This window comes from Nonomuraea sp. NPDC050643, assembly GCF_040654715.1.
In the GTDB taxonomy this organism is placed as follows: Bacteria; Actinomycetota; Actinomycetes; order Streptosporangiales; family Streptosporangiaceae; genus Nonomuraea.
The window spans coordinates 1-55,429 of record NZ_JBFAIM010000064.1 but is presented as its reverse complement, the minus strand read 5'-3'; the positions used below and the strand labels follow the sequence as shown (position 1 = coordinate 55,429).

At 71.9% G+C, this 55,429-nt stretch carries 55 protein-coding genes and 1 pseudogene (1 of these 56 cut by a window edge); 32 read left to right on the top strand and 24 right to left on the bottom strand.

The window, feature by feature from the left end; all coding sequences use genetic code 11:
• The 3 genes in view from AB0I15_RS51590 to AB0I15_RS51580 are tightly spaced (at most 38 nt apart) and all read right to left on the bottom strand, a layout consistent with a single transcriptional unit that may run on beyond the window.
• Positions 1-376 carry the 5' portion of a cupin domain-containing protein gene (locus tag AB0I15_RS51590; RefSeq protein WP_358114032.1) on the bottom strand. 44 nt of this gene lie to the left of the window's left edge, so only the first 376 of its 420 coding nucleotides appear in the window; its start codon is at positions 374-376; the stop codon falls past the left edge of the window.
• 17 nt (positions 377-393) lie between these two features.
• Positions 394-1,422: an aldo/keto reductase gene (locus tag AB0I15_RS51585; RefSeq protein WP_358114030.1), complete on the bottom strand. Its 1,029-nt coding sequence runs from the start codon at positions 1,420-1,422 to the stop codon at positions 394-396.
• A 38-nt stretch (positions 1,423-1,460) separates the two neighbouring features.
• Positions 1,461-1,841: a DUF2255 family protein gene (locus AB0I15_RS51580; protein ID WP_358114028.1), complete on the bottom strand. Its 381-nt coding sequence runs from the start codon at positions 1,839-1,841 to the stop codon at positions 1,461-1,463.
• 552 nt (positions 1,842-2,393) lie between these two features.
• Here AB0I15_RS51580 and AB0I15_RS51575 point away from each other — a divergent pair.
• Positions 2,394-3,536: a hypothetical protein gene (locus AB0I15_RS51575; RefSeq protein WP_358114026.1), complete on the top strand. Its 1,143-nt coding sequence runs from the start codon at positions 2,394-2,396 to the stop codon at positions 3,534-3,536.
• A 209-nt stretch (positions 3,537-3,745) separates the two neighbouring features.
• Here the strand turns inward: AB0I15_RS51575 and AB0I15_RS51570 are convergent, their stop codons facing one another.
• Positions 3,746-4,981 (bottom strand): low temperature requirement protein A, encoded by a 1,236-nt coding sequence (locus AB0I15_RS51570; RefSeq protein ID WP_358114024.1) that lies wholly within the window; start codon positions 4,979-4,981, stop codon positions 3,746-3,748.
• Between the two features lie 188 nt (positions 4,982-5,169).
• Between AB0I15_RS51570 and AB0I15_RS51565 the strand changes: the two genes are divergently transcribed.
• The 17 genes from AB0I15_RS51565 (at position 5,170) to AB0I15_RS51485 (ending at position 20,335) form a co-directional block, all read left to right on the top strand.
• Positions 5,170-5,925 carry an SDR family oxidoreductase gene (locus AB0I15_RS51565; protein WP_358114022.1) on the top strand — a complete coding sequence of 252 codons (756 nt, stop codon included), beginning with the start codon at positions 5,170-5,172 and terminating at the stop codon, positions 5,923-5,925.
• Between the two features lie 205 nt (positions 5,926-6,130).
• Entirely contained in the window at positions 6,131-6,361 is a 231-nt protein-coding gene (locus tag AB0I15_RS51560) for a hypothetical protein (protein ID WP_358114020.1), read from the top strand.
• A gap of 10 nt (positions 6,362-6,371) precedes the next feature.
• Positions 6,372-6,560, top strand: coding sequence for a hypothetical protein (locus AB0I15_RS51555; RefSeq protein ID WP_358114018.1), 189 nt, complete (start codon positions 6,372-6,374; stop codon positions 6,558-6,560).
• Between the two features lie 69 nt (positions 6,561-6,629).
• Entirely contained in the window at positions 6,630-6,785 is a 156-nt protein-coding gene (locus AB0I15_RS51550; protein ID WP_358114016.1) for a hypothetical protein, read from the top strand.
• A gap of 18 nt (positions 6,786-6,803) precedes the next feature.
• Entirely contained in the window at positions 6,804-7,049 is a 246-nt protein-coding gene (locus tag AB0I15_RS51545) for a hypothetical protein (RefSeq protein WP_358114082.1), read from the top strand.
• Between the two features lie 88 nt (positions 7,050-7,137).
• Complete coding sequence (locus AB0I15_RS51540; protein WP_358114014.1) at positions 7,138-8,028, top strand: RNA polymerase sigma-70 factor; 891 nt, start codon at positions 7,138-7,140, stop codon at positions 8,026-8,028.
• Between the two features lie 230 nt (positions 8,029-8,258).
• On the top strand, positions 8,259-9,134 hold the full coding sequence (locus AB0I15_RS51535) for a nuclear transport factor 2 family protein (RefSeq protein WP_358114012.1): 876 nt from the start codon (positions 8,259-8,261) through the stop codon (positions 9,132-9,134).
• Positions 9,131-9,616, top strand: a complete 486-nt coding sequence (locus AB0I15_RS51530; protein WP_358114010.1) for an Ohr family peroxiredoxin — start codon at positions 9,131-9,133, stop codon at positions 9,614-9,616. The genes AB0I15_RS51535 and AB0I15_RS51530 overlap by 4 nt, the downstream gene beginning before the upstream one ends.
• 91 nt (positions 9,617-9,707) lie before the next feature.
• Positions 9,708-10,298, top strand: a complete 591-nt coding sequence (locus AB0I15_RS51525; RefSeq protein WP_358114008.1) for a TetR/AcrR family transcriptional regulator — start codon at positions 9,708-9,710, stop codon at positions 10,296-10,298.
• 75 nt (positions 10,299-10,373) lie between these two features.
• Positions 10,374-11,417 carry an ABC transporter substrate-binding protein gene (locus AB0I15_RS51520; protein WP_358114006.1) on the top strand — a complete coding sequence of 348 codons (1,044 nt, stop codon included), beginning with the start codon at positions 10,374-10,376 and terminating at the stop codon, positions 11,415-11,417.
• Complete coding sequence (locus tag AB0I15_RS51515; RefSeq protein ID WP_358114004.1) at positions 11,414-12,283, top strand: ABC transporter permease; 870 nt, start codon at positions 11,414-11,416, stop codon at positions 12,281-12,283. The genes AB0I15_RS51520 and AB0I15_RS51515 overlap by 4 nt, the downstream gene beginning before the upstream one ends.
• Positions 12,280-13,065: an ABC transporter permease gene (locus AB0I15_RS51510; RefSeq protein ID WP_358114002.1), complete on the top strand. Its 786-nt coding sequence runs from the start codon at positions 12,280-12,282 to the stop codon at positions 13,063-13,065. Before AB0I15_RS51515 ends, AB0I15_RS51510 begins: the two co-directional genes overlap by 4 nt.
• Positions 13,062-14,078: an ABC transporter ATP-binding protein gene (locus AB0I15_RS51505; protein WP_358114000.1), complete on the top strand. Its 1,017-nt coding sequence runs from the start codon at positions 13,062-13,064 to the stop codon at positions 14,076-14,078. The genes AB0I15_RS51510 and AB0I15_RS51505 overlap by 4 nt, the downstream gene beginning before the upstream one ends.
• Positions 14,079-14,096: 18 nt before the next feature.
• Entirely contained in the window at positions 14,097-15,266 is a 1,170-nt protein-coding gene (locus AB0I15_RS51500; protein ID WP_358113998.1) for an acyl-CoA dehydrogenase family protein, read from the top strand.
• A 22-nt stretch (positions 15,267-15,288) separates the two neighbouring features.
• A complete protein-coding gene (locus AB0I15_RS51495) occupies positions 15,289-17,397 on the top strand; it encodes an acetate--CoA ligase family protein (protein ID WP_358113996.1) in 2,109 nt (702 codons plus the stop codon).
• On the top strand, positions 17,394-19,184 hold the full coding sequence (locus AB0I15_RS51490) for a 5-guanidino-2-oxopentanoate decarboxylase (RefSeq protein ID WP_358113994.1): 1,791 nt from the start codon (positions 17,394-17,396) through the stop codon (positions 19,182-19,184). Before AB0I15_RS51495 ends, AB0I15_RS51490 begins: the two co-directional genes overlap by 4 nt.
• Positions 19,181-20,335, top strand: a complete 1,155-nt coding sequence (locus AB0I15_RS51485) for a Glu/Leu/Phe/Val dehydrogenase dimerization domain-containing protein (protein WP_358113992.1) — start codon at positions 19,181-19,183, stop codon at positions 20,333-20,335. The genes AB0I15_RS51490 and AB0I15_RS51485 overlap by 4 nt, the downstream gene beginning before the upstream one ends.
• A 22-nt stretch (positions 20,336-20,357) precedes the next feature.
• On the opposite strand, the gene AB0I15_RS51480 is transcribed toward AB0I15_RS51485, so the two are convergent.
• Complete coding sequence (locus AB0I15_RS51480) at positions 20,358-20,729, bottom strand: DUF4267 domain-containing protein (RefSeq protein ID WP_358113990.1); 372 nt, start codon at positions 20,727-20,729, stop codon at positions 20,358-20,360.
• A gap of 159 nt (positions 20,730-20,888) precedes the next feature.
• A complete protein-coding gene (locus AB0I15_RS51475) occupies positions 20,889-21,992 on the bottom strand; it encodes a right-handed parallel beta-helix repeat-containing protein (protein WP_358113988.1) in 1,104 nt (367 codons plus the stop codon).
• Positions 21,993-22,382: 390 nt separating this feature from the next.
• On the opposite strand from AB0I15_RS51475, the gene AB0I15_RS51470 reads away from it, so the two are divergent.
• The 4 genes from AB0I15_RS51470 to AB0I15_RS51455 all read left to right on the top strand — a co-directional run bounded on the left by AB0I15_RS51470 (position 22,383) and on the right by AB0I15_RS51455 (position 27,010).
• A complete protein-coding gene (locus AB0I15_RS51470; RefSeq protein ID WP_358113986.1) occupies positions 22,383-23,048 on the top strand; it encodes a hypothetical protein in 666 nt (221 codons plus the stop codon).
• Positions 23,038-24,720 (top strand): protein kinase, encoded by a 1,683-nt coding sequence (locus tag AB0I15_RS51465; RefSeq protein WP_358113984.1) that lies wholly within the window; start codon positions 23,038-23,040, stop codon positions 24,718-24,720. The genes AB0I15_RS51470 and AB0I15_RS51465 overlap by 11 nt, the downstream gene beginning before the upstream one ends.
• A gap of 371 nt (positions 24,721-25,091) precedes the next feature.
• Entirely contained in the window at positions 25,092-26,330 is a 1,239-nt protein-coding gene (locus AB0I15_RS51460) for a sensor histidine kinase (protein ID WP_358113982.1), read from the top strand.
• Positions 26,327-27,010 (top strand): response regulator transcription factor, encoded by a 684-nt coding sequence (locus AB0I15_RS51455; RefSeq protein ID WP_358113980.1) that lies wholly within the window; start codon positions 26,327-26,329, stop codon positions 27,008-27,010. Before AB0I15_RS51460 ends, AB0I15_RS51455 begins: the two co-directional genes overlap by 4 nt.
• Here the strand turns inward: AB0I15_RS51455 and AB0I15_RS51450 are convergent.
• From AB0I15_RS51450 to AB0I15_RS51425, 6 genes are all read right to left on the bottom strand, one after another.
• Positions 26,976-29,390 carry a geranylgeranyl reductase family protein gene (locus AB0I15_RS51450; protein ID WP_358113978.1) on the bottom strand — a complete coding sequence of 805 codons (2,415 nt, stop codon included), beginning with the start codon at positions 29,388-29,390 and terminating at the stop codon, positions 26,976-26,978. The genes AB0I15_RS51455 and AB0I15_RS51450 overlap by 35 nt on opposite strands.
• 3 nt (positions 29,391-29,393) lie before the next feature.
• A complete protein-coding gene (locus tag AB0I15_RS51445; RefSeq protein ID WP_358113976.1) occupies positions 29,394-29,921 on the bottom strand; it encodes a hypothetical protein in 528 nt (175 codons plus the stop codon).
• Positions 29,922-29,940: 19 nt separating this feature from the next.
• The gene (locus tag AB0I15_RS51440; protein ID WP_358113974.1) at positions 29,941-30,903 is read right to left on the bottom strand and encodes a polyprenyl synthetase family protein; all 963 of its coding nucleotides are present in this window, start codon (positions 30,901-30,903) and stop codon (positions 29,941-29,943) included.
• A complete protein-coding gene (locus AB0I15_RS51435; RefSeq protein ID WP_358113972.1) occupies positions 30,900-31,229 on the bottom strand; it encodes a hypothetical protein in 330 nt (109 codons plus the stop codon). The genes AB0I15_RS51440 and AB0I15_RS51435 overlap by 4 nt, the downstream gene beginning before the upstream one ends.
• A complete protein-coding gene (locus AB0I15_RS51430) occupies positions 31,226-32,734 on the bottom strand; it encodes a hypothetical protein (protein WP_358113970.1) in 1,509 nt (502 codons plus the stop codon). Before AB0I15_RS51430 ends, AB0I15_RS51435 begins: the two co-directional genes overlap by 4 nt.
• Positions 32,735-32,866: 132 nt before the next feature.
• Entirely contained in the window at positions 32,867-33,184 is a 318-nt protein-coding gene (locus AB0I15_RS51425) for a hypothetical protein (protein ID WP_358113968.1), read from the bottom strand.
• A 238-nt stretch (positions 33,185-33,422) separates the two neighbouring features.
• On the opposite strand from AB0I15_RS51425, the gene AB0I15_RS51420 reads away from it, so the two are divergent.
• Positions 33,423-34,205 carry an MFS transporter gene (locus AB0I15_RS51420; RefSeq protein ID WP_358113966.1) on the top strand — a complete coding sequence of 261 codons (783 nt, stop codon included), beginning with the start codon at positions 33,423-33,425 and terminating at the stop codon, positions 34,203-34,205.
• 63 nt (positions 34,206-34,268) lie between these two features.
• Here the strand turns inward: AB0I15_RS51420 and AB0I15_RS51415 are convergent, their stop codons facing one another.
• Positions 34,269-35,105, bottom strand: coding sequence for a class I SAM-dependent methyltransferase (locus tag AB0I15_RS51415; RefSeq protein ID WP_358113964.1), 837 nt, complete (start codon positions 35,103-35,105; stop codon positions 34,269-34,271).
• Positions 35,106-35,145: 40 nt separating this feature from the next.
• The gene (locus AB0I15_RS51410) at positions 35,146-35,778 is read right to left on the bottom strand and encodes a pyridoxamine 5'-phosphate oxidase family protein (RefSeq protein WP_358113962.1); all 633 of its coding nucleotides are present in this window, start codon (positions 35,776-35,778) and stop codon (positions 35,146-35,148) included.
• 77 nt (positions 35,779-35,855) lie between these two features.
• On the opposite strand from AB0I15_RS51410, the pseudogene AB0I15_RS51405 reads away from it, so the two are divergent.
• Positions 35,856-35,984: pseudogene (locus AB0I15_RS51405) on the top strand (ABC transporter ATP-binding protein); the annotation flags it as partial.
• Positions 35,985-36,003: 19 nt separating this feature from the next.
• On the opposite strand, the gene AB0I15_RS51400 reads toward AB0I15_RS51405, so the two are convergent.
• The 9 genes from AB0I15_RS51400 to AB0I15_RS51360 form a co-directional block, all read right to left on the bottom strand.
• Positions 36,004-36,966 (bottom strand): sugar-binding transcriptional regulator, encoded by a 963-nt coding sequence (locus tag AB0I15_RS51400; protein ID WP_358113960.1) that lies wholly within the window; start codon positions 36,964-36,966, stop codon positions 36,004-36,006.
• A gap of 72 nt (positions 36,967-37,038) precedes the next feature.
• A complete protein-coding gene (locus tag AB0I15_RS51395; protein WP_358113958.1) occupies positions 37,039-38,016 on the bottom strand; it encodes a sugar-binding transcriptional regulator in 978 nt (325 codons plus the stop codon).
• A 116-nt stretch (positions 38,017-38,132) separates the two neighbouring features.
• Positions 38,133-39,122 carry a D-ribose ABC transporter substrate-binding protein gene (locus AB0I15_RS51390; protein ID WP_358113956.1) on the bottom strand — a complete coding sequence of 330 codons (990 nt, stop codon included), beginning with the start codon at positions 39,120-39,122 and terminating at the stop codon, positions 38,133-38,135.
• A 17-nt stretch (positions 39,123-39,139) separates the two neighbouring features.
• A complete protein-coding gene (locus AB0I15_RS51385; protein ID WP_358113954.1) occupies positions 39,140-40,222 on the bottom strand; it encodes an ABC transporter permease in 1,083 nt (360 codons plus the stop codon).
• A complete protein-coding gene (locus AB0I15_RS51380; RefSeq protein ID WP_358113952.1) occupies positions 40,219-41,781 on the bottom strand; it encodes a sugar ABC transporter ATP-binding protein in 1,563 nt (520 codons plus the stop codon). Before AB0I15_RS51380 ends, AB0I15_RS51385 begins: the two co-directional genes overlap by 4 nt.
• Positions 41,778-42,422: a DUF2291 domain-containing protein gene (locus AB0I15_RS51375; RefSeq protein ID WP_358113950.1), complete on the bottom strand. Its 645-nt coding sequence runs from the start codon at positions 42,420-42,422 to the stop codon at positions 41,778-41,780. The genes AB0I15_RS51380 and AB0I15_RS51375 overlap by 4 nt, the downstream gene beginning before the upstream one ends.
• A complete protein-coding gene (locus tag AB0I15_RS51370) occupies positions 42,419-43,885 on the bottom strand; it encodes an FGGY family carbohydrate kinase (RefSeq protein WP_358113948.1) in 1,467 nt (488 codons plus the stop codon). Before AB0I15_RS51370 ends, AB0I15_RS51375 begins: the two co-directional genes overlap by 4 nt.
• Positions 43,878-44,831: a transketolase C-terminal domain-containing protein gene (locus AB0I15_RS51365; protein WP_358113946.1), complete on the bottom strand. Its 954-nt coding sequence runs from the start codon at positions 44,829-44,831 to the stop codon at positions 43,878-43,880. The genes AB0I15_RS51370 and AB0I15_RS51365 overlap by 8 nt, the downstream gene beginning before the upstream one ends.
• Positions 44,828-45,715, bottom strand: a complete 888-nt coding sequence (locus tag AB0I15_RS51360; RefSeq protein ID WP_358113944.1) for a transketolase — start codon at positions 45,713-45,715, stop codon at positions 44,828-44,830. The genes AB0I15_RS51365 and AB0I15_RS51360 overlap by 4 nt, the downstream gene beginning before the upstream one ends.
• Positions 45,716-45,945: 230 nt before the next feature.
• Here AB0I15_RS51360 and AB0I15_RS51355 point away from each other — a divergent pair, with 230 nt between their 5' ends.
• Genes AB0I15_RS51355 through AB0I15_RS51325 form a run of 7 tightly spaced genes read left to right on the top strand, consistent with a single transcriptional unit; the run spans position 45,946 to position 53,167 of the window.
• Positions 45,946-47,220 (top strand): extracellular solute-binding protein, encoded by a 1,275-nt coding sequence (locus AB0I15_RS51355; protein ID WP_358113942.1) that lies wholly within the window; start codon positions 45,946-45,948, stop codon positions 47,218-47,220.
• Between the two features lie 6 nt (positions 47,221-47,226).
• Positions 47,227-48,168, top strand: a complete 942-nt coding sequence (locus tag AB0I15_RS51350) for a sugar ABC transporter permease (protein ID WP_358113940.1) — start codon at positions 47,227-47,229, stop codon at positions 48,166-48,168.
• Positions 48,165-49,004, top strand: a complete 840-nt coding sequence (locus AB0I15_RS51345) for a carbohydrate ABC transporter permease (protein ID WP_358113938.1) — start codon at positions 48,165-48,167, stop codon at positions 49,002-49,004. Before AB0I15_RS51350 ends, AB0I15_RS51345 begins: the two co-directional genes overlap by 4 nt.
• A gap of 13 nt (positions 49,005-49,017) precedes the next feature.
• Positions 49,018-50,010 carry a sugar phosphate isomerase/epimerase family protein gene (locus tag AB0I15_RS51340; protein WP_358113936.1) on the top strand — a complete coding sequence of 331 codons (993 nt, stop codon included), beginning with the start codon at positions 49,018-49,020 and terminating at the stop codon, positions 50,008-50,010.
• Entirely contained in the window at positions 50,010-51,569 is a 1,560-nt protein-coding gene (locus AB0I15_RS51335; RefSeq protein ID WP_358113934.1) for a DUF4038 domain-containing protein, read from the top strand. The genes AB0I15_RS51340 and AB0I15_RS51335 overlap by 1 nt, the downstream gene beginning before the upstream one ends.
• Before the next feature lie 27 nt (positions 51,570-51,596).
• Positions 51,597-52,784, top strand: coding sequence for a DUF1593 domain-containing protein (locus AB0I15_RS51330; RefSeq protein WP_358113932.1), 1,188 nt, complete (start codon positions 51,597-51,599; stop codon positions 52,782-52,784).
• A complete protein-coding gene (locus AB0I15_RS51325) occupies positions 52,781-53,167 on the top strand; it encodes a hypothetical protein (RefSeq protein WP_358113930.1) in 387 nt (128 codons plus the stop codon). The genes AB0I15_RS51330 and AB0I15_RS51325 overlap by 4 nt, the downstream gene beginning before the upstream one ends.
• Here AB0I15_RS51325 and AB0I15_RS51320 read toward each other — a convergent pair.
• Positions 53,119-54,111 (bottom strand): DUF2278 family protein, encoded by a 993-nt coding sequence (locus tag AB0I15_RS51320; RefSeq protein WP_358113928.1) that lies wholly within the window; start codon positions 54,109-54,111, stop codon positions 53,119-53,121. The genes AB0I15_RS51325 and AB0I15_RS51320 overlap by 49 nt on opposite strands.
• Before the next feature lie 175 nt (positions 54,112-54,286).
• Here AB0I15_RS51320 and AB0I15_RS51315 point away from each other — a divergent pair, with 175 nt between their 5' ends.
• Positions 54,287-55,312: a BMP family ABC transporter substrate-binding protein gene (locus AB0I15_RS51315; RefSeq protein WP_358113926.1), complete on the top strand. Its 1,026-nt coding sequence runs from the start codon at positions 54,287-54,289 to the stop codon at positions 55,310-55,312.
• Positions 55,313-55,429: the final 117 nt, after the last annotated feature.

Here is a 55,429-nt window from a genome sequence, read left to right as displayed (position 1 = left end):
TGACCGGCGCGCCCCACTCGGTCTCGGCGCCGCCGTCCTCGCCCGCGCCCTCCCACATGGCCAGGTGGGTCATGAAGTGGCCGGAGGCGGCGCCGTGCCAGTGCCACTCCCCCGGCGGCGTGTGGACGGTGTCGCCCGGCCGCATCACCACGACCTCGCCGCCGCGCGCCTGCACCAGACCGGCGCCGTCGGTGACGTGCAGGGTCTGCCCCATGACGTGGCGGTGCCAGGCGGTACGGGCGCCCGGGGAGAAGCGCACCACGTTGACCCGCATGCGCGACGGTTCCTCGCCCCGGTAGACGACGTCGAACCAGACGTCACCGGTGAACATCTCGGCCGGCCCCTTGGCCGACGGCTGCTTGGGCAGGATCTCCACGGTTCTCCCTCTCGCGGTCAGCGGCGGCGGGCGGCGGGCAGCAGGGACGGGCTCAACCAGCCGTTCTCCGCCGGGTTGATGGTCAGGCCGGGCGGCACGATCTCGTCGACGCGGTCCAGCACCTCGTCCGGCAACGCGACGCCGGCGGCCGGTAGCTGCGATTCGAGGTGCTCCATGGTCCTGGGGCCGATGATCGCCGACGTGACCGCGGGGTGGCGCAGGACGAACGCGATGGCCAGCTCGATCAGCGTCATCCCGGCCTGCTCGGCCAGCTCCGCGAGTCGCTCGGCGGCCTGGAGCTTGCGCTGGTTCTCCGGCAGCGACAGGTCGAAGCGGTCGGCCAGCCGCCGGCGGGCCGCGGAGAACGGCCCTTCCGACTCCACGCCCCTGCTGTAGCGGCCGGTGAGCCAGCCGCCGGCCAGCGGGCTGTAGGAGATGACGCCCATGCCGTAGCGGGCGCAGGTGGGCAGCGCGTCGGCCTCGATCCCGCGTACGAGCAGGTTGTACGGCGGCTGCTCGCACACGAACCGTTCCCGGCCCCGTTCGCGGGCGGTCCACTGGGCCTCCACGATCGCCGAGACCGGCCAGGTCGAGTGGCCAGCGTAGCGTACCTTCCCGGCCCGGACGAGGTCGGTGAGGGCGCCGAGCGTCTCGTCGATGTCGGTCTCGGGGTCGTAGCGGTGGATCTGGTACAGATCGATCCAGTCGGTGCCCAGCCGGCGCAGCGAGTTCTCGACCTCGCGCATGATCCAGCGGCGGGAGTTGCCGCGCTGGTTGAGGTCCTCGCCCATCGGCATGTGCACCTTGCTGGCGAGCACGACGTCGTCGCGCCGGCCACCGGCCAGCGCCTTGCCGACGATGACCTCGGACTCGCCGGCCGAGTAGACGTCGGCGGTGTCGATGAAGTTGATCCCGGCGTCGAGGGCGCGGTGGATGGCGCGGATGCTCTCGTCGTGGTCCTTGGTGCCCCACTCGCCGAACATCATCGCTCCGAGGCACAGCGTGCTGACCGAGACGCCGGTGCGTCCCAGGCGGCGGTATTCCATGACAGGCTCCTTGTTGTCGGAGGGGTTCTCAGGGGGATTCAGCGGGGCACGAGTCTGATCGTGGCGGCTCGGGCGCCGGGGTTGACGACGCCGCCGACGATGTCCGGGCCGTAGCGGTGGTACTTGGCCCGGTAGGCGTCGTCGAGCCGGTCGTCGAGGTCCCGGCCGGCGTCGGAGTCGGCGAAGGTGACGTCGCGCCGGAGGCCGCCGGCCGAGATGTGGCCCTCGTGGCGTGTCCTGGTGCCGCGGTACCAGGCGCCGTCAGGGCCGTTCATGCAGCGGACGTACAGGTCGTCGCCGTCGCGTACGACCCACATGGTCACGGGGCGGCGCAGGCTGCCGTCGTCGCGGCGGGAGGCGAGCTCCAGTTCCTCCGCGTTCCCGATCGCCGTGAGCTCGTCACTGGTCCAGCCGGACATCGCAGTTCCTCCTCGTGCTCGCGAACGCCGTCTCAGCGGGGCTGATCGGCCTGTTCGACGGATGGTCCCGGTGGCGGGTCAGGGGCGGATGAGGACCTTCAGGGCGTCCCGTCCGGCCATCTCCGGGTAGCCGTCGGGCACCTGCTCCAGGCGCTCGTCACCGGCTCCGTAGATCAGGGTCGCTCTCATGGGAGCCGTCCTTTCGTCAGTCGTCCATCACACGTACCCGCAGGTCGTCCAGGGTGTCCGCCTGGGCGCGCATGGTCTGTGCCTGGTCTTGGCAATGGGACCCTCCGGTCGCCGCGCCCGGGGTCGGCCGCCTTTTCCGGGTTCACGGCCCAGCGATCCACCCTCGCGCCGTCCCGGGGCCGGTGCCAGACCGCGTCCTGCCGGGGAGCCGCGTTCGGGGCAGTGCCACAACCCCCCACGCGCTCCGCCGGGATCATGAGTGGACGCGCCCTCGGCCGTTTATGCTGTCGCGCGGCGGTCGTTCTCGGTGCCGGGGGGGTGCCGCGTCCCGCCGCATGTCCTGGTCGTCCGTGAGGAGCCCCATTGACCCGGTACGCCGTCGATCGCAGCCGCAACGCCCTCATCGCCTGCTGGAGCACCGGGCTGGGGGACACCGCGGTCGTCGTGGCCGAGCTGCCTCCCGGGATCTCCGACCAGGACGCCCTGAGCCTGGCCAGGACGCTGACCCAGCTCTCAGAGGTGTGCTGGCGGTGTTACGCCCATCCGGCCAGCGCCGCCGACGACCACGCGCCCAACTCCGAAGGCTGGCGGCGGCAAGGCGAGCGTGACGCCTTCGCCGTCGTCCCCGCCGCGCTGACGGGCCCGAACCTGCCCTCCGACGGCTACATGGTCCAGTCCTACATCCGTGTCGAGGAGGCCGCCCACCGGGTCGGCCGGGCCCTGCACGCGCTCGACGCCGCCGCGCTGACCGCCAGCGTCACGGCGGACGTGGAGGCCGAACTCGCCGCCATCGAGCAGGCCGAGCTGGGCGACCTGTCCGGGCGCGCCCGGCAGGCCGTCGCCCTCACCCGCGAGGACGCCTCGCCGGTCCAGGTGGCCCAGGCCGACAGCATGCTGCACGACGATCCCCTCGGCCCCCAGGCGCTCTTCACCGAGATCGACCCGGCCGCGGCCGCCGTCGCCGCGGCCCACTGGCTGGACGCGGCGGCCACCGTCACCGCCGGATACGCCGGGCTGCCCGCCACACAGATCGTGGCCGAGGCCGACAACATCGAGGCCCTCCCCCACGAGACGCCGACCCTGGTCCTGGAGCTGATCGCCGACGGCGCCTCCCCTCGCCAGGCGGTGATGTCCCTGATCCGCGACGCCCTGCGGGTGGCGGAAGGCGAGATCCCCGACATCACGGCGCTCAAGCAGCGGATCACCGCCGCCGAGCAGCTCATCGACAAATGGCGCGATGACCAGCCCGGGTTGAGCCTCGACGCCCTCGACCTGCGGATCACGCCACTCGATCCCGCCCGCCCGGCTCTCGACCTGCTCGAAGACCTGCTCAGCGGGATCCGCGGCTGCTGGCTGCTGTACGCCGAGTACGCCAACGACCGCGACGAGGCCGACGAGGCCGGTGATCCCGACGAGCTCGACGACGACCGGCCGGAAGGTCACACCGAGGCGTTCCTCGCGGAGGTCCGGGAGGAGGCGTCCGCGCGGCGTCAGCGCCTGCTGTAGCGCCCTTTTCATGACAGCAGGACGGTCCCGCCGGCGCTCCGGTGGTCGGGCTTCTGCACGGGGTGGGCACGAGCGGCTGGATGTCCTGGCGGTGGCCGGCGAGAACGCCAGACGCTCCTTGGCCGAGATCGCCGTCGCGTTTCCCCTCTCCCGGCCGAGGAGCGCGTAGCCGCCTGAGCCGCCGCGAGGACGACCGCGTTCAGGAGGTTTCACTCGCTGAGGGCGGCCGTTTCCCGGGACCGGCGCTCTCGGGCGGCCGCGGGGCCGATGCTGAGGACGACCAGCAGGACGCAGGCGGCCGCGATCGCCGCGACGACGGCGGACACTCCGGCCTGCGGCGCCGCGAGCGGCAGGAGCAGGACGACGAGGGCGCAGCCGAGCGCCGCGGCCGGGCGCGGCACGGGCCTGGCCACGATGGGGGCGTTGACCAGCCACAGCAGGACGACGAACGCCGCGGCCGGGATCGCGATGGCGTAGCAGATGGCGACGGGTGACGCTTTGAGGTCGTGTCCGGTCTGCTCGGCCGCGACCTCCAGCCCGGCGCCGAGGGCGGCGAGGGCCGCGAAGATCCCGTAGTGGCCGTACCCCCATCGGTAGGAGCGGTGGCGGCGATCGCTGAGCCCTTCGCCGGTCGGGGTGAGGAAGTACAGCCACCACAGGGCGAACAGCAGGACGAGCCCGGAGACGGCCATGACGACCAGGGGGCCGCTGGTCGCGGCGGCTTCGAGCGCCCCTCCGACGCCTCGCGTCGTGGCCAGGACGCTCTCGCCGAGCAAAATGATCGTGAACAGGCCGTAACGCTCGGCGATGTGGTGCGGATGCCAGTTGGTCGCCCTGGTCCGTTCCGCCCAGAGCGGCACCGAGAGCTCCAGGACGGCCAGCCCGACGAAGAGCGGCAGCCCGGCCGACGGCGGCAGCGCGCCCGTCTCCAGAAGGACGAGGCGCAACGCCCAGCCCACCTGCAGGGCGGCAATCCCCGCGGCGTACCGCAGCGCCGTACGGCGTCGTGCCGCGTCCTCGATGCCGGCCCGCACCCACTGGGCGACGAGCGCGATCCTCATGATGAGGTAGCCGAGCGTGACGGCACGGTAGTCGGAGTGGTCGGCCGCGGCCGGCACACCGGCGGCGAGGACCAGCACCCCGGCCATCTGCACCATGGTCAGCAGCCGGTAGGCGACGTCGTCGGTGTCGTACGACGAGGCGAACCAGGTGAAGTTCATCCACGCCCACCAGATCGCGAAGAACACCAGGAGGAACGGGACGAGCCCGGTGGACGCGTGACCGTCGGCGATGTCGTGGGCGAACTGCGCGGTGGCCGCCGCGATCGCGGCCACGAAGGTCAGGTCGAACAGCAGCTCGAGCGGGCTCGCGGCGCGATGCGGCTCGTCGATCGCCCGTGCGCTCATCCGGACCCGGATCCGGTAGGTGATACCTGCAGGCGGCACGCTCTTGCTCCTGTCGCTCCATGGCGGTCCGTACAGATGACAAGACCGCGCAGCGCACCCGTCTGTGACACCTCGACGCCGACGACTTTGACGGCTTTTCCAGTGATCTGTCACAGGGCGGAGCGCTGCCTGGTCTTAGCTGGCGACCGGATGGCAACCGAGGCCCCGGCGGACAGGAAAGGGCAGTCATGAAGATCGTGGTAATCGGGGGCACCGGCCTGATCGGGTCGAAGCTCGTGGCGAAGCTGGGCGAGCACGGTCACGAGGCGGTCGCGGCGTCGCCGAACACGGGGGTCGACACGCTGACCGGCGAGGGGCTGGCCGAGGTGCTGGCGGGTGCGCAGGTGGTGGTGGACGTGTCGAACTCGCCGTCGTTCGAGGCGAAGGCCGTGCTGGAGTTCTTCGAGACCTCGACGAGCAACCTGCTGGCCGCCGAGGCGGCGGCCGGGGTCGGTCACCACGTCGCGCTGTCGGTGGTGGGGACCGAGCGGATGCCGGACAACGGCTACTTCCGGGCGAAGATCGCTCAGGAGGAGCTGATCCAGAAGTCGGGGATCCCGTACTCGCTGGTGCACGCGACCCAGTTCTTCGAGTTCGTCAAAGCCATCGCCGACACGGCCACCGAGGGCGACACGGTGCGGATGGCGCCGGTGCGGTTCCAGCCCATCGCGGGCGACGAGGTCGCCCAGGCGGTCGGCCGGGTCGCGGTGGGCGCGCCGCTGAACGGCCGCACCGAGGTCGCCGGGCCCGACCAGTTCCAGATGGACGACTTCTTCCGCGACGCGCTGGCCGGCTGGGGCGACTCCCGCAAGGTGGTCACCGACCCGGACGCGCAGTACTTCGGGTCCACGCCCGGCGAGCGGACGCTGGTGCCGGACGACGGCGCCACCCTCGGCACGATCCACTACCGCGACTGGGCCGCCCAGAACGCGACCGGAAAGTAGCCCCGGCAGCTCGTACCCGGCTCCAAGCCGCCCGTCCTGAACGCGGACCGGCTGATCGCGCCATGACGGCACAGGCTACCCCGTGACCGCCTGGCCGGGCCCGCCGCGTGCGGCCGACGCCCGTCGGCCCGGATCGCCGTGCGGCTGATCCACGCGGTCGGCCGGTTCGCCGGACATCCACCCCAAGCCCACGTATGGAGGAATGATGAGCGCTCCGAACGGCGAGAACGAGTTTCTGTACGAGCTCAGGACCGAGGTCGAGGTCGAGCTGGTCGTGGCCGAGGCGAGCCATCCGGAGGAGGCCATGGAGCTGCCGGTCACCGAGTGGCTGTTCGATCCGACCGACGTCGAGCGCGAGGAGATCGGCCTGCGGGGGCTGCTCGATGCGGTCGAGGTGCTGGAGGACGACTCCCGGCCGGGCGATCAGGGTGCGTGAGACGCCGTCGATGCGACCCCCGGCCCGCGTCTGGGAGCTGTGCGTCCATGCCGCCTTCCGCGTCGCCCGCACCGGGCCGATCGCCGCGATGCCCGCCGCCACCGGCGACGGCGACGTGCGCTCGGAGAACGGCCTGGCCAGTGCCCCTGTGCGACCGCACCCACCGGGAGAGCGGCTTCCACGAGGAGGCGCCCGGTGACGGGGCCTCCGGGCGGTGGCGCGCCGATGTGTGAGAGTTGATGCCGATGCCGGTGCCGCGGAGGCGCCGGTGGAGACGCAGCCAGAGTTCCGGGAACGAGCGAGCACGCTCGACCATGCCGCCTCCACCTTCCTCGGGCATCGCCCGCGCCTGTTCGGCATCGCCTACCGGATACTCGGCAGCGCGTCCGAGGCCCATTGCGCGCGGTCGCGGCGGGAGACCTGAGTCGGCCCCTACGAGCAGATCGCGGAGATCCTTCAGCTCAGCCTGGTCAATGTGCGCCGGCTCGTGAGCCGTGCTCGCAAACATCTGACCGCGGTGCGGCGCGAGCCCATCGACCGGGTCGGACACCGGCGCCTCCTGACGGTGTTCCTCGACGCCGCCCGGACGGGGAACGTGGCGGCTCTGGAGGACCTCTTCGCCGCCGACGCCGTCATGTGGATCGTCGATCCGGCCGGGCTCACCGCGCTCGCGAAGGCGCCCTCCTAGGGTGCCCGGCTGCCGGTCGGAGTGGCCGGATGTGCGGGTGAAAGACTGGATGGGTGCCATCCGCCGGGGGGAAACAGGAGTGAGCGCCATGGGGGACACGGGGGCGGCGAACGGTGATCTCGCGGATCTCGACCAGGCCGCGGCCGTCTTCGCCGGTCTGCGGCCGCGCCTGTTCGGGATCGCGTACCGGATGCTGAGCAGTTCCACCGAGGCCGAGGATCTGGTCCAGGACGTCTGGATGCGCTGGCAGACCTACGACCGCGCCGCCGTGAGCGACCCGGCGGCGTTCCTGGCGACGGTGACCACGCGCCTGGCCATCAACGCCCTGCAGTCGGCCCGGGTGCGCCGCGAGACGTACATCGGGCCGTGGCTGCCCGAACCGGTCGACACCAGCGCCGACCCGCACCTCGGCGCCGAGCGCGGCGAGGCGCTCGGCTTCGCGGTCCTGCTGCTGATGGAGCGGCTCACGCCGACCGAGCGGGCGGCGTACGTGCTGCGTGAGGCGTTCGACTATCCCTATCGGCAGATCGCCGACATCATCCAGGTCAGCGAGGTGTCGGTCCGGCAACTCGTCAGCAGGGCCCGCAAACACCTGCGCTCCGAGCGCCGCGCGCCGGTGAGCGGGGCCGACCAGCGCAGGTTTCTCACCGCCTTCGTCTCCGCCGCCCGTTCCGGCGACCTCGCCGCGCTGGAGGGGCTGCTCGCGGCGGACGTGATCAGCTACTCCGACGGCGGCGGCGCCGTCCGGGCCTCGCGCATCCCCGTCGTGGGCGCGCTGCGCGTGGCGAAATACCACAAGGCGTTCGCGAGCCGGTTCTGGGTCGGGGTCGAGGTGGAGTGGGGCACCGCGAACGGGCAGGGGTCCGCCCTGCTGCGCCGCGACGGCGAGGTGTTCACGGTGCTCACGGTCAACGTCTCCGACGAGGGCATCGAGCAGGTGCTGTGGATGATGAACCCCGCCAAGATCGGCGCGGCCTGACCTCGGCGGCTCGCGTTCCGTCCTGAAAGGCCCGGGCTTCGTCCTCGAACCCGCCGGGGGAGGTCACATCGCGGTGGGCTGCCCGGTCTTATCTGACAACACGACAGAAGCGAGGACAACGTGCGGACGATCCCCGCGGCCGCCGGCCGCCCCGGCCTCTCCCCCGCCTGGAAGCGGAAGAGCGCCCCCCGCTCCCGGCCTCCCCTGCTCCACCGCGCGGACGGCCGGCCATGACGGACGCGGGCGCCGTCTCTCTGGCGGAGATGCTGGACGAACGGCAGCATCTGCTGGACATCGCGCTGTGGATGTTCGGCTCGGCCGCCACGGCCGAGCGCATCGTCCACGAGACCTACCGCCGCTGGTACGCCCTGGACGACGGCGAACGCGCCGGCATCGCGGTGCCGCGCGCCTGGCTGACCCGGGTCGCGGGAGGCATCTGCCTGAGCCTGCTCGCCTCCGGCACCCCGGGCGGGACCCCCACCGGCGCCCCCGGCGAGACCCTCGCCGGCATCCCGGGCGACGCCCTCGCCGCCGCCCCGGACGCGACCTTCGCCGCCGCCCCCGACCGGACTCTCGCCGGCTCCCCGGAGTCTGGCGTGACCGGCGTCCCGGCCCGTCCGGCCGGGGGCGTCGTCGGCCCGGCGCGAGGCGGTCCCGGCCGGATCGGTGACGACCGGGCCATGCTGGACAGGCATGATCGCATCGCGCGCCGGTTCGCGGCGGCGTGCGACGCGGGAGACCCCGCCGCGCTGAGGGAGATCCTGGCCGACGACGCGATGACGGTGAGCGACGGCGGTGGCCGGGTGCGCGCCGCCGTACGCCCGGCCCATGGCGCGGACGCGGTCGCCCGCTTCGTCACGGCCCTGCTGGCGCGCCAGCCCGGGACCGTCGTGGCCGCCGAGCCCGTGAACGGCCGGACGGGCCTGGTGCTGCGCCGGGCCGGCCGGGCCGTGGCGGCGGTCAGCGTGAGCGTCGCCGGCGCCAGGGTCACCGCCGTGTGGATCGTGCTGAACCCCGACAAGCTGCTCGGCTGGCACCACCCCATGACCGCTGCGCCCGCGGCACAGGCTCCCCGCGGCTTCGGCGGGGAGAGGCGGCACCGATGAACGACCCGGCCCTGTCCGCGGACCACGACCACGGCGGCGACGCGTTCAGGCCGCTCTACGCCACCCGGGTCAGCGTGAGCGGCGGCGGCTTCGCCCACGGCCGCGCGAGCGGCCGGGCCCGTTCCGCCGACGGCGCCCTCGACCTGCGGTTGCGGATGCCCGCGGAACTGGGCGGCGACACCGCCGGCCCCAATCCCGAGCAGCTCTTCGCCGCCGGATACGCCGCCTGCTTCCACGGCGTCCTCAGCCTGGTGGCCCGGCAGCACGCGCTCGATCCCGGGCCCATCGTGGTGGAGGTGGGCGTGGCCTTCGGCCGTGACCCCGAGGACGGCGGCTACCGGCTACGCGCCGACCTCGTCGTGAGCTGGCCCGGGGTCGGCGCTGAGACGGCCGCCCCCTTGCTCGACCTGGCGTCCGAACTGTGCCCGTACACGACGATGACCCGTCAGGGCATCCCCGCCACCATCGGCCTCGCGCCCTGACCGGCGGGGCCGGGAGGCGTGCCGAGTCGTCGCCGGGACGGATAGTGTTCGGAAAGTTGACTGATCGGCCAGGTATCCCGGAGGGCTTCGCATGCCGCGTCCCAGCGTCGAGTTCGAACGCCGCGAGCAGATCCTGCGCGCGGCCTGCTGGGTGATCGCGAACGCGGGGCTGCGGTCCATGCGGGTCTCGGACGTGGCCGAGCGCGCGGGCACGAGCAGCGGCACCGTGCACTACTACTTCGCCAACAAGCGCGAGGTGGTGCACGCGGCGTTCGAGTACAACTTCCAGCGTTCGATCGACCGCCGCAAGCCGATCTTCGAGGGCGAGGACGATCCGCGGGCCAGGCTGCTCGCCTTCGTCCGGTCCTACCTGCCGGTGGGCGAGGAGACGGTGCAGGCCTGGCGGGTGTGGATGGAGCTGTGGAGTGAGGCGCTGCGCGAGCCGGGGCTGCAGGACCTCAACGAGCGCGTCTACGGCGAGTGGCGCCGCATCGTGGCGGCCGTGATCCGCGACGGGCAGACGCTCGGCCTGCTGCGCGAGGGCGACGCGGTCGAGTACGCCAACCGGCTGATCGGCATGATCGACGGTCTGGCCATCCAGGTGCTGGTGGGCTCGCGCAGCATGACCGTGGAACGGATGAGCGCGGTCTGTGAGGCGTTCCTGCTGGAGCTCCAGAAGTAGTCGTTGACATACCAGGGTGATTCACGACACAGTGCTCGATAAATAACTGGCGCGCCAGTCAATTATGGAGGCGGCATGTCACGCAGAGGGCTCATTCTCGCCGTGACGGGGTTGCTCGCGCTCACCGCCTGCGGCGGGGGCACCGCCGCGGGCGGAGGCGGGAAGCAGCTCACCGTCGTCATGTGGGGCGGCGACGACCAGAAGAAGGCCGTCGCCGCGTACGTCGAGCCGTGGGCGAAGGCGAAGGGCGTGACGGTGAAGCAGGACTCTCCCACCGACTACGCCAAGTTCCGCGCCCAGGTGGAGTCGAAGAAGGTGAGCTGGGGCGTCGTCGAGGTCGAGCCGAACTTCGCGGTCACGGCCTGCAAGAACGGCTGGGCGGTCAAACTCGACCCGGCGAAGGTCGACCTCTCCCCGGTCAAGAAGGAGCTCGTCGGCGAATGCGCCGTACCGATCCTCGAGTACGCCTTCACCATCGCCTACAACACCAAGACCTTCTCCGCCGAGAACCACCCGAAGACGTGGGCCGAGTTTTTCGACACCACGAAGTTCCCCGGCAAGCGCGGCTTCTGGAAGTACGCCACGGGCGCGATGTTCGAGGCGGCGCTGCTGGCCGACGGGGTGCCCGCGGAGAAGCTCTACCCGCTCGACCTCGACCGGGCCTTCAGGAAGCTCGACACCATCAAGAAGGACATCGTCTTCTACGAGACGGGCGAGCAGCAGCAACAACTCGTCTCCAGCGGCGAGGTGCCGCTGATCCAGGCGTGGAACGGCCGGATCTTCGCCGCGGCCAAGGACGGCCAGCCGGTGGCCAACGAGTGGAACGAGCACCTGCTCTCCTACGACCAGATCGTCATCCCGGCCGGCTACCGCGACGTCGCCCTGGCGCAGGAGTGGCTGAACAACTTCCTCGCCGACGCCAAGGGACAGGCCGACTACGCCAACCAGAGCGCCTACGCGCCGGTCAACGCCAAGGCCCTCGAGTACGTCGATCCCGAGGTGCGCAAGGAGCTCCCCACCGAGCACGAGGAGCAGCGGGCGGCGATCGTCGACTACACCTACTGGGCCGAGCACTACGACCAGGTCACCGAGCGGATGAACGAGTGGATGGCCAAGTGACGCCCGGCGCGGCCGGCCCGAGGGAGAAGGGCGCCGGGCGGCGCCTGCCCGACGGGTGGGGCGTGCTGGTCCTGCCGCTGGTGGCCTTCCTGCTCGTGGTCTTCGTCTATCCGCTGGGCTCCGTCCTGGCCCGCAGCGTCAGCGACCCCGCGCCCGGCCTGGGGAACTACGCGGCGTTCTTCGACTCGCCGGTGTACCTGAACGTCCTGGTCAACACGTTCGTGACCGCGGGCCTGGTCACGCTGGTGACGCTGCTGCTGGGCTTTCCCTACGCCTACCTCATGACGCTGGCCTCGCCGTTCTGGCGGGGCGTGCTGATGGCCGCGGTGCTGGTGCCGTTCTGGACCAGCCTGCTGGTGCGGACCTTCGCCTGGGTGCTGCTCCTCCGGGACACCGGCGTGGTGAACGACGTGATCGGCGCGCTCGGCGGGCAGCCCGTGCCGCTGCTGCGCAACCTGGCCGGGGTGCTGATCGGCATGGTCCAGGTGATGCTGCCGTTCGCGGTCCTGCCGATCTACGCGACCATGCGGGGCATCGACCGCCGGCTCCTTCAGGCGGCCGAAGGGCTCGGCGCCCGGCCGGCCTTCGCGTTCTGGCGGATCTACGCGCCGCTGACCGTGCCCGGCGTGGCCGCCGCGACGCTGCTGGTGTTCGTCTCCTCGCTCGGCTTCTACGTCACGCCCGCGCTGCTGGGCGGGCCGCGGAACGTCATGATCGGCGAGCTGATCGTGCAGCAGCTCTCCGGCGTGCTGCGCTGGGGCTTCGCCTCCGCGCTGGCGGTCATCCTGCTGCTGGTGACCGGGGCGACGCTGCTGCTGGCCGCGCGGGTGATCGACCTGCGCCGCCTGATCGGAGGCGGGCGATGAGGCCGGTCCGGCTCGCCCTGTGGGCGCTCACCGCGCTGACGGCGCTCTACCTGGTGCTGCCGGTCTTCATCGTGATCCCCATGTCGTTCTCCGACAGCGCGTTCCTGGAGTTCCCGCCTCAGGGCTGGTCCGCCCGCTGGTACGAGAACTTCTTCACCGACCTGGCCTGGCTCGACAGCGCGATCGCCAGCCTCCAGATCGCCGTCCAGGTGACGGTGCTCTCCCTCGTCCTCGGCACGGCGGCGGCCCTCGGCATGGTGCGGGGCCGCCATCCTCTCCGGGCGCTGATCTCCGGGCTGGTCATGGCCCCCGTGCTGGTCCCGTACGTGATCGTCGGCCTGGCGGTCTACGCCGTCTTCCTCGAGTGGGGGCTCACGGAGAGCGTGCTGGGCTTCGTGCTCGTGCACACCGCGCTGGCCGTGCCGTACGTCGTGATCACCGTGTCGTCGGCGCTGATGTCGTTCGACCGGCGTCTCGAGCAGGCGGCGATGAGCCTGGGCGCGGGGCCGGTGGCCACGTTCGCCAGGGTGACGCTGCCGCTGATCGCGCCGAGCCTGGCCAGCGGCGCGGTCTTCGCGTTCGTCACGTCCTTCGACGAGGTGGTCACCAGCGTGTTCCTGTCCGGCCCTGACCTCACGACGCTCCCCGTGCAGATGTGGTCGGGGGTACGCGTGCAGATCGATCCGACGGTCGCGGCGGTGTCGAGCATGCTGCTCCTCGTCACGCTGTCGCTGTTCGCCGCCGCCGGGCTGACCCGGCTGGTCCGCAGGAGGAAGACATGAACGAGGGCGGCCCGAACGAGGGCGGCGCGGTGGACGTGCGCGGCGTCGGCAAGAGGTACGGCGAGGCCGTGGCGCTCGACGGGGTGAGCCTGCACGTGGAGCCGGGCGAGTTCATGACGCTGCTGGGCAGCAGCGGTTCGGGCAAGTCGACGCTGCTGAACGTGGTCGCCGGGTTCACGCGCCCGTCGTCGGGGTCGGTGGCGGTCGACGGCCGGGACATCACGAAGGAGCCGCCGTACAAGCGTGATCTCGGCATGGTCTTCCAGCACTACGCGCTGTTCCCGCACATGAGCGTGGCCGAGAACGTGGCGTTCCCGCTGCGCCGGCGGCGCGTGCGCGGGGCGGAGCTGACGCGGCGGGTGGGCGAGGCCCTCGACGTGGTCGAGCTGGGCGGGCTGCGCGACCGGCGGCCCGCCCAGCTCTCCGGCGGGCAGCAGCAGCGGGTCGCGCTGGCCCGCGCGATCGTGTTCCGGCCGCGCGTCCTGCTGATGGACGAGCCGCTCGGCGCGCTGGACAAGCGGCTGCGCGAGCAGCTCCAGCTCGAGATCAAGCGGCTGCACACGGAGCTGGGGATCACGTTCGTCTTCGTCACGCACGACCAGGACGAGGCGCTGACCATGTCGGACCGGATCGCGCTGCTGCGCGACGGGCGGATCGTGCAGGTCGGCACGCCGGAGGACCTCTACGACCGGCCCGCCTCCCGCTACGTCGCGGAGTTCCTCGGCGAGTCGAACCTGCTGCCCGGCTCCGACGACCCGGAGCTGTTCCTGGTACGCCCGCAGCATGTGCGCCTCAGCCCGCCGGGCGCCGCCCTGCCCGACGGGCACCACGCCCGCGACGGGAAGGTCGCCGAGGTCATCTACCTCGGCAGCGGCCTGCGCGTGGAGGTGGAGCTGCGTTCGGGTGGCAGGTTGATCGCCCGCACCGGGACCCGGCTCGATCCGGTGCCCAAGCCCGGCGACGACGTCGTCGCCCACTGGAGCCCGCAGGACCGCGTCACCGTTCCCGCCTGAGCGTTCTGGAGAAGATCCATGCTGCGTTCCATCAAAGACGGCGTCGAGCAGAGCTCCGACCAGCGGGAGTTCGTGGCCCTCGCCCGCGACTTCGCGCTGCGCGAGATACGGCCGCGGGCCCGCGAGGTCGACGAGGCCGACCACGAGTCGCCGCTGGACCTGTGGGCCAAGGCGGCCAAGCTGGGGCTGACCTCGTTCATGCTGCCGCAGGCGTACGGCGGGGGCGGCGTCGGCGACCTGGTGACGCAGGCGCTGGTGACCGAGGAGCTCTGCTACGGCGACATCGGCATCGGCAACCTGCTCACCTCCAACGGGTTCTTCGCCGGGCCCGTCGAGGCGCTCGGCTCACCGGAGCAGCGGCGCCGCTGGCTCACCCCGCTGACAAGTGACGACCCGCCCATGACGGCGCTCGCGGTGACCGAGCCGGCCGTCGGCTCGGACGCGGCGGGCCTGCGTACCCGGGCGGTGCGCGACGGCTCCGGTTACGTGCTCAGCGGGCAGAAGACGTGGATCTCCAACGCGCCCTACGCGCGCTGGATCGTCGTCTTCGCCACGGTCGACCCGTCGCTGCGCTCGCGCGGGATCACCGCCTTCGTGGTCGAGCGCGGCACACCCGGCCTGCGCGTCGGGCGTCCCCTGCCGAAGATGGGGCAGCGGGCGATCGTCAGCGCGGAGGTCTTCCTCGACGACGTACGGGTGCCGCCGGAGCACCGGCTGGGCGAGGAGGGGCAGGGCTTCTACGGGCTGATGCGCACCTTCGACGCCTCCCGGATCCTGATCGCCGCCGCCTGCGCCGGTCTGTGCCGCGCGGCGCTGGACACGGCGCTCCAGTACGCGAAGGAGCGGGAGCAGTTCGGCAAGCCGATCATCGAGCACCAGGCCGTGGCGTTCCGGCTGGCGGACATGGCGGCCAAGACCGACATCGCGCACCTGCTGACCATGCGCGCGGCACGGGTCTTCGACTCCGGCGAGCCGGCCACGGAGGAGGCGGCGATCGCGAAGCTGACCGCGTCCGAGAACGCCATGTGGTGCACGTGGGCCGCGCTGCAGACGCACGGCGGCTGGGGGTACTCCCGTGAGTTCCTTTTGGAGAAGTGGATGCGCGACGCCAAGTTGGAGGAGATCGAGGAGGGCACGTCCGACATCCAGCGCCTGATCATCTCCCGTTCGCTGGCGAGGTCCGGATGACGCGCGCAGCGGGCCGGGCGTCGTGAGGGCGTTCTCCGATCCGGCGTCGGTGGCGGTGGTGGGCGCCTCGGCGGACCCGGCGAAGTGGGGATACTGGCTGGCCAGGGGCGCGCTCCGGGGCGCGCACCGGCGCAAGGTGCACCTGGTGAACCGGTCGGGGGCGGTCATCGACGGCATCGCCACCGTGCCCGGGTTGCGGGACCTTCCGGACGTCCCCGAGCTGGCGGTGCTCTGCGTCCCGGCCGCGGCCCTTCCCGAGGTGGTCGAGGAGGCGCTGGACCTCGGGGTACGCGCGTTCGTGGGCATCACCGCGGGCCTCGACGGCGCGCGGGAGACGGCGCTGGCCGAGCGGATCCGCGCGGCGGGCGCCCGGCTGATCGGCCCCAACTGTCTCGGCGTCTACGACTCCATGACCGCACTCGAACTGGCCTGGGGGAACTTCACCGCGGGCGCGCTCGGCATCGTGTCGCAGTCGGGTCAGCTCGGCCTGGAGCTGGCCGGGCTGGCGGGCGAGGCGGGGGCGGGCGTGTCCAGGTTCGTCTCGGTGGGCAACCAGACGGACGTCACCGCCGCCGACGTGCTCGCCGACCTGGCCGGGCACGACAAGACGGCGGCGGTGGTGCTCTATCTGGAGAGCTTCCGGGACGGCAGGGCGCTCGTGAAGACGCTCGCCGGGCTGCGCGAGCGCGGCAAGCCGGTGATCGTGCTGACGGTGGGCGCCAGCGCGGCGGGGCGCGCGGCGGCCCTGTCCCACACCGGGGCGCTGACCTCGGGCACCGAGGTGGTGCGAGCGGCCTGCCGGGCGGCGGGCGCGATCTTCGCCGAGACCCCCGCCCAGGCGGTGGACGTGGCCCAGCTGCTGCTCGCCGCGCCCCTCCCGGCCGGGCGCCGCGTCGCGGTGGTCGGCGACAGCGGCGGGCAGGGGGCGATGGCGGCCGACGTGCTGAGCCGCCACGGCCTGGAGCTGCCGGCGCTCGGGGCGGTGTCGGCGCGGGTGGCCGAGCTGCTTCCGCCGGCGGCCGGCATCCGCAATCCCATCGACCTCGCGGGGGCGGGCGAGCGCGACCTGACCACCTATTCGACGCTGGTGGAGCTGTTGCTGGCGAGCGGGGAGGTGGACGGCGTGGTGCTGACCGGCTATTTCGGGTCGTACGGGGCCGACGCGCCCTCGCTGCAGCCGGCCGAGCTGGCGGTGGTCGATGCGGTGGGCGCGGTGGTGGAGCGGTACCGGCGGCCGGTGATCGTGCACAGCATGAGCCGGGACTCGGTGGCGGTACGGGCGCTCAGGAAGCACGGCATCCCCACCTACGCCACGATCGACCAGGTGGGCCGGTCACTGGGCCTGGCCACCGAATCGGCCACCAGAGGCCCGCGCGTCTCGGCATCGACCGCCCCGGCATCCGGGGGCATGGTGCCCTCGGACGACGTGGTGTCCGGAGGCGCGGTGTCCTCGGCCGACGCGGTGTCCGGAATTGCGATGCTCTCGGCCGATGTGGTGTCGGGAAGCGCGGTGCCGTATCTGGCCGCGCGGGCCGTGTTCACCGGGTACGGCGTGGTCTATCCGCCGGCGGTGGCGGTGCGCGGGCTCGACGACCTTCGGGGCGCGGCCGGGCGGCTGCGGCCGCCGTACGTGCTCAAGGCCGCGTGGCTGGCGCACAAGACGGAGTCCGGCGGCGTCGTCACCGGGCTGGGGGACATGGCGGAGGCCGCCGGGGCCTTGGCGGCGCTCGTCGGCCGGCTCGGCGAAGGCGAGTACGTGCTGGAGGAGATGGACGCCAGGCCGGGCACGGTCGAGCTGATCGTCGGCGGCCGTCGTGATCCGTCGTTCGGCCCGCTGGTCCTGGCCGGGGCGGGCGGGACGGCGAGCGAGCTGTACCGTGACGTCGCCGTGGAGCTCGCGCCGGTCACCGTGGAGGTGGCGGAGCGGATGCTGCGCGGGCTGACGGCGTACCCGCTGCTGACCGGCTGGCGTGGCGCGCCCGCGGTGGACATCCGGGCGGCGGCCGAGGTCGTCGCCGCGGTCTCCAGGCTGATCGCCGGCCGCTCCGACGTGGTCGAGTGCGAGATCAACCCGCTACGGGCAGGACCGGACGGCGCCGTCGCCGTGGACGCGCTGGTGGTGCTGCGATGACGACCTACGGTGACACTCCAAGCGGCAGCCCGAATGGCGGCGCAGGGGTCAGCCCAAGTAGCGGCGCAAGTGGCGGCCCCGACGCCAAGCCCCACACCAACCCCAGCGGCGACCCTGGTGCCGACGCCAGCACCGGGCCCAGTGGTGGTCACGTCCTGGTCGCGGCTCTGGCCGCGCACGGTGTGGACACCGTGTTCGGGATTCCGGGCACGCACAACCTGGAGATTTACGCGGCGCTCGCGGCGCGGGGCGTGCGGCATGTCGGTACCCGGCACGAGCAGGGGGCGGGCTACGCCGCCGACGGCTACGCGCGGGTGACCGGGCGGGTGGGGGTCGCCGTGGTGACCTCGGGGCCGGCCACGCTCAACGCCGCCGCGGCGATCGGGCAGGCGTACTCGGATTCGGTGCCGGTGCTGCTCGTCTCGCCGGGCATGCCGCTGCGTCACCCCGGCAGGGGCAACGGGCTGCTGCACGAGACCAGGGACCAGAGCCGGGCGATGGACGCGGTGGCCGCCTACAGCCACCGGGTCACCAGCGTCGCCGAGATCCCGGTGGCCGTGGCCCAGGCGTTCGCGACGATGACCTCGGGACGTCCGCGCCCGGTGCACCTGGAGATCCCGTTCGACGTGCTGGAGGAGCGGGAGCCGGCGACCGAGGCGGCGCCCGTCGCCTGTGGAGCCTGCTCCGCCGCCCCCGCAGTCGTCTCCGCCGGACCCGCGATCCTGTCCCCGGCCCCCGCGAAGCTCTTCCCGGCCCCGGCCGAGCTCGACGCGGCGGCGGCGCGGCTGGGTGTGGCCCGGATGCCTCTGATCATCGCGGGAGGCGGCGCCCGGGGCGCGGGCGTGGAGTTGCGGGCGCTCGCCGAGCGGCTGGGCGCGCCCGTCGTCACCTCGGCCAACGGCAAGGGTGCGCTGCCCGACGACCACCCTCTCGGCCTGGGCGCCGGTCTGCATTTCGAGGCGGTCCGTGAGCTGGCCGGAGAGGCGGACGCCGTGCTCGTGGTGGGCTGCGAGCTGGCGCCCTCCGACCTCTGGCACGGCCCGCTGCCCCTCGACGGCAAGGTGATCCGCGTGGACGTCGATCCGGTGCAGCTCGTCACGAACGCCCTCCCGGTGGTCGCACTCGCCGGAGACTCGGCGGTGGCGCTGCGCGGACTGCTCGACCGGTTCGGCGACGCGCCGCCCTCGTCGGCGGAACCGTACGCGCGGGCGGCCTCGTGGCGTGAGCGCAAGCGTGGGCAGGCCGCCCACGAGGGCGCGCCGTGGCTGTGGATCGTGGAGAGCCTGGCCGAGGCGCTCGGCCGGGACGGCGTACTGGCCGGTGACAGCACGATGGCCTGCTACTACGGCGCGCTGGCGAACCTGCCCGCGTACGCGCCGGGGCGCTTCCTCTACCCGACCGGGTACGGCACCCTCGGCTACGGTCTGCCCGCCGCGATCGGTGCGGCCGTCGGCCGCCCCGGCCGGCCCGTGGCGGCGCTGCTCGGCGACGGCGGAGTGATGTTCACCGTGGCGGAGCTGGCCACGGCCGTGCACCTGGGACTGGCGCTGCCGGTGGTGGTCGTCGACAACGGGGGCTACGGCGAGATCCGCGCCGAGATGGCCGCCCGCCGCGACCCGGTGCACGCGGTGGAGCTGCCCTCGCCGGACTTCGCGCTGCTCGCCCGCTCGCTCGGCGCCCATGGCGTGCGGGCCGACGATCGCGCCACGCTCCGCGAGGCGCTGGCCGGGGCGCTGACGGGCGACCGGCCCACCGTCATCCACGTTCGCGAGAAAGGCAGGCCGTGAGTCTACTGGAGCTCACCTGGACGGACCCGGTCACCGCCCGCCGGGGCTACGTCGTCATCGACAGCCTGGTACGCGGCGTGGCCAGCGGCGGGCTGCGGCTGCGCGAGGGGTGCACGCTGGAGGAGGTACGCGGCCTGGCCCGCGGCATGTCGCTCAAGGAGGCCCTGGTCTACACGCCCGGCGACCGCTACGTACCGCTCGGCGGGGCCAAGGGCGGGATCGACGTCGACCCGCACGATCCCGACTCGCCCGCGGTGCTGCGCCGGTTCCTCACCGCCGTCCTGCCCATGGTGCGCGAGCAGTGGAACACCGGCGAGGATTTCGGGATCAAGCAGGAACTGCTCGACGAGGTGGCCGCCGAGCTGGGTCTCGCCTCCACCGTCGAGGCGGCGTTCGCGCTGCTCGACGACCAGGAGGCGGGGCGCGAGCGGCTGCGCGCCGCGATGGCCACGGTGGTCGACGGTGTGCCGCTGGCCGACCTGGTGGGCGGGTACGGCGTGGCGCAGGCGGCGCTCGCGGTCGCCCGGTGGCGGGGCGTCGAGGCCGCGTCCGCGGTCGTGCAGGGCTTCGGCTCGATCGGCGGGGCGACGGCCCGTTACCTGCACCGGGCGGGCGTCCGGGTGGTGGCCGTCGCCGACCGCGACGGGCTCATCGCGTGCGAGGACGGCCTCGACGTGGAGGCGATGCTGGGTGCGAGGGACGGGCGCGGTGTGGTCGACCGGTCCTGCCTGCGGCCCGGCGACCGGACGGGGGCGGGTCACGAGTGGCTGGACGTCCCGGCCGACCTGCTGGTCCCGGCGGCGATGTCCTACGTGATCGGCCCGGCGGAGGCCGCCAGGGTACGGGCGAAGATCGTGGTGGAGGGCGCCAACCTGCCCACGCTCCCGGACGCGGAGGCACTCCTGATCGCACGGAACATTCCGGTTGTGCCGGACATCCTGGCCAACGTCATGACGAACGCCTGGTGGTGGTGGGTGGTGTTCGGCGACATCGAGCCCACCGCCGAGGCGTCGTTCGCCAAGATCTCCTCGGCCATGCGGCGGCTGACCGGCGCCGTCACCGGCGAGTCCGCCGGCCTGTCGCTGCGCAAGTCCGCGCTGGCCCTGGCCGAGCGGAACGCGGCGCTCGTCGCGGCCGAACATCCCGCGTAACGCGGGCCCGGCCCTGCGCGGCTCAGGCGGCGAACAGCAGGGCGGCGCTGATGAGCACGATGACGGCGGTGGCGAAGTGGATGCCGAAGGCCGTGGCCTTGGTGCCGCCGTGGCGCAGGACGATCAGGGTGTCGCCGAGCGGGACGAGGGCGACGGCCAGCATGAACCAGCCCGCGGCGTCGGCGTCGGCGAAGGCGAGCAGGGCCAGGCCGATGACGCCGGAGGTGAGGTCGCGCAGCCCCTTGATGGTCAGGTAGGCGGCGTCGCCGGCGGGCTTGGCGGGCACGCCGTAGCCGGAGGCGGCGGCGACGGGCTGCACCAGGAAGCGGGCGCCGATGAAGATGATGAAGAGGGACAGGACGACGGCCAGGCTGTAGGCGATGGGGGTGAGCATGGTCTGACTCCGGCTTCTAGCACTGCTAGCGACGAAGGTGACGCTAGCACATCATTGATATGAATCCTAGCGGCGCTAGAATCCGGGGCATGTCGATTCCTGCGCGCCGTGAGCGAGGTTCTTGCCATTCGTCGAATACGGCGTATTCGTCCGAGGATTTCAGAACCCGGCCGTCATGGTCACGTCGGTTCCTTTGTCCAGCGGCGTGGTCACGCCGGTGACGGCGTTGCCGGTCGAGACGACGGCGAGCTGGTTGCTGCCGCGCTGGTAGGACAGGCCGACGCCGGAGCCGTTGCCGCGTACGACGTTGCCGGTGACGGAGACGTGGCCGGTGCCGTAGTTCACATGCCTGATGGCCAGATACGTGGTTCCCGCGCCGCTGAACTGGAAGACGCGGTTGCCGACGATCGTGCTCGCGGCGTCGCCCTGGACGCTGACGCCGATGCCGTGGGTGTCGAAGTCCTCGACGTAGTTGTCGCTGACGCTGGTCGCGAACAGGCGGCTCGCGTTGATGCCCGTGCCGCCGACGCCGTAGACGTGGTTGCGTTCGATCGTCCAGCCGGCGGCGTTGTCGAGCTTGATCGCGTCCCCGCCGCTGTCGGCGACCCAGGAGTCGGTGAGGTTCCAGTCGGTCACCGCGTTGCCGCTGTCCTGGACGTAGATGCCACGCTGCCCGGACCCCTCCACGAAGAGGGCGCGGATGCTGCCGTTGACCAGCGTGTTGGTGAGCGTCGTGCCGTTGCGCGAGGTGTTGGTGACGCGCAGCCCGTTGGCCTTGGCGTTGCGGATGTGGAGAGCTTCGATGGTGCTGCGCCAGGACCGGATCACGACCGCGTCTCCGCCGGTGGGGTTGTTCGCCGCGTTGGCGTCGATCGTGAGATCGCGTAAGGTGATCGGTTCGCCGGCCCAGGCGTGGTCGTCGACCCACGAGTCGGAGGCCAGCACCGCGTCGAGGTTGCGGCCGTCGCCCTCCTTGAGGACGGTCGACGGGCTGTCACCGCGATACGCCCGGTTGCCGAGCAGCTTGATGGTGCTGATGATGGTGCACGGCCCATCGATGACGATCTCGTCACCCACGGCCGAGCCGTCGATCACCGACTGGATGACGGCGGCGTCGCCGTTGTCGTTCGCGCAGGTCGCGGTGACCCGCGCGGCCATCGCGGGACCCGCCCCGGCGGACATCGCGACGGTGGCGCCGCCCGCGATCACCACGACGGACACGAGGGTCAGGGCACGGCGACCGGCGCTTCTCAGGATGGTCATGGGGATCTCCTCCACTTTCCGCGGACGCCCGTGACACGGGCGATTCCCTTAGGAGTGAACGGGGACGCCCGGCGGCGCGACAGTGCACCCCCGCACCATCGGCGGCGCCCGCGACGGTGCGGGAAAAATCGCGTGCCATTCACCGGAAACGTCCTCCCGGCGATCTAAGCCGCCCTTATCCGGCCTTTTCCGTGGCGCCCGGGTCGCTATTATTTGAAGCGCCCGGTAAACGCCGATCGCGATCAATGAATGCCCGGATTGCCACGTCCTCCGAAAGGCGGCCGGAACATGACCCACCTGGCGACCGGAATGTCAAGCGGGTCAGACGGCGCGATAATCGTCGCGTTCAAAGGCGAAAAATGGACGGTGTCTCGCGGGCGGTTGCTGACGATGGGCCGCAGCCGCGCATGCGACGTGCGCTTCCCCGACGACGAGCACCTGTCGCGGCGGGCGGGCTCGCTGCTCGTCCTCAACGACTGCGTCCTGATCCGCAACGACTCGCGGCACAAGCCACTCGTGATCCGGCCGCCCGCCGGTGAGGACCGTGTCGTCGAGCCGGGCGCGGCCACCACCTCCTTACCGTTCACGGTCTTCTCCATCGTCTTCGCCGGCCATGGCGGGTCGACGGTGACGGTACGGGTGGACGCCCGGTCGGTGACACCGCCGTCCGGCCATCGACCGGGCGAGGCGGCGACCCGCGCCCCCGAGACGGTCACCTCGCCCATCGCGCTCACCAGGGCGCAGCGGAACGTGATCTCCGCGCTGTGCGAGCCCCTGCTGGTGCGGGCCGGCCCTCAGGCGGTGCCGGCGACGTACGCGCAGATCGGCAGGCGGCTGGGCCGGCGGCCCCAGTACATCCGCAACGTCGTCAAGTCGCTGCGGGAGAGCCTGGCCGGCCACGGCGTTCCCGGGCTGACCATGGACGACGAGGACGCCGCGCACGACGACTTCCGGTGGGCGCTGGCGCGGTGGGCGGTGCGCAGCGCGGTCGTCAGCGCGGAAGACCTCCACGACCTGCCGCCCGGCCCGGACACCGGCGACGACCATGGACGCTGACCCCCACACCCCGCCGCCGCCCGGCCACGAGGCGGACACCCAGGGCGGGCCCGACCTCCCCCCGCCGGCGTCCGGCGCGCGGGCCCGGCCTGACGAACCCAACGGGTTGTTCGCCGGCCCACCGGACGCCCCTGACCAGTACGAACTGCTGGGGGACGGCATGCCCGGCGGGCAGGGCATCACCTGGAAGGCGCGTTATCGAGGCGACCTCACCTCGCCGCTGCCGCTGGCCGTCAAGCTGCTCCACCCGCCGCAGGACGCGGGGCCCGGCTGGCCGTCGGCCCGCGATCGGCGACGCTGGCGCGACCACGCCGTACTGCTGCGGCATCTGCGGCTGGATCACGTGGTGCGGCTGGACGAGGTGTTCCTGGGAGCGGCCCCGCATCCGTGCGACAGCCCGCCGCCCGAGGCGACCGCCGTGACCGTGACCATGGCCTATCTGGTGATGGAGTGGGTCGAGGGGCCGACACTGCACGCCCTGCTGGCGGGCACCCGGGCGCGCGGCGACACCGTACGCGAGCGTCTCCGTCACGTGGCCCAGGCCGGTGAGGCGCTCGCCGGCCTCGCCTCCGTGACGCGGTCGGGCGGCAACCCGAGCCTGCACCGGGACCTGAAGCCGGCCAACTGCATCGTGCACGCCAGGCGTGGCCTGGTGCTCATCGACGTGAGCACGTTACGCCTCATCGACGACGGATACGACTTCACCGGCTGGCACACGCCGCCCTACACCGCGCCCGAAGTGCTGGCCGCACCGCACCTTCCCCGCACGGTCGCCGCGGACGTCTACTCGCTCGGCGCGCTCGCCTTCTTCTGCCTCACCGGGCAGGACCCGCCGGCCGCCGACGCTCCCGGCGGGGCCGCGTACATCGAGCGTGAGCTGCGCGCCGTGACCGAGGAGGCCGGGGTCGGCGAGGGTGGTCACCTCGCCACCCGGATCCTGACGGCCCTGGACGTGGACGCCTCACGGCGCCCGGCCGACCTGCGAAGGTGGAGCCGCGACATGCTGAAGGCCGCCACCCCTGCGGGCGCCGGCGCGGAGCAGGCGCCCGACGCGGGCTCCGACTCCGCCGGGCCGCCGGGGTGGGCACGACCGCGCCGCGTCGCCGTCGCGATCGGCGCACTGGCTCTGGCCGGCGCCGCCGGTACGCTCCTCCTGCCCGATCTCCTGACGCGCACGGCAGGCCCGGCCACCTCCTCCCCCGCTCCCGGCACCGCGACCCCGATGCCCTCCGGGCCGGCCGCCACCACCGGCGACGCGGTCAAGGCCGCCGGGACGATCACCTCACCGGCCAACGGCGCGGCCGTGAAACACTGCTCCTACTTCTCCGGCACGGCCGCACTCCGGCGCGGCACCACGCTCATCCTCGCGATGCGGAATCTCGACAACGGTGACCCCGCGAAATACATCCAGTTCGTCTACGGATTCGAGAATCCGAGCCGCCTGGCCACCTGGAGAGGCGCGCAGTATTTCGGCGGGCCGCGCACGGGCATAGGCCAGCGCTATCGGGTCGAGCTGGTGGCGGTCGATCTCGCGGCCGCGCGGCGCGTCCATGATTCCGGGAGCGAGGTCGACGAGGCTTTCGTGAAATCGGGAAAGGCCTTGGCCGGCGTACGCGTGCGCCGGGTCGCCGGCATGGGACCCAACGGCTGCGTCGGCCCACCCGACGGCTGAGACCCACCGCCCGACCCGGCGGCTGCCGTGCTTGTTTCCGGTCGAGGATCCGTCCCGCGCCGACCGACGTCACGATGCCGCTTCTCTCCCCTGATGCCGGCGATCGGCTCGCGTGCCCGAGGACAAAGGCCGTCCTCGGGCACGCCACCCCCCGTGGGTGCCGGTGAATTCGATCAGCCTCATTTATAGGAAGAATCCGGAATTCGGGCGTCAACCCGCCGCATGAGACTCGCCGAAACGTCTGCCGTAGCGGCCACGCTCGGACGGTCAACCTCCTGCGGTACGATCCGGCGCGTATACCGCACAAGTTGTAGTGGCGCTCAGCCGTGCGAGTGATGAGTGACCCGCCCTTTCGCGGCTAACATGCGCTGATGCGCGCAAAGGTGCTGTCGTCCCTTGGACGGCTCGCCCGGTTGAACCCCTTCCTCATCGACCTGCTGTTCAGCGTCGTGGTAGCCGGCACCACCGTGGCGTTCGGCCTCGTCCTGTCCAACGGTTCGGCCTCTCTGGGCTACGCGCAGCGTCCGCTGGACGTCGCCGGTGTGGTGTTGACGCTCGTGGCCAACATCGTGCTGGCCTGGCGCCGGCGCGCCCCCGTCGTCGTGCTGACGATCTCCTGTGCCGCCGCGATCGTCTTCCACGCGGCCGGGTACGACGCCAGGCTCAACCAGGTGGCACCGCTTCTGGCCCTGTACACCGTGGCCAGCCGGCGGCCTCCGGCCGTGTCCGTCCTGTGGGCGCTGCCCACGGCGGCCTCCTGGTGGCACGCGTCGTTCCTCGGCCCGCACGAGTTCACCTGGCCGAACATCGTGCAGACGAGCGTCATGGTCGCCGTCGCCTGGACGTTCGGCAACAGCACCCGGATGCTGGTCGAACGCAACCGGCGCCTGGCCCACCTCACCGCCCGCCTGCGCGACGAGCAGGCGGACAAGACGCGGCGCGCCGTCACCGAGGAGCGGGTCCGCATCGCCCGCGAACTGCACGACGTGGTCGCCCACCACATGTCGGTCATCGTGATCCAGGCCGGGCTCGCCCGGTACGTCTTCGGCTCCGACCCCGCCACCGCGCGCGCGGCGCTCACCACCATCGCCGACACCGGCAGCGAGGCCATGGGCGAGATGAGGCGCCTGCTGTCCGTCCTGCGCATCGAACTGGACGACGACGCGGACGGCTACGACCCCGCCCCCGGCCTGCAACGGCTCGAACAACTGGTGGACCGGCTGCGCTCGGCGGGCCTGCCGGTCGAGGTGTCGGTCACCGGCCCGGTACGCCCGCTGGCCTCGGGAATCGACCTGTGCGCGTACCGCGTCGTTCAGGAATGCCTCACCAACGTGCTGAAACACGCGGGCCCCGCCACGGCGTGGGTCTCGCTCCACTACGGCGCCGCGCTGGAACTGCGCGTCACCGACGACGGGCGCGGCGCCCCCGCATCCTGGGAGAGTCAGGGACACGGCTTGATCGGCATGCGCGAACGCGTCAAGCTCTACAAGGGAACGGTCGCAGCCGGGTCGAGGCCATCAGGCGGATTCGAGGTCGTGGTCACCCTGCCCCTGGCGCCCCCGCACCCGGACGACCAGTCTCCTCAGTCACACGGTGGGCCGAACGCATGATCAAAGTACTTGTCGTCGACGATCAGATCCTCGTCCGCGCCGGTCTGGTGGCGCTGCTCCGCGCGGCCCCCGACCTCGACGTGGTCGGCGAGGCGGCGACCGGCGAGGAGGCCATCGAGCAGGCGGCGGCCACCCGGCCCGACGTGATCCTCATGGACATCAGGATGCCGGGCATGAACGGCGTCACGGCGACCGAGCGCATCCTGGCCATGAACCACGACCCCCGTCCACGGGTGCTCATCCTGACCACGTTCGACGTGGACAAGTACGTCTACAACGCCCTGCGCGTCGGAGCGTCGGGGTTCCTGCTCAAGGACACCCCGCCCGAGCGGCTCATCGCCGCCATCCTCACCGTCTCCTCGGGCGACATGCTCTTCGCGCCCACCGTCACCCGGCGCCTGATCGAGGCCTACACCAGCCAGGCCGGCCCGTCGGCCGCCCCGCCCTCGCCCGCGCTCGACCTCCTCACCGCCCGCGAGGTCGAGGTGCTCAAGCTGGTGGGGCGGGCGCTGTCGAACGCCGAGATCGCCACCCGCCTGTGCGTCAGCGAGGCCACCGTCAAGACCCACCTCAACCGCGCCATGACGAAACTCAACCTCACCAGCCGCGCCCAGGCCGTGGCGCTGGCGTACGAATCCGGCCTCATCACCCCCGGCCGGGAGACCACGTCGCGCCTGTGACCGGAAGGCGCGCGTCTTCCAGTGCCTCGTCACCGGCCGCGCCGTCGGACCTGCGCGGCGATCGATCGCAGAGGTCCAGCAGGGCCGCCAGGGCCCGGCGGGGCGCGCCGGTGGGCAGGCCGGTCAGGCAGGCGCGGGCCTGGTCCAGCAGTCCGGTGATCAGGGCCGTGGTACGGGCTTCGACGTCGCTCGCGCGGGCCCGCCGTACCAGATCGGGGCCGGCCGCCCCTGACCGGTCGCCGAGCAGCAGCAGGGGGACGCTGGGCAGCGGTTCCTCCAGGTCGGCGCGCACGTCGCGGCCGAGCCGGTCGGTGCCGCCGAGCAGCCGGGCGAGGTCGTCGGCGAGTTGCATCGCCGACCCGAGCGCCCGGCCGTACTCCGTGAGGGCCCTCACGACCTCCGGAGGTGCGCCGGAAGGGCGGGCGCCCAGCTCGCAGGCGGCGGCGAACAGCGCGGCCGGGCCGATACGGGAGGCGAGCGCGAGGCGTTCGGCGGGGGTGGGCGGGGTGGGGGCGCGGGCGGCGACCAGTTCGCGCATCCGGCCGGCTGCGGCCTCCTCGACGATGCGCGCCAGCTCGCCGCGCCCGGAGACGCACAGGTCGAGGGCGCGGGCGAGCAGGACGTCGGCGCTCAGCACCGCGAACATCGTCCCCCAGTTCGGCACCCGGCCGCGAGCCTGCCCGCCCGTCATGGCGTCGCTCATGCCGTCGCTCATGCCGTGGCGAGGATGGCCGTCCGGCTCCGTCCGGGGACGGTCGTCGGGGATGCTGGATTGGGCCAGTGCGGCGAGACCGGCCAGTTCGATGGCGGCGGCGCGGGAGACCAGGTCGGGCGGTCGCCGCTCGCCGAACCTGGCGCACAACAGCACCAGGAGCGCCGGGCGCAGCGCCGTGGTCGTGTCCGTGCCGGTCAGCGCGTGCAGCCGGGTCAGGAACGGCCACTCGCCGCGTACCGTGGCGGCCAGCGTCTCCCCCACCGCGACGAGATCCGCGACCGCGCCCAGCTCCGGTTCGAGGCAGGCCCGTACGTCGGTGACGATCCCGGCCGAGCCGAACCCGGCCATGCCCTCGGGCGCCAGCGCCACCCGCCGGGTCAGGGCGAAGATCGGGCGTTCGCTGTCGAAGGTGTCGTCGAGGACGTGCCAGACCAGCCGGTGCCGCCGCGCCGCGTGCCTGCCGGTCTCGAAGTAGCCCTGGAACCGCCTGCCCAGCTCCCTGGCGTACCCCGAAAGGTCGTCGGGACGGCCGGCGGCGAGCCGCTCGTCGATGGCCTCGGCCGCCAGCTTGCCCGACTCCAGCGCGAAGCTGATGCCCTCGCCGGTGAACGGGCTGATCATCCCCGCGGCGTCGCCCACGAGGGCCAGGCCGGGCGCCCAGCAGCGCTCCGGCGAGAAGTCGAAGCGGAGCGGGGCGCCACGCGCGCGGCCGAGGACCCTGGCGTGCGCGAAGCGCGGGTCGCCCGCCCGCAGCCCCGCGACGAACTCGGCGAGCATCCGGTCGGCGCGTACGCCCGGCACCCGTTCGACCACCCCGACGCCGACGTTGGCCAGGCCGGGCGCCAACGGGAACACCCAGCCGTACGAGGCCAGCCACCGGCGTGAGGAGGAGTCGCTGATCGGCACGGCGAACTCCAGCATGCCGTCGAGCCCGGTCACGCCGCCGACGTAGGCGCGCAGGGCGTGTCCCATCCCACCGGCGGGCGTCGCGGTGAGCCCGGCCTGCCGCGACAGCGCCGAGGCCGCGCCGTCGGCCGCGACCACCGCCGCCGCGGGCACGACCTCCCCGTCCGCGAGCTCGACCCCCGCGACGCGTCCGTCCCGGTGCGTCAGCCGCCGGACCCGCGCGCCCTGACGCAGCGTCGCCCCTGCGCGTGTCGCCGCGCGTACGAGGGCCTGGTCGAGCTCGATCCGGGGCACGACCAGTCCTCTGCGGTCGTTCTCGTCGGGGAAGTCGCGGGGGCGGTGGCCGCGCATCGTGACGCGCAGGCCGTCCACCCGCCAGGCGGACGGGAGCGCGGCGAGCACGCCCATCTCCGCCAGCAGCGCGACGCCCGCGCGGGTGACCGCGTCGCCGCAGCTCTTGTCCCGGGGGAAGGTGGCGCGGTCGAGCAGGAGCACCCGCCTGCCCCGGCTCGCCAGGTGAAAGGCGGCACTCGCCCCGGCGGGCCCGGCCCCGACGACGACCACCGCCGCGCCCTCCGTACAAGCCGTGCCCGCCACACCCACCGCGCCCGCCGCACGCGCCGCCCCGATCGTTCGCCGGTCCGTCGTCACTGCCGTGGCGTCGATCCAGCGCCCGCCCGCCGCCAGAGCCGCGGTGTCGATCCAGCGCCCGCTCGACGCCACGGCCGCGGCGTCGATCGCCTCCGAGTAGGCCGTCATGGGTCAGATGACGAAGGCCGGGCGCGGTGCCTTCTCGCGGGGCGCGCCCGCCTGGGCCGCGTGGACGAGCAGCGCACGCCCGAGCAGCCTGCCGTGTTCGACCCCCGCCGGGTACGGCGCACCGCCGCGTAACAGGCCCAGCGCCGCCTCCACCCGATCCCCCTCCGGCCCGCGTAACCGCTTCGCCAGGTAGGCGACCCGGTCCCCGGCGGCCAGGCCGGCGAGCCCGGATCCGACCGCGTCGAGCGCCCGGTCGACCACGGCCCGCTCGGCGGCGGACGCGGCCCGGTAGTACGCGCTCAGCTCCGCCGCACCGGCCACGCCGACACCGAGGCCGTCCGCGGCGGTGCGGGCCAGCTCCCGGAAGACCGTCAGCCGCTCCGCGACCGGCTCGCCGCCGTCAACCGCGCCGGACGCGGCCCCGCCGAGCGAGGCCGAGCCGGACGCGGCCTCGCCGAGCACGGTCGCGCCGGGCACCGCGAGCGCCGCCGCCCCGCCGGCCGTACGGATGAATCCCCTGCGTGTGGGCATGCCCCGCCTCCTTTGTCCGTCAGTTGGCCCGCAGCAGCACATACTGCGACAGGTCGATGAGCGACTGCCTGGCCGGGCCGCCGGGCAGCCGGAGAGCGGCGGCCACGGCCTGGCCGCTGTAGTCACCGGCGACCGCCCTGGCGTGGGTGAGCGCGCCGGACTCGGCGATGAGGCCGTGCGCCCGTGCCAGGTCGTCGTCGTCCGGGTCGTCGATCTCGAGCACGCCCCGCAGCTCGGCGGCTCCAGGACGCTGCAGGGCGATCAGCACGGGCAGGCCGTAGACGCCCTCGCGCAGGTCGGTGCCGAGCCGTTTGCCCAGGGCCGACTCGTCGGCGGTGAAGTCGAGCACGTCGTCCATCGCCTGGAACGCCAGCCCGAGCGCCCTGCCGTACACCGCCAGGCACTCCAGGTCTTCCTCGCCCGCCCCGCCGAGCAGCGCCCCCGCCCGGCACGGCAGCTCGAACAACGCCCCGGTCTTCCTGGCCGCCACCCGCAGGTAGGAGACGATCTGGTGGTCGAGGTCGTAGGCGCTCTCGGTCTCCTGCAACTGCCCGAGCGCCAGCTCGACCGCCCCCTGCCCGGCCCAGCGAGCGACCCGGGGGTCGAGCTCGTCCAGCAGCCGGGTCGCCCTGGCGAACAGGAAGGTGCCCGCCGTGACGGCCTGGGCGTCGCCCCAGCGCGCGTTGGCCGTGCGCACTCCCCTGCGCGTGTCAGCGCGGTCCATCACGTCGTCGTGGTAGAGCGTCGCCAGGTGCAGCAGCTCGATGGCCGCCGCGGCCCGCAGCAAGGCCCGCTCGTCGCCGCCCGGCCCGAACCCGGCCGCGACGAACAACAGCGCCGGCCGCAGCCGCTTGCCCCGCCTGCGCAGCAGGTGTCGTGCGACCTCGGCCAAATCCGCGTCGTTGCAGCGGGCCGAGTCCGCCAGCAGGTCGTCCAGCCGGAGCAGGAGCCGCCTGGCGGGCTCGCAGGTCAGCCACGTCATGGGCGGAACTCCCCGGTCACCACGAAGACGACGGGCACGCCTTCGACGGTCTGCGGCTCGGCCGGGCGGTGGCGCTCGTCGTCGACGTACACGACGATGCCGTACGCCCGTGAGGGGTCCGCGTCCGCGGCCACCTTGCCCACGCCGGAGCCCGTCGTGCCCGGGTGGCGCCGTTCGAGCTCGTCGCGGTGCGCCGCCAGGACGCGCCGGGCGGTGGCCAGGTCGACCCCGTCGCGCCGCATCGTGCCTCCCTTCTGCGCCGCGCAGCCCGCCCCGGCCGCGATCGCCGTGGAGACGGCGGCCAGGAGGAGGCTGCGCCGCTTCACTCGTACGGGTCGATGAGGTAGGTGACGTCACCGAAGAGGGTGCGCACGGTCTCGTACAGCACGGGGTCGTTCAGCATGGCGATCAGCTCGCTCGGTTTCTTGCCGACCTGGCCCTGGACGACACCGTAGAGCCAGTCCGCGGCGCCGGACTCCTCCGGGGTCAGGTATTTGCGGGCGCCGTCGAGCGCCGTCCGGACGTCGGCCAGGTGCGCCTGCGTGAGTCTCAGATCGTCGCGCGTCGGGTCGGCGAGCGCCAGCTTCACCTCGCCGAGGTACTTGGTGTACATCGCCTGGGCCAGGGCCCGGTCGCCGTCCGTCACCTGGGTGTTCTCGCCGCGGTCGAACAGGGCCTGCTGGTTGACGTACACCATGTCGACCAGCCAGCGGCCCAGCGGCGTGGTGGCGAGATACTGGTCGCGGGCCATCCGGATGGTCTCGCCCTCCTGCTTGAACGGGATCCCCGTCAGGTCCTCGGCCGCGGTCAGGAACGCGCACGCGGCGGGCTCCAGGCACGGCGGATGCCCGATGTCCGAGCCGGCCGGCAGGCGGCAGACGACGGAGCCGGAGTCGCCCGGGCAGCTCATCGCGTCGGCGGCGAGCTGGTCGACGAACTTGGCGCGCCGGCCGCCGCCGTAGTCGATCGTCACGGTGACGTCGATCTCCTTCAGGAACCTGGTCGTGCCCTCGGTGGTGCGCCCGACCTTGCCGACCCTGATCCTGAACGGATCCTGGCTGCCGGTGACGTCCTGCCACGCGCTCTGCTCGTACATGGAGACGTTGAGCCGGGTCAGCACGTGGCTGATCGGGTTGAGCAGGGTACGCGTGCCGCCGCCGGCGAACAGCAGCCCGATGGCCTGCTGCGCCGGCGTGGGCTGGGTGATCACCGATCCCATCACCTTGTGGACGACGTCGGCCTTGGCGACCTGGGCGATGGCGGCGTCGACGTAGTTGTTCCCGCCGGAGAAGTTGATCGGGACGTACCGGACGAGCGTGCCGATGACGTTGTCCGCGACGTCGGTGTCGTCGTCGTGCCGTCCCGGCTGGACGATCTGCTCGCCGATCGCGGCGGAGTTCGACCTGGCCAGCACGTGGTTGTTGGACAGGATCGACAGCCTGTTGTTGTTCTGGCGGTCGTGGACCAGGCAGCCGAGGGTCCCGGAGGACGCCGTCTTGATGTTGCCGATGCTGCAGCCGCCCTTGGCGGGGCGTACCCGGCCCGTGTACGACAGCGCGTGGAAGGGACCGGTCTCCACCACGTCGACCTCGACGGTCACCCCGTCGACCTCGGTCGTCCTGGGCAGCAGCCGTTCTCGTGGCAGGGCTTCGGCGGGCAGTTTGCGCACCACGTACACCACGCAGGCCGGGGTGGTGAGCCGCACCCCCGACTGGGTGCGGCGGCCGAAGCCGCCCCCGATGATGTTGGCGTCTCCGCGCTGCAGGACGCGCTCCAGCGCCGCCCCCGCGCTACCGCGTGCTTCCCGGAAATCCCTCGGCGGGCCAGCCATGATCCAACCCCCATACCGGCGACATATGCCGCAAAGGTACGGATCATCGCGCGGCCCGGAATCAAACCGGGGTTTGAGTTCCCGGTAAACTCCGGCGGTAGGCCCGCTGCAACTTCCACGGTAGCGACGCCCTCAGTTCGCAGTCCGGGAAGCCATGGGCGTCGATCGGGCCCGTTTGGTCGGCGACTGTGCCTCCTGGCGGATGAACGCACCCGACGCCGTCCGGACCGGCAGCGCCAGGAGCCCGCTCAGATGGGCGTTCACCGGCTGACCGCCCAGGTAGAGCTCCCCGAAGCTCATCATGATGATGGGGGCGTGCGAGCCGCCTGCCGTGCCACGCTCCGCCCGGCCGCCACCAGAGGAGTCGCCGGCCACGGCCGGGCCGTCCGGCGCGACACGCCGGTGTCCAGGAGTCAGCGGCAGGCGTTCAGAGCGGCATGTCCTGGTCACTCATCGACGCGACGCCGACGTCCACCGGCCTGCTCTTCGACCGCGTCCGTGGCTGACGGACCGGCCGTGGATTCGGGTGGGGCCGAATGGCTCGCCCGAACGGCCGTGCGGTACGGACGATGGACCCCGCGCAAGATCGCGTGACCACGGCCTGGGGAGCTGAGATGACGAACCCGCTGACCACGCACCTGAATTCCGCCCGCCGGCGGTCCCCGACCGACGACGGGCCCACCACGTCGTGATCGCCACCGCTCGCCCGCAGGCCCGGCCGCCGATCGTCACCGGGGCGTTCCTGCTGCGCCTGACCACCGTCGTGGCCTCGTCCATCGGCTTCTTCCTGCCCTTCGCCGTCGTTCCCGCCTACGCCGAGCGATCGGCGGGCCCCACCGTCGCCGGAGCCGCGAACGCCGCCCTGCTCGTGACCACCGTGCTCGTCGAACTGGCCGCACCGGCCCTGGTGGCCCGGCTCGGCTACCGCTGGTCGCTGGGGCTCGGCCTGTTCACCCTGGGCGCGCCCACCCTCCTGCTGCTCACCTCCTCCGGCAGCGCGACCATCCTCACCGTCAGCGTCCTGCGCGGCGTCGGCTTCGCCGTCACGGTCGTGGCGGGCGGGGCGCTCACCGCCGAGCTGGTGCCGGCCGAGCGGCGCGGAGAGGGGCTCGCGCTGGCGGGCCTGGTCAGCGGGGTCAGCGGGGTCAGCGGGGTCAGCGCGCTCCTGGCGCTGCCGGCCGGGAGCTGGCTCATGGGGGCCGTGGGCTACGACGCCGTCTTCGCGGCGACCGCCGTCCTGTCCGTCCTGCCCATTCTCGCCGTCCCCTTCCTGCCGGGCCGTCCGGCGGCCACGGATCGGGCCGCGGGGGTGACGGCGGGCCTGCGCTCGCCGGACCTGATGTGGCCGGCGGTGGTGTTCGCGGTGCTCGGTTCAGGCTTCGTGAAAACGGCCTGGACCTGGGTCTTGTCGCCGACCACGGGGTGGCTGTACTTGAATCTTGTCGCCCACCAGACTGAAATGTGGATCTGAGCAGGGAGCACTCACGACAATCCGCGAGGCGAAACCGAGCCGGCAATGCCCGGCCCGGTTTCCTCACCTGCCGAGGAGGTCGGGGCGATAGTGCCAGACGAATTCCAGCCACGGCGGGGCCACCGCCGTGAAGTGCTCCCAACTCCCCGGCGTCAGGCCAGGGCGATCACTTCGGACCTCGACGAGAAGCCGCAGCACGAACCCCTCCCCGGTCAGGCTGCTGACAATCCGGCCCAGCGTCTGCCGGTACTCCCTGGGCTCGCTGATCAGCCGGCCGGACGGCTCCCGGTCGTAGACCCAGTCCTGGTCGGGATAGGAGGTCGCGGCTTCGTCGGTGTAGGGCTGCTTGAGCGTGTAGCCCTCCCCGTTCCACGAGTCGTGCGTGAGCCCGGAGAAGAACGGGTTGGCGCACATCAGGTAGTAGTGGCCGCCTCTGCCGACGACTCTCGCGACCTCACGGAAAACGATCCGGGAGTCCGGGACGAACGTCAGCGAGTACGGATGCCAGACCAGGTCGAACGAGGAGTCGTCGAGGGCCGACAGGTCGCGCATGTCTCCTTGGACGGTGCGGATGCCGACGCCGTAGTGCTCGGCGGCCGAGCGGTCACGCTTCAACTGCCCGGACGAGATGTCGAGAACCGTCACGTCGGCCCCGAGCAGAGCGAAGGCCGCGGACTGCTGCCCGCCGCCTCCCGCCAGGCAGAGCACCTTCCGGCCGGCCAGGTCACCGGGAAGACCCAGCCTCTCCAGCCCCAGATAGGCCCGGGCCTTCTCCTCGTCCAGGTCGAGCATGGGACGGGTGAACAACGCGTCCGCCTCGACAAGGGCTTCCCAGCGTTCCTCGTTGTAACGGTAGATGTCGTCCGGCACGGCGAACTCCCTGTCCGTCCTGCGAGGCATGGGCGAAGCCGCCACGTGACCTCCGTGGTCGTCGGTACGGCTAGTACTGGTTCATCTTGGCGTCGAGGGCGAGCCCGGCGTCGATCACCTTCGCGGGCACCCCCTTGAGGCCCATCTGGTCCTTGGCGATGCGTCCGAGCGTCGGCAGGCTCTTGCGGTCCGGCCAGGTCTCCGGCTTCCACAGCGACGAGCGCAGGAACGCCTTCGCGCAGTGCATGTACAGCTCCTCGACCTCCACGAGCACCGCCAGCCGTGGACGTTTGCCCTGGACCATGAGGTCGTCGAAGAACGGCGCGTCCGACACGAGCGTCGCGCGCCCGTTCACCCGCAGCGTCTCGTTCATCCCCGGCACGATGAACAGCATCCCGACGTGCGGGTTGTCCAGCACGTTGCGGAAGCTGTCGAGCCGCTGGTTGCCGGGGCGGTCGGCGAGGACCAGCCGGTGGTCGTCGAGGACCAGCACCGAGCCGGCGGGGTCCCCCCGGGGCGAGACGTCGCAGATCCCGTCGGAGTTCGAGGTCGCCAGCAGGACGAACGGCGAGTGGGCGATGATCGTGCGCGCGTGCTCGTCGATCCGTGCGATGTCCTTGTCCCAGATGGTCTGCGGCGGCTCTTTCACGATCTCGCGGAGCTCGGCCTCGGTGCTCACCGTACGGATCTCAGGAGGGTTCACCACCCCAATATAAGGTGAGCCTAACCAATCCAAAGGCCGGGAAGGGAGAGATCCTTCCATGCCCGGGGGGATCCGTACGCTCCCTGTCCCGGCTGCTCACGCCCCGCGCGGGCCGCGTGGCCCTGGACGGCGAGGAGGTGCACCGCACACCCGGGCTGCCGCCCCGGTCACCGGTCGCGCCCGGCGGCATCACCGTGCTCGACCTCTTCCGCTGCGCCCCGGGCCTCACCCGTCCAGGTGCTGGGCGACCTGCAGGTCCGTGATGAGGATGTTGATCCAGCCGCCCTCGACGGCCGCCCTGATGGCCGACAGCTTGCGCATGCCGCCCGCCACCCCGACCCGGCGCCCGACGGCCCGGAAGGCGTCGGCCTCGATGCCGACGACCCGCTGGCCGAAGCCCGAGTCGACGGGCCGTCCGGAGGCGTCGAAGAAGTGCAGGCACACGTCGCCGACCGCGCCGAGGGCCCGCAGCTCCTCCTGGTCGGCCTGGCCGACCGCGTTCCCGCTGCTGAGCAGCAACGGCGACGGCTCCAGGCTGCCGATGCCGACCAGCACGACGGTCAGGTCCCGCCACTGTGCCATGACGTCGCGGATCGCGCTGTCCTGGAGCAGCGCGTCGCGGATCAGGGCGTTGCCGACCACGCCCGGCGAAGGGACGAAGATCGGGCGGGCGCGGGTCAGGTCGGCCAGCCGGCCGACCAGCCGGGTGGCGTGCACCTGGGCGTCGGGACTGCCCACGCCGCCGACGAGCTGGATGACGCGGTCGGCGACCTGGGCGTTCTTCTGCGGCATGCGTTCGACCGTGGCCAGCAGCGTCTCACTCCAGGAGGAGATGCCGATCACGTCGCCGCCCGCGAAGGTGGCGTCGAAGTAGTCGACGGCGGCTGAGGCGAGCGCCGGGAGCACGTCGAGGGTGGACTCCGGGGTGTCCACCACCACGACGTCGCGCAGCCCGTAGCGGTGCCGGAGCCGGTCCTCCAGCTCGGTGTGCACGCTCGTGGGCAGCACCACCACGGTCCGTACGATGCCGCGCCTGACCGCCTCGCGCAGCAGGCGGGAGACGCGGGGCTGGGAGATGTTCAGCTCCGCGGCGATGGCCGGCTGGCGGATGCCCTGCTCGTGGTACATGCGGGCGACTCTGACCAGGAACCGCAGGTGCCCGGTGGACACCTCGCTCTCAAGACCCAAGCCGGCCACCCGCGGCACCGCCCTTCGTTGGATAGCTATTCGATATCCGTTGTCCATTCACCCTATCGTCGCTCACCCCGCGCAGAGGTGACGAGCCACTCGCAGGTCCGTGACGAGGATGTTGATCCAGCCGCCCTCGATGGCCGCCTTGACGGCCGACGCCTTGCGCATGCCGCCCGCCACTCCCACCCGGCGCGGCACGGCGCGGAAAGTGGGCGCGTCGATGCCGATGACCCGCTGGTCGAAGCCCGAGTCGATGGGTTTGCCCGAGGCGTCGAAGAAGTGCAGGCACACGTCGCCGACCGCGCCGAGGGCCCGCAACTCCTCCTGGTCGGCCTGGCCGACCGCGTTCCCGCTGCTGAGCAGCAACGGCGACGGCTCCAGGCTGCCGATGCCGACCAGTACGACGGTGAGATCGTTCCACTGGGCGCGTACGTCGATCACGCTGGGGTCCTGCAGCAGCGCGTCCCGGATGGTCGTGGTCGCGACCACGCCGGGAAGCGGCACGAAGACCGGCTTGGCGTAGGTGAGGTTGGCCAGGCGGGCCACCAGGCGGGTGGCGTGCACCTGGGCCTCGGGGCTGCCGATGCCGCCGACGAGCTGGATGACGCGGTCGGCGACCTGGGCGTTCTTCTGCGGCATGCGTTCGACCGTGGCCAGCAGCGTCTCGCTCCAGGAGGAGATGCCGATCACGTCGCCGCCGGTGAAGGTGACGCTGAGGTAGCTGGCCGCGGCCGAGGCGAGCGGCGGGATGACGTCGTCCTGGAACTCCTCGACGTCCACGACCACGGCGTCGCGCAGCCCGTAGCGGCGCTGCAGCTCCTCCTCCAGCTCGGTGTGCACGCCGTCCGGCAGGGTGACGACCGTGCGCACCATGCCGCGCGTGACCGCCTCCTTGAGCAGGCGGGACACGCGGGGCTGGGAGATGTTGAGCGCCGCGGCGATCTCGGGCTGCCGCAGGTCCTGCTCGTGGTACATGCGGGCCACCCTGGCCAGGAGCCGCAGATGGTCCTTGGTCGTATCGCGCCTCCCTCCTAGATTCGAGGCCACCGCGCACCACCTTTCTCTCGACGCCGACGCTGACGCTGCTGCTGATTTTCTATTCACGCATGAAGGTTCGATTCAGCTTATTGCGCGCCGCGCCTGGGCCAGGACCTCCGGCACGGCTATTTCCGGGCGAACACGCCGAACTCGTCGGCGTTGTCGGCGGTGACCAGCTCGCAGTCGATGGACTGCTTCTCCTCCTTGCCGGTCTTGCCGGTCTTGATGAACTGGTCGGCCTGCTCCACGGCGCTGGTGGCGCCGAGCGCGGCGGGCTGCAGGGCGGTGGCGTGCATCTCGCCGGCCTTGATGGCGGCGATGGCGTCGGGGCTGCCGTCGAAGCCGACGACCGTGACCTTGTCGAGGAGCCCGGCCGCCTTCAGCGCCGCGACCGCGCCGAGGGCCATGGTGTCGTTGCCGGCGATGACGCCCTGGATGTCACGGCTCTTCTGGATGATGGTCTCCATCTTGGTGAACGCCTCCTGCTGGTCCCAGTTGGCGCTCTCCTTGGCGACCGCCTTCATGTCGGGATACTGGGAGATCACGTCGGCGAAGCCCTTGGAGCGGACGCTGGCGTTGGTGTCGGACTCCTTGCCGACCAGCTCGACGTAGTTGCCCTTGGTCTTCATGGCCTCCGTGAACGACTGCGCGACGAGCTGGGCGCCCTGGGAGTTGTTGGAGACGATCTGGGCCTTGGCGATGCCGGTGGCGTTGATCTCCCGGTCGATGAGGAAGACGGGCACACCGCCCTCGGCGGCCTTGCGCACCGGGCCGATGGAGGCGTCGGCGCCGGCGTTGTCCAGGATGATCGCCTTGGCCTGGCGGGAGATGGCCGCGTCGATCAGCTCGCTCTGCTTGTTGGGGTCGTCGTCGTGGGAGGCCACGGACGTCTGGTAGCCGAGGGATTCGGCCTTGGCCTTCGCGGCGTCGGCCTCGGCCTTGAAGAACGGGTTGTCGTGCGAGGGCGTGATGATCGCGATCAGGCCGCCGGCCGCGCCGGCGGTGCCGGCCGGCGCGCTCGCCGCGGGCTGGTCGCCGCCGCCGCACGCGGTCAGCGCGGCCGAGCCGATGACGAGGGAGAGGGCCAAGGTGAGCAGGCGACGGTAGGGGGGCATGCGGGTCTCCTTGCGGTTCAGTGGTGCTCTTTGCTGGCGGCGACCGCCGCCGCGGCGGCTCCCCGCCGTTTGAATCGCTGCTGGCCCTGGTCCAGCATGACGGCGAGGATGATCACCGCGCCCTTGATGAGGATCTGCCAGAACGTCGACACGCCCAGGATCACCAGGCCGTCGGCGAGGAAGCCGATGACGAAGGCGCCGACCAGGGTCCCGCGCACGGTTCCGCGTCCCCCGCTCAGCGCGGCACCGCCGATGACGACCGCGGCGATGGCGTTCAGCTCGTAGGTCTCCCCCGCCTGCGGCGCGGCCGAGGTGAGCTCCGAGGCGATGATGAGCCCGGCGACCGCGGCGCAGGCGCCGGAGATCACGTACACGAGGGTCTTGACCCGCCGGATCGGCACCCCGGACAGGTCGGCGGCCCGCTCGTTGCCGCCGGTGGCGTACAGCCAGCGGCCGAACGGGGACTTGGCCAGCAGCAGCACGACCACCGCCGCGAGCACGATCATGATCCAGATGGACGTGGGCAGGCCGAGCGGCCGGCCGCTGCCGAGCAGGCCGAAGCCGGTGTTGCCGAGGGAGGGGTTGCCGCCCAGGTTGGGGTAGGTGGCGCCGTCCGAGATCAGCATGGCCGCGCCTCTGGCGACGTACAGCATGCCGAGCGTGGCGATGAACGGCGCCACGTTGAAGCGCGTGACCAGCAGCCCGTTGACCCCTCCGACGGCCATCCCGACCGTCACGCACAGCACGATCACCACCCACACCGGCGGGTAGGCGATCACGCCGCCGACGTGCAGGCCGCCCAGCAGCTCGCCGGCGACCACGCCGGACAGGCCCACGATGGAGCCGACCGACAGGTCGATGCCGCCCTTGAGGATGACCAGCAGCATGCCGAGCGCGATCACGGCGTTGATCGCGACGTGCTTGGTCATCGTGATCAGGTTCGGGACGGTCAGGAACGAGTCGGACAGCACGCCGAAGATCACGATGAGCACGGCGAGGGCGATGAAGGCGCGCAGCTCGAAGGCGACGTTCAGCAGCGACAGGCGGCGGGCGCGGGCCGCGGCCTGCTCCGGGGGCGCGGTGGTGGCCGTGGCCGTCATCCCGCACCGTCCTGATGACCGGCCGGAAATCCGGCCTGGATTCCGCCGTCGGACACGCGCATCAGTTCCTCCCGGGTGAGCTCGCCGCGCCGAAACTCGCCGACGAGGGCGCCGCGGGCGAGCACGAGCAGCCGGTCGGGGATGTGCAGGGCCTCTTCGGCGTCGGACGTGGTGAACAGGACGGCCAGCCCGTGCCGGGCCTGGGCCGCCATCAGCTCGAAGATGTCGGCCTTGGCGCCCACGTCGACGCCGCGGGACGGCTCGTCCAGCAGCAGCACGCGCGGCCCGGTCAGCAGCGCCTTGCCGATGACCACCTTCTGCTGGTTGCCGCCGCTGAGCGAGCCGATGGCCGCCGTGGCGCCGCTGGTCTTGACGGTGACGTCGGTGATGGCGCGGGCGACGGCGGCGTGCTCGCGCGGCTGTGAGACGAACAGGCCGCGAACGAACGTGCCGAGCGCGGCCAGGGACAGGTTCTGCCCCACCGACATGGTCTGGACGAGGCCGTCACGCTGGCGGTCCTCGGGCACCAGCACCACGCCGCGCTCGATGCGCTCGCGGATGCCGGGCCCGTCCAGGGGCGTCCCGGCCAGCAGGACCCGGCCGGAGACCGGTCGCAGCCGGCCCGCGAGCGCCTCCAGCAGCTCGGTGCGGCCGGCGCCCATGAGGCCGTAGACGCCGACGATCTCGCCCGCGCGCACGGTGAGCGACAGGCCGTCCACGGCGAGCCGGTCGGGGACGGCCGGATCCGCCACGGTGAGGTCGCGCACGGTCAGCGCCTCCTCACCGAGCACGGGTTCGCGGTCCGGGAAGAGGGTGTCCTGGTCGCGGCCGACCATCTGCTCGACGATCCAGCGGATGTCCACCTCGCCGGCCCGCGCGGTGGCCACGAGCAGGCCGTCGCGCAGCACCACGACGTCGTCGGCGATGTCGAGGGCCTCGTCCAGGTGGTGGGAGATGTAGACGACGGCCACGCCGGCGGCGGTCAGCTCCCTGATCACCCGGAACAACACCTCGACCTCGGGCGCGGTCAGCGCGGAGGTCGGCTCGTCCATGATCAGGACGCGAGCCTCCTGGAGCAGCGCGCGGGCGATCTCCACGACCTGCTGCTGGCCCAGCCGCAGGTCGCCGACCAGCCCGTCCGGGTCGGCGTGCTCCTCCAGCCGGTCGAGCACCGCCTGCGTGGCCCTTCGCTGCGCCTTGCGGTCGACCGCGCCGAACCCGGTGCGGACCTCGCGGGCCAGGAACAGGTTGTCCTGGACGCTGAGGTTCGGGCACAGGCTCAGCTCCTGGTGGATGATGGCGATGCCCTGGTCGGCGGCGTGCCGGGAGGACTGCAGCCGCACCGGCCGCCCGTCCAGCTCGACGTGGCCGGTGGTGGGCTGCTCGATCCCGGCCAGGATCTTCATCAGCGTGGACTTGCCGGCGCCGTTCTCGCCGAACAGCGCGGTCACGCGGCCCGGGGTGACGGGGAAGTCGACGCCTTTCAGCGCGTGCGTGCCGCCGTAGACCTTGGTGACCTCGCAGGCCCGCAGCACCGGGCCGGCGGTGGGCGCGGTCATGAGATCGCCACCGGGGTGATCGTCACGGTCTGCGGGGTGAGCAGCGTGAACGCGCCGGTGAAGGTGATCTCCTTGCCGTCCAGCGCCGCCGCGTCGAGGCCGCCCAGGAGCCTGCCGCGCATCTCGTTGTTGAGGGCGGTGGCCGCGTCGGCATACTCGACCTGGTTGGTGAACTGGCCGAACGTGATGAACCCGGCGGCGTCGCGCAGCGCGGTGCCGTTGATGGCCGGGCCGATCTGCAGCGACACCCTGGTGCCGTCCGGCAGGCCCTCGACGGTGACGGGCAGCAGGGCCGAGCGCGCCTTCCCGGCCGTGCCCGTGCCCTTGACGGCGAAGGTGTAGGGGCCGGTGCCCTGGCGCTTGCCGTACTTCTGGCCGGCGGCGTCCTTGTCGCCGGCCAGGGCCTTGAGCAGGACGGGCAGGTCGACGGCGGCGGCCTGGATGGCGGGCACGACCTTGGCCTGGTAGTTCTGGGCGCCGAACGCGGCCGGGTCGAACCTCTTCGGCGCCGCCGCCGCGGCCGTCTCCGCCGTCCGGTATTCGGTGCTGACCGCCATGAGCACGATCAGCAGGGCGATGGCCGCGGCGGCGATCCAGCGGGCCGGGACGCGCCGGCGGGAGGCCGGCGCCGTTGGGGTCATGTGCTGCTCCCTTCCTGCGGAGGCCGGGCGCGGCGGACGGCCGCGTGCCAGGCGGCCTTCCTGGCCGCGCGCTCGGCCTCGTCGATGTGCGGCTCGAACATGTCGGCGGGCCGGGGTCGCGTCTCCAGGTGATCGAGGGTCCAGAGTTCGGCGGCGAGACCGGCGGCGTCGGCCACGCCGAGCGCGGACAGGTCGTGCTCGCCGGACCGGGCGACGGTACGGCCGCTGAGGTCGGCCTGGAGCCGCATCAAGGGGGCGCTGCGGGTCAGGCCGCCGTCGGCCATGAGCACGCGGACCTGGCCGGCCGCCTGATCGACGGCGGCCACCACGTCCTCGACCTGGAAGGCGACCGCCTCCAGGGCGGCGGCGGCGAGCTGGGCCCGGCGGGTGCCGAGCGTCAGCCCGGTGATGACCGGGCTGGCGTCCGGGTCCCACCAGGGGGCGCCGAGGCCGCCGAAGGCGGGCACGAAGTGCACGTCGCCCGGGTCGGCGGCCTCGGCCAGCAGCACGTCGGCGGGGACGTCGAACAGCTCGGCCAGCCAGCTCACGGTGCGGCCGGTGGCGCGGATGTTGCCCTCGACGGCGAGGGCGGGCCCGTCGCCGAGGTCCCAGGCGACGCTGCGGCACAGTCCGGGCGCGTCGCCGGGGTCGCCGATCGCCATCACCGACGAGCCGGTGCCGTAGGTGGCCTTCACCACGCCGGGCCGCCAGCCGGCGTGGGCGAACATGGCGGCGTGCGAGTCGCCCATGACGGCCAGCACCGGTACGCCGTCGGGCAGCGGCGCCAGGTCCCGGACGCCGGGGAAGCCGCCGGAGGAGGCGACCACCCGCGGCAGGAGCTCGCGCGGCACCCGGAACAGGTCGAGCAGCCGCTGGTCCCAGTCCTGGGCGCCGACGTCGAGCAACTGGGTGCGGGAGGCGTTGCCGACCTCGGTGACGTGCTCGCCGCCGAAGCGGCTGAGCAGCCAGGAGTCGACGGTCCCCAGGCACAGCTCCCCCGACCGGCCGCGGCGCCGGTCCGGATCGTGGGCGTCGAGCAGCCAGCGGGCCTTGAGCGCGGAGAACATGGGGTCGAGCGGCATGCCGCTCACCGAGCGCACCAACTCGCCCGCCCCGGTGGCGGCCAGCTCGTGGCACTGGGCGGCGGTGCGCTGGTCCTGCCAGCTCAGCAGCGGCCCGGCGGGCTCGCCGGTGCGGCGCTCCCACAGCACCAGCGACTCGCGCTGGGTGCTGAAGCCCACGCCCACGACGTGGCGGGCCTGCCCGGGATCGACGCATTCGGCGACCGCGCGGCGCACGCTCTGCCACAGCTCCTCGGCCGACTGCTCCACCCAGCCGGGGCGCGGCTGGCTCTCGGCGACCGGGACGACGGCGCGTGAGACGACCCGCCCACCGGCGTCGACGAGCAGCGCCTTGGTGGAGCTGGTGCCCTGGTCGACGGCGAGGACGAGCGGGCTAGCCATGGCGTATCAGGTCCCGGACGGCGGCGACGATGCCGTCCGCCGACAGTCCGAAGTGGTCGAGCAGGAAGGCGGTGTCGCCGGTGGGGGCGAACACGCGGGGCACGCCGAGGATCCGCATCGGGACGGGGTGGTGGGTGACGACGGCGGCGGCGACCGCCGCTCCGAGCCCGCCGCTGATGGTGGCCTCCTCGGCGGTGACGATCCGGCCGGTCTCGCGGGCGGCGGCGATGACGGCCTCCTCGTCCATGGGGTCGAGGAAGGGCATGTTGAGCACGCGTACGGAGACGCCCTCGCCGCCGAGCCGGGCCGCCGCCTCCAGGGCGCGGGAGGTCAGCGAGCCGATCGCGATCACCGTGACGTCGGCGCCGTCCTTCAGCAGCACCGCCCGGCGCGGCTCGAAGGGCGCGTCCTCGGGGGTGACGACGGGCACCTTGAAACGCGGGATGCGCAGGTAGGAGGGCCTGCCGGAGGCGGCCGCCCAGCGGACGGCGGCGCGGGTCTGCACCGGATCGGCCGGGACGAGCACGTCGAGGTTGGCGACCGCGCGCATCCAGGACAGGTCCTCGATGGAGTGGTGGGTCGGCCCCAGCTCGCCGTAGGCCATGCCGGGGCTCTGGCCGCAGAGCACCACGTGCGCCTCGCTGTAGGCGACGTCGGCCTTGATCTGCTCCAGGGCGCGGCCGGTCAGGAACGGGGCCGCCGCGCACACGAACGGGATCTTGCCCGCGTTCGCCAGACCGGCGGCCACGCCGACGAGGTCCTGCTCGGCGATGCCGACGTTGATCAGCCGGTCGGGAAAGCGCTCGCGAAAGCCGACCAGGTTGCTGGAGCCGACGGAGTCGTTGCACACGGCCACGACCCGCTCGTCCCGCCCGGCCAGGGTGAGGAGCTCGTCGGCGAAGTCCTGGCGGCAGTCGAAGACGGCCTGCTGCTCGGTGACCGTCATCGCGCCAGCTCCGCCAGCGCCGCCTCGACCTGGTCGGGGCTGGGCACCTTGTGGTGCCACTCCACCCTGTCCTCCATGAACGACACGCCCTTCCCCTTGATCGTGTTGGCGATGACGACGACCGGCCGGCCGGTGTGCGAGCCGCTCATCGCCCGCATCAGCGCGAGGTGGTCGTGCCCGTCGACCTCGCGCACCTCCCAGCCGAAGCTGCGCCACTTGTCGTCGAGGGCGCCCAGGGCGTTGGTCTCCTCGGTCCTGGCGCCCTGTTGCAGGCGGTTGCGATCGATGATCGCCGTCAGCGACGACAGGCCGTGGTGGGAGGCCGCCATGGCGGCCTCCCAGTTGCTGCCTTCCTGCAGTTCCCCGTCCCCCAGGACGACGAAGGTACGCCAGCTCGCGCCGTCGATCTTGGCCGCCAGGGCGCAGCCGGCGGCCACCGGCAGGCCGTGCCCGAGCGCGCCGGTGTTGGTCTCGACGCCGGGGACCTTGATGCGGTTGGGATGGCCGTTCAGCGCGGACAGGGGCGCCATGAAGGTGTCCAGCTCCGCCGTCGCGAAGAATCCGCAGTGGGCCAAGGTCGAGTACAGGGCGGCCGCGCAATGGCCCTTGCTCAGCACGAACCGGTCGCGGCCGGCCCAGCGCGGCCGTTCGGGGTCGACCGACAGCACGCCGTAGAAGCAGGCGACCAGGATGTCGGTCACCGACAGGTCGCCGCCGATGTGCCCCATGCGGGCCCGGTCGATCGTCCGGACGATGCTCCGGCGCACCTCGGCGGCCAGCAGGTCCAGCTCCGCCGCGGCGGCGGCCTCGTCGGCCGCGCGTACGCGTCCGGCCGCCTCGCGGTAGGCGGCCGACCGTGCCGGATCGAAGGGCAGCACGGACATCACCGCTCCGCCGCAGCGGGGCGCCCACCAGCACTTTGAATATCTATTCCACAATGACTAGGCATATTTTGACGCTAAGGCTCACCTCCGGGTCGTGTCAATGAGGCGCCGGAGATCACCCGTGTGACGCCTTCTTGACGGCCCCATGTCGGCGACGTTACATTCCGCCTGAATAGCCAGGCACTGTTGAATAGAAATTCAATCTCCCCCTGCCCCGTCTGGAGAGGTACATGAGAACTCCGACCAAAGCCGCGGCGCTGGCAGCCGCGGCACTGCTCCTGGCGGCCTGCACCGGCCGCGTCGAAGACACCGCCCAGACCAGCGGGGGGCCGGTCGAACTGAGCTGGTGGATGGTCACGCAGAACTCCGACACGGCGACCTCGGCGCTCAAGTCGATCATCGCCGACTTCGAGAAGCAGAACCCTGGCATCACGGTGGACCTGCAGTTCCGGGCCGTGGACGCGCACAAGGACGCGCTGCGGACCACGGCCGGCAGCACGTCGGGGCCCGACATCTACTACAACTGGGCGGGCCCGGGGCTCGGCGGGGAGCTGGTCAAGGCGGGGGTCAGCCTCGACCTGGCCACGTACTACCAGCGGTACAAGTGGGCCGACCGGTTCAACACCTCCACGCTGGCGGCCTACACGCAGTACGGCGGCCACCACGGGGTCCCCTGGACGCAGCGGACCGAGGTCGTCTATTACCACAAGGACCAGTTCGCCAAGGCGGGCGTCGACGGGCCGCCCACCACGTACGAGGAGTGGGCCGCGGCGGCGCGGAAGCTCAAGGACGCCGGGCTCACCCCGCTGTCCACCGGCGGCAAGGACAACTGGCACGTCATGCGCCTGCTGGACACCTTCATCGAGACCAACTGCGGCGCCGAACTCGGCGACGAGCTGAACACCCGCGCGACGAGCTGGGCCGGCCAGCCGTGCGTCGACAAGTCCTTCGAACAGCTCAAGCAGTGGTCCGCCGACTACTTCAACAAGGGCTTCGCCGGCCTGCCGGCGACCGAGGCGGCCGCCCTGTTCAACTCCGGCAGGTCGGCCATGCAGATCGAGGGCGACTGGTTCACCCAGCAGAACCTCGACGCCGGAGACGATCAGAACAACGTCGGCGTCTTCCCGATGCCCACCGGCACCGGCCGGCTCTACGGCTTCTCCGAGGGCATGTACATCACCAAGACCAGCAAGCATCCCGACGCCGCCGCCACGTTCCTCGACTACTTCACCTCCGCCGCCGTCGAGGGCAAGTACCTGGGCGTCTTCTCCTCCGTCCCGGTCAACAAGGAGACCAGGTCCGCCAACGCCCTCCAGCCGATCAACGCCGAGATCGCCGGATTGTCGGGCAAGGCCAAGGGCTTCTTCCTCAACAACGACCAGAACTTCCCGACGGACGTGACGACCGAGTACTGGCGCATCCAGAACGGCGTCACCAGCGGCTCCATCGCCCCCAAGGAGGCGGGCGCGCTGCTGCAGCGGTTCATCGACACCCACAAGGACTGAGCGGCCATGACCACCGTGTCGACCGCCCCGCCCCCCGCGCGAACCCACCACCGCGCCCGGCAGGGACGGCGGAGGATGCCGGTCCTGGGCGCGCTGCCGTTCCTGGCCCCCGCCCTGGCGCTGTACGGGATCTTCCTGCTGTTCCCGATCGTCTCGGCCGTCTATTTGAGCTTCATGCGGTGGAACGGCTTCCCGACCGTGCCGCCGGTGTGGGCGGGACTTGACAACTACCGTGACATCCTGACCAACGACACCGTCTTCCACACCGCGCTGCGCAACAGCGTCATCTGGGTGGTGCTCTCGCTCATCGTGCCCACCGTGCTGGCCCTGCTGCTCGCCCTGGCCCTGAACCGCAGGCTGCTGGGACGCAACCTGCTGCGCTCGGCGTTCTACATCCCCGCCGTGCTGGCCTCCATCGCCGTGGCGACCATGTGGACCTGGCTGTACAACCCGAACTCCGGCCTGGTCAACGGCACCCTGAACGCGCTCGGGCTGTCGTCGTGGATCCAGGACTGGCTCGGCGAGCCGCGGATCGCGCTCTATTCGGTGTTCGTCGCCTTCGTCTGGCAGACCACCGGCTTCTCCATGGTGCTGTTCCTGGCCGGGCTGCAGACGGTGCCGGCCGACCTGGTCGAGGCGGCCAAGCTCGACGGCGCCTCGGCCTGGCAGAGCTTCCGCAACGTCACCCTGCCGGCGCTGCGGCCGACCTTCACCGTCGTCCTGGTGCTGACCGTGATCAGCTCGCTGAAGGTGTTCGACCTGATCGTCGGCATGACCAACGGCGGCCCCGCCCAGTCGAGCCAGGTGCTGGCCCTGTGGTCCTACAGCCAGTCGTTCATCAACCACAACTTCGGCGGCGGCAACGCCCTGGCCGTCGTGCTGCTCCTGATCACGTTGGCGCTCGTGCTGCCGTACCTGATGTGGACCCTGAAGGAGGACGAGCGATGAACGCCGTCCGCCGCGCGAACTTCCCGCTCATCGGGCTGTGGATCGCCCTGGTCGTCACCGCGCTGATCTGGCTGGCGCCGTTCGCCTTCATGGTGCTGACCTCGTTGAAGTCCACCGCCGAGATCGGCCGCGGCTCCATCTGGTCGCTGCCGGAGGTGTGGCGCTGGGACAACTACCTCAACGCCGCCGAACGCGGCGACCTGTGGGGCGTCGCCGCCAACAGCGCCTACATCGCGCTCATCAAGGTGCCGCTCGGGCTGCTGGTGTCGGCCGCCGCCGCGTTCGCGATCGCCCGGCTGCGCTTCAAGCGGCACCGGGCCCTGCTCATCGTGATCGCCCTGGGCGCGATGGTCCCGGTGCAGGTGGCCCTCGCGCCGATGTTCACCACGCTGTCCAGCATGGGGCTGCTGAACTCCGTCAACGGCATCATCCTGCCGTATCTGGCGTTCGGCATCCCGTACCAGGTGTTCTTCCTGTACGGGTTCTTCCGCTCGCTGCCGCGTGAGCTCGACGAGGCCGCCCGCATCGACGGGTCCGGCAACTGGCGGCTGTTCCTGAGCGTGTGCCTGCCGCTGGCCAAACCGGCGCTGGCCGCGCTGTTCATCCTCGACTTCGTCGCCACCTGGAACGAGTACGGGATGGCCCTGGTGCTGCTGCAGGACCAGGAGGTGCGTACGGTGCCCCTGGCGCTGCAGGCCTTCCAGTCGCAGTTCGCCTCCAACTACGGCCAGCTCAACGCCTTCATCATCATGTCCATCCTGCCGGTCCTCATCGTCTACCTGATGTTCCAGCGCTTCTTCACGCAGGGCGCCCTCGCCGGCGCCGTCAAGGGATAGGAGACCCACTCACATGGCAGCAGAACCGCTCTTCGGCGCCGGCCTGTGGCACTTCGGCCAGTTCCGCGACCGCTACGCCACCGACGGCTACGGCCCGCCCGTCTCCACCCTGGAGGCCATCGACCGCGCCGGCCAGGTCGGCAGCCTGTCCGTCGTCGACATCAACTACCCGTTCAACCCCGCCGACCTCGACGTGGACCTGCTGGAGGAGCGGCTGAAGGCCAACGGGCTGCGCGCCATCGCCCTGACCCCGGAGATCTACACCAGGAGGTTCAGCCGCGGCGGCTTCACCAACCCCGACCCCTCGATCCGCCGGGAGGCCATCGAGCTGGTCAGCGAGTCCGCCGACCTGGCCCGCCGGCTCGGCTGCGACTACGTCAAGCTCTGGCCCGGCCAGGACGGCTGGGACTACCCCTTCCAGGCCGACTACAAGGCCCTGTGGCAGATGTCCGTCGACGCCGTCCGCGAGCTCGCCCAGCGCCACCCGGACCTGCGCTTCGCCATCGAGTACAAGCCCCGCGAGCCGCGCAACCGGATGACCTTCTCCTCCGCCGCCCGCACCCTGCTGGCCATCGAGAAGATGGACGTGCCCAACGTCGGCATCCTGCTCGACTTCGGCCACTCCCTCTACGGCCTGGAATCGCCCGCCGACGCCGCCCAGCTCATCCTCGAGCACGACCGTCTGTACGCCATCGACGTCAACGACAACTACCGCGGCTGGGACGACGACATGGTGGTCGGCTCCATCCACCTGGTGGAGACGTTCGAGTTCTTCCACACCCTGCGCCAGGCGAACTGGCAGGGCGTCTGGCAGCTCGACCAGTTCCCCTTCCGCGAGGACTCCGTCGAGGCCGCGCGCGCCGGCATCGAGGTGATGCGGACCATCTGGCGGGCGCTGCAGCTCCTGGACGTCGACGCCCTGGCCGACGCCCAGTCCCGCCAGGACGCCCTGGCCGCCCAGCGCATCGCCCGCAAGGCACTGCTGAGCGCCCAGGTGGACGGCTGATGGGGGAGGTGACGCGCGTCGGCGGCGCCTGGCGGGAGACGGAGATCGTGCTCAGCTCCTCGGCCGACCTCGCCGACGCCTACACCGCGGTCGACGTGTGGGCCGACTTCACCCATGACAGCGGGCTCACGCTGCGGCGGCCGGCGTTCTATGACGGCGGCCGTACCTGGCGTGTGCGCTTCAGCTCGCCGCTGCCGCACGGACGCTGGCAGTGGACGTCCGCGGCCTCCCTCGACGACCCCGGCCTGCGCGGGGTGAGCGGGGTCGTCGAGGTCGAGCCCGGCGGCGCGGCGGCGAACCGCTTCCAGCGCCACGGCTTCTGGACGATGTCGCCGGGCGGGCGCAGCCTCGTCCACGCCGACGGCACCCCCGCGATCCTCGTCGCCGACACCGCCTGGGCCCTGCCCTGGCGGGCCACCGAGGAGCAGGCACGCCTCTACGCGGCCGACCGGCACGCCAAGGGCTTCAACGCCGTGCTGCTCATGTCCGTGCAGCCCGACATGCGCGCCGTCGGGCCCCGTGACCGCCAGGCCGACGAGGGGTTCGGCGTCGCGTTCGAGGACCTGCCCACCGGCCACATCAACCACCTCGACCCCGCCTACTTCCAGTACCTGGACCGGCTGCTGGACATCCTGGCCGAGCACGAGATCGTCCCCGTGCTGCAGCCGGTGTTCCAGGGGTTCGGCTGGAAGGGGCTCGACGTGGCCGGCACCGTCGTGCCGCCCGGCGAGTACGCCCGCTACTGCCGCTACCTGGTCGCCCGCTACGGCGCCCGCCCCGCCGTCTACCTGGTGGGCGCGGACGGCTCCGGCCGTGAACCACAGATCCCGGCCGGCGGCGCCGAGGTGCACGCCTGGGACTGCTACGCCCAGCCCACCGGCATCCACTACCGCCCCCACGGCGACAACCGCGCCTGGCAGGACGCCGGCTGGCTCGACTTCCAGTGGTGCCAGACCGGCCACACCGGCGAGCACGTCCCCGAACGCGTCGCCGACATGTGGCGCAACACGCCCGTCAAGGCGGTCGCCAACGGCGAACCGACCTACGAGCAGACCCGCTCGGCCGCCAACGCCGCCGGCTGGTGGCAGGGCCATGAGGCGTGGAGCAACCTGTGCGCCGGAGGCACCATGGGCGTCGTCTACGGCGCCGCCAACATCTGGCAGTGGCGGTTGCACGAGGACGAACCCGGCCAGGCGCCGTACTTCCTGGCCCCCGCCGGCGGCTGGCGCGACTCCCTCGGCTTCGAGGGGTCCACCTACGTCGGGCTCCTCGGCCGGATCCTCGACGGCCTGCCCACCACCGACATGGAACCCGACTGGCAGACCTTCATCAGCCCGCGCACCCTGCGCGTACCCGGCCGGCTGCACATCGTCTACCAGGAGAGGGGCGGCCCGCTCCGGCCGGTGCGCGAGGACGGGCTGCCCCTCGCCTACCGGGTCGTCGACCCCCGCACCGGCGACGTCCTCGCCACCGGCCGCCGGTCACCGGGCGAACCGATCGAGGACGACCGGCACACGGCGCGGATCGTCATCTTCCACGAGGACGAACCCGTCTCCTGACCGGGCACACCCATGCGAAGGAGAAGCATGCCCACCCCCCGACGTGCTCGTACGCGTCGCCTGTCGATCGCCGTCATGGCCGCCCTTGCCGCGACCGCGCTCACCGGCACCTCGCACGCCAGCCCCGGCTCCCCCACCACCGCGCCGGCGACGCCGGCGCACGGCGCCAAGCCGCGTGTCATCGTGACGCAGGACGGCGAGGTCGACGACATGGACTCGTTCATCCGCTTCCTGTACTACGCCAACGAGTTCGACATCGCCGGCATCGTCTACTCCAGCTCCCGCTTCCACTGGGCGGGCGACGGCGCGAGCGTCCCCCCGTTCCGCTGGACCGGCACCGAGTGGGTCGACCACTACATCGACCTGTACGCCGAGCTCTACCCCAACCTGAGGAGGCACGCCCCCGGCTACCCGGCGCCCACCGAGCTCCGCGCCCTCTACAAGATCGGCAACATCGAGGACGTCAGCGAGATGACCAAGGTCACCGAGGGCTCCGAATGGATCAGGAAGGTGATCCTCGACGACAAACCCGGCCCCGTCTACGCGCAGACGTGGGGCGGGCTCAACACGGTCGCCCGGGCGCTCAAGTCGATCCAGGAGCAGTACGAGGGCACCCGCCGATGGCCGGCGATCCAGCGCAAGGTGAGCGACAAGCTGGTGATCTACAACATCCTCAACCAGGACGCCACCCTCGCCGGCTACATCCGGCCCACCTGGCCGAACGTGAAGATCATCGACAACCAGTCGCAGTTCTGGAGCTTCGCCTACCGGTGGAAGCCCACCGTGCCGGAGCCCTTCCAGTACACGTTGCGCGCGCCGTACATGGAGGGCGACTTCCTGAGCGGCCACGGGGAGCTGCTGACGCGGTACCGCACGTATCGCGACGGCAATCCGACGCCGGGTGACGACCAGAACAACCGCTGGCGGCCCGAAGCCAGCCAGGCCAACCAGAACCTCGGCTACGACGTCCACGACTTCATCTCCGAGGGGGACTCCCCCGCGTTCATGCACCTGCTGGACTTCAACGGCCTTCGGTCATCAGAAGACCCGACCTATGGTGGCTGGGGTGGCTGCTTCGCCCCCACCGCCTCCGGGTGGCTCGACACCACCGACGCCAACCCCATACCGCCGACCCGGCCGACCGGAACTACCCCCAGACGCGCTGGGTCGAGGACCTCCAGAACGACTTCGCCGCCCGCGCCGACTGGGGGGTGACCTCCTCCTACGCCGGGGCCAACCACAATCCGCAGGCCTCCGTACGGCCCGGCCTGGACCTGACCGCCCGGCCGGGCGCCACCCTCACCCTGCTGGGCAAGGGCACGGACCCCGACGGCGACCGGCTGTCGTACAGGTGGTGGCAGTACACCGACGCCGGCACCTACGAAGGAACGCTCGCGCTGAAAGGCGCGGATACGTCCGCCGTCTCCGTCACCGTCCCCGCCGACGCCGCGCCCGGGACCACCGTCCATCTCATCCTCGAGGTCAAGGACGACGGAACCCCTGCGCTGAAGCACTACCAGCGCGTCATCATCACCGTCGCCCGGCGGCGTCAGAACGTGAGGGACCAGCCCTCGCGGGCGGCCTGCGCGCCGGTGTAGGCGACGCCGTGGATCTTGATCCCGTCCTGGTCGAGCACGGTGATGATGCCGCCGTCATTGCCGAGCACCAAGGGCGGGCCGATCTCGACGAGACGGGTGGCGCCGGCCGGGATCGTCCCGGTGAGCGGGTGACGGTTCTTCTGCCGGTCGGCGATCGCCCAGCCACCGAGGTCGATCTCCTCGGGCGAGGCGTTCAGCAGGGTGACGCTCTCCCGCTCCGGCGCGGGCCCGGCCGGGTTGACCAGCGCGGCGACGATGCGCACCGCTCCCTCGAGCTCCGTGGGAACGAGCTCCGCCTCCAGCGGGTGACCGGTGACGTCGTCGGTGTGCCAGGACTGCGAACCGAACGCCAGGAACACCCCCACCCACAGGTCGGAGGCGGGCAGGTACGCGAGCAGCGCCCCGTCCTGCCACACACCGTTGTCGGCGGCGAAGCGGCCGCTGTTGCCCTGGTTCATGTGGACGTCGTGGATGCCGTTGCCCGGCGTGAAGCCGAAGATCTTGTCGCGCTTCGACTCCGGACCCCACCGCTGCCCGAAGACGTACAGCCGCGCGTCCGGATCCGACCGGGCCTGCTTCACGTAGTGGTCGAGGAACTCGCCCAGGTCGTTGTCGGGACCGGGCAGCGTGGTCGGGGCGGGACGCATGGCATCGCGGTCGAACAGATTGGCGCGGATGTAGTCGAGGGCCATCCCGCCGGGACGGCTCTCGAGAGCGGTGAACCCGTCGGGCAGGCCGGCGACCAGCGCGACGACCGGGTGCCGCAGGCCGTCGACGGCCAGGAACAGCAGGTCGGGCGGTGACTGCTGCGATCGGATGTTCACCGCGCAGCGGAACTGGACGCCCGCCGCGTCGAGATGGATCTGATAGTGCGGGGTGTCCGTCGTCTCCGTCCGGCAGTCCACCACCGTGCCCTTGAGGACCCCGTAGTCCGAGATCGGCACCGCCCCCACCCCCATCGGTTCCGTACGGCCGGCGCCGCACTCCTCGCTCACTCGACGAGCAAGTTATTTCCCGCCGACGAGAGCGGCGTGAAAAGCCGCGGCAACGAACGCCCAAACCTTTGCGGCCGGCCAAATACGACTTTTCCTACCTAATATGCATGTTATTCTCGCTCGCATGCGCACCATCTCTCCTGTGGTCGTCCTGGCCACCGCCGCCCTCATGCTCACCGCGTGCGGCGGTGCCGGCCGGCCGGCCGCCTCCACCCCCACCGGCAAGTCCGTCATCCTCATCACGCCCAACCCCGTGGGGACCAACAGCTTCCTCCAGCTCAGCGTCAAGGGCGCGGAAGCGGCGGCCAAGGAGATCGGCGCCTCGTTCAAGCTGTACGAGAGCAAGGACCCGACCAGCATCGCCCAGAACCTCGACGCCGCCGTCAGGGCGAAGCCCACCGTGGTCGTCGGGGTCAGCTTCTCCTTCGACGACCTGTTCGCCACCGTCCCCAAGCAGAATCCGGGCCAGCAGTTCCTCCAGGTCGACTCCTGCGCCAAGGAGCAGGCGGCCAACCTGACCTGCGTGTCCTTCAAGGAGCACGAGGCCGCGTACCTGGCGGGCATCGAGGCCGGGCTGCTGAGCGAGAGCGGCAGGCTCGGCGTCGTGGCCGCGATCGACTCGCCGTTCGTGCACCGCTGGATCGACCCGTTCTTCGCCGGGGCCAAGTCCGTCAAGCCCGAGGCCACCGGCACGCCGCTCTACGTCGGCGGCAACAACCCGTTCAGCGACCCGGCGCGGGCCAAGTCGCAGGCCCAGACGCTCACCGGCCAGGGTGCCGACATCGTGGCCGCCGCCGCGTCCGCCGGCAACCAGGGCGTCTTCGAGGCCGTGGCCGCCGCGCAGGCCAAGTCGTTCGGCGTGGACGTCAACCAGTGCGGCCAGAGCCCCGGCAACGTCATCGACAACGTGCTCAAGCACGTCGACGTGGCCGAGAGCGCCGCCATCAAGGACATCGCGGCCGGCAAGGCGGGTGGTGTCAAGGTGTACGGGCTGAAGGAGGGCGGTGTCGGCGTCAACGCGCTCGGCGACGACCTCGCCTCGTCCGGCTGCGCCGTCGCCGGCAGCCCCGACGTGGTCGCCAAGGTCAAGCAGGTCCGCGACGACATCGTGGCCGGTCGCGTCACCGTGGCCGACCCGCTGGCCGGATGAGTAGCCCTGTGTCAAGCCACCACCGGTTGATCTTGTTTGAGGAGGGCCTGGAGGGCTCCGTGTTTGGCCGGGTCGTAGGCGAGGCCGTCCTGCCAGCAGTGCCAGATCACATACAGC

Excerpts from the sequence above, each read along its gene's own strand:
- AB0I15_RS51350 (WP_358113940.1), top strand. The coding sequence starts at position 47,227 with ATGACCACCGTGTCGACCGCCCCGCCCCCCGCGCGAACCCACCACCGC.
- AB0I15_RS51580 (WP_358114028.1), bottom strand. The coding sequence starts at position 1,841 with ATGTCCGGCTGGACCAGTGACGAGCTCACGGCGATCGGGAACGCGGAG.
- AB0I15_RS51360 (WP_358113944.1), bottom strand. The coding sequence starts at position 45,715 with ATGTCCGTGCTGCCCTTCGATCCGGCACGGTCGGCCGCCTACCGCGAG.
- AB0I15_RS51505 (WP_358114000.1), top strand. The coding sequence starts at position 13,062 with ATGAACGAGGGCGGCCCGAACGAGGGCGGCGCGGTGGACGTGCGCGGC.
- AB0I15_RS51470 (WP_358113986.1), top strand. The coding sequence starts at position 22,383 with ATGGGCCGCAGCCGCGCATGCGACGTGCGCTTCCCCGACGACGAGCAC.
- AB0I15_RS51560 (WP_358114020.1), top strand. The coding sequence starts at position 6,131 with ATGAGCGCTCCGAACGGCGAGAACGAGTTTCTGTACGAGCTCAGGACC.
- AB0I15_RS51415 (WP_358113964.1), bottom strand. The coding sequence starts at position 35,105 with ATGCCTCGCAGGACGGACAGGGAGTTCGCCGTGCCGGACGACATCTAC.
- AB0I15_RS51440 (WP_358113974.1), bottom strand. The coding sequence starts at position 30,903 with ATGACGTGGCTGACCTGCGAGCCCGCCAGGCGGCTCCTGCTCCGGCTG.
- AB0I15_RS51430 (WP_358113970.1), bottom strand. The coding sequence starts at position 32,734 with ATGGCTGGCCCGCCGAGGGATTTCCGGGAAGCACGCGGTAGCGCGGGG.
- AB0I15_RS51460 (WP_358113982.1), top strand. The coding sequence starts at position 25,092 with ATGCGCGCAAAGGTGCTGTCGTCCCTTGGACGGCTCGCCCGGTTGAAC.
- AB0I15_RS51530 (WP_358114010.1), top strand. The coding sequence starts at position 9,131 with ATGAACGACCCGGCCCTGTCCGCGGACCACGACCACGGCGGCGACGCG.
- AB0I15_RS51480 (WP_358113990.1), bottom strand. The coding sequence starts at position 20,729 with ATGCTCACCCCCATCGCCTACAGCCTGGCCGTCGTCCTGTCCCTCTTC.
- AB0I15_RS51380 (WP_358113952.1), bottom strand. The coding sequence starts at position 41,781 with ATGACCGCGCCCACCGCCGGCCCGGTGCTGCGGGCCTGCGAGGTCACC.
- AB0I15_RS51520 (WP_358114006.1), top strand. The coding sequence starts at position 10,374 with ATGTCACGCAGAGGGCTCATTCTCGCCGTGACGGGGTTGCTCGCGCTC.
- AB0I15_RS51535 (WP_358114012.1), top strand. The coding sequence starts at position 8,259 with ATGACGGACGCGGGCGCCGTCTCTCTGGCGGAGATGCTGGACGAACGG.
- AB0I15_RS51375 (WP_358113950.1), bottom strand. The coding sequence starts at position 42,422 with ATGACCCCAACGGCGCCGGCCTCCCGCCGGCGCGTCCCGGCCCGCTGG.
- AB0I15_RS51345 (WP_358113938.1), top strand. The coding sequence starts at position 48,165 with ATGAACGCCGTCCGCCGCGCGAACTTCCCGCTCATCGGGCTGTGGATC.
- AB0I15_RS51475 (WP_358113988.1), bottom strand. The coding sequence starts at position 21,992 with ATGACCATCCTGAGAAGCGCCGGTCGCCGTGCCCTGACCCTCGTGTCC.
- AB0I15_RS51565 (WP_358114022.1), top strand. The coding sequence starts at position 5,170 with ATGAAGATCGTGGTAATCGGGGGCACCGGCCTGATCGGGTCGAAGCTC.
- AB0I15_RS51455 (WP_358113980.1), top strand. The coding sequence starts at position 26,327 with ATGATCAAAGTACTTGTCGTCGACGATCAGATCCTCGTCCGCGCCGGT.
- AB0I15_RS51365 (WP_358113946.1), bottom strand. The coding sequence starts at position 44,831 with ATGACGGTCACCGAGCAGCAGGCCGTCTTCGACTGCCGCCAGGACTTC.
- AB0I15_RS51355 (WP_358113942.1), top strand. The coding sequence starts at position 45,946 with ATGAGAACTCCGACCAAAGCCGCGGCGCTGGCAGCCGCGGCACTGCTC.
- AB0I15_RS51390 (WP_358113956.1), bottom strand. The coding sequence starts at position 39,122 with ATGCCCCCCTACCGTCGCCTGCTCACCTTGGCCCTCTCCCTCGTCATC.
- AB0I15_RS51450 (WP_358113978.1), bottom strand. The coding sequence starts at position 29,390 with ATGACGGCCTACTCGGAGGCGATCGACGCCGCGGCCGTGGCGTCGAGC.
- AB0I15_RS51490 (WP_358113994.1), top strand. The coding sequence starts at position 17,394 with ATGACGACCTACGGTGACACTCCAAGCGGCAGCCCGAATGGCGGCGCA.
- AB0I15_RS51385 (WP_358113954.1), bottom strand. The coding sequence starts at position 40,222 with ATGACGGCCACGGCCACCACCGCGCCCCCGGAGCAGGCCGCGGCCCGC.
- AB0I15_RS51330 (WP_358113932.1), top strand. The coding sequence starts at position 51,597 with ATGCCCACCCCCCGACGTGCTCGTACGCGTCGCCTGTCGATCGCCGTC.
- AB0I15_RS51525 (WP_358114008.1), top strand. The coding sequence starts at position 9,708 with ATGCCGCGTCCCAGCGTCGAGTTCGAACGCCGCGAGCAGATCCTGCGC.
- AB0I15_RS51370 (WP_358113948.1), bottom strand. The coding sequence starts at position 43,885 with ATGGCTAGCCCGCTCGTCCTCGCCGTCGACCAGGGCACCAGCTCCACC.
- AB0I15_RS51465 (WP_358113984.1), top strand. The coding sequence starts at position 23,038 with ATGGACGCTGACCCCCACACCCCGCCGCCGCCCGGCCACGAGGCGGAC.
- AB0I15_RS51500 (WP_358113998.1), top strand. The coding sequence starts at position 14,097 with ATGCTGCGTTCCATCAAAGACGGCGTCGAGCAGAGCTCCGACCAGCGG.
- AB0I15_RS51445 (WP_358113976.1), bottom strand. The coding sequence starts at position 29,921 with ATGCCCACACGCAGGGGATTCATCCGTACGGCCGGCGGGGCGGCGGCG.
- AB0I15_RS51335 (WP_358113934.1), top strand. The coding sequence starts at position 50,010 with ATGGGGGAGGTGACGCGCGTCGGCGGCGCCTGGCGGGAGACGGAGATC.
- AB0I15_RS51315 (WP_358113926.1), top strand. The coding sequence starts at position 54,287 with ATGCGCACCATCTCTCCTGTGGTCGTCCTGGCCACCGCCGCCCTCATG.
- AB0I15_RS51510 (WP_358114002.1), top strand. The coding sequence starts at position 12,280 with ATGAGGCCGGTCCGGCTCGCCCTGTGGGCGCTCACCGCGCTGACGGCG.
- AB0I15_RS51585 (WP_358114030.1), bottom strand. The coding sequence starts at position 1,422 with ATGGAATACCGCCGCCTGGGACGCACCGGCGTCTCGGTCAGCACGCTG.
- AB0I15_RS51540 (WP_358114014.1), top strand. The coding sequence starts at position 7,138 with ATGGGGGACACGGGGGCGGCGAACGGTGATCTCGCGGATCTCGACCAG.
- AB0I15_RS51555 (WP_358114018.1), top strand. The coding sequence starts at position 6,372 with ATGCGACCCCCGGCCCGCGTCTGGGAGCTGTGCGTCCATGCCGCCTTC.
- AB0I15_RS51340 (WP_358113936.1), top strand. The coding sequence starts at position 49,018 with ATGGCAGCAGAACCGCTCTTCGGCGCCGGCCTGTGGCACTTCGGCCAG.